We start from the raw sequence: 40,488 nt of genomic DNA, 5'->3' as shown, positions 1-40,488 counted from the left end.
AAACAATTGATTTGTGTTGGAGTAGCGCTCAGTACCACTTGTGATGGTGCTGCATTAATGGTTGCCTCAGCCTGGGCTGAACATCCTTTTGCATCCGTTACTGAATACGTGTATGTTCCTGCTGTAAGTCCTGCCGTAGCCGGGTTGTTCACTGCATAAGTATATGGAGCCGTGCCACCTGTGGTGCTTAAGGCTACTGAGCCTGTACCACCAAAACAATTGATTTGTGTCGGAGTGGCGGTTAAAATCAGATTTGTATTTACCAAACCAGCGTCAATAGTCAAATTATTTTGACCCGAAGCTAAAGTAACGGCAGCTGTCATTCCACTAGTATTGGCATTGCTGTCAGTGGCTGCAGTTCCTCCCCCTTGCGGTGAAAACTTAAAGCATGGTAAAGAAGTGAATCCTACTGAATAAGTACCCGGATTTAAATTAGAAAATAAATAATTCCCGGTAGCATTTGTGGTAGTCGTTGCAATGACAACATTGGATGCGTTGTATAACGTTACGGTCACACCGGCAATCCCAGGTTCTCCTGCATCTTGTACTCCATTATTGTTCGTGTCATTCCAAACAAAATCACCAAGACTGGCTTGTTGGAATAAACCGGCATCGATAGTAGGATTGCTTTGTCCGGAAACTAATGTAAAAGTAGCTGAGTTTCCAGATGCATTGGCATCACTATCAGTAGCGGTAGTACCAGCTCCTGTAGGAGATTGCAAATAACCTGAAGGCGTTGCAAAATTCACATAGTAACTACCCGGTACCACATTGGAGAAAGTATAGATACCACTCGCATTGGCAGTAGTTGTAGCTACTAAAGTTCCACCTGATGTGTAAAGATTTACGGTTACATTATTAATTCCCGGTTCTCCGGCATCTTGTATTCCATTGGCATTTAAATCATTCCAAACAAAATCCCCAACACTAGCATATTGGAATACACCAGCATCGATAGTAGGATCATTTTGTCCTGAGATTAATGTAATGGAACCTGTTACTCCACTGGCATTTGGGTTACTATCCGTAGCGGTTGTTCCTGCTCCCTGAGGAGAGAATGTATATCCTGCCGGAGAAGTAAATGTTACTGTATAAGTTCCCGGGATCAATCCTGTGAAAGAATAGCTTCCACCAAATGCAGTTGTTGTAGTGGCAATAGCAACATTCGACGCATTGTATAATGTTACGGTTACATTGGCTAAACCAACTTCACCACCTTCAAAAATACCATTCGCATTGGCATCCACCCAAACATTGTCTCCAAGGCTTGCTAATTGGTACAAACCGGCATCGATAGTTGTATTGTTTTCGTTTGCTGCTAAAGTAAATACAGCCGAATTTCCAGAGGCATTGGCATTACTATCCGTAGCTGCAGTTCCTGCACCGGTTGGGGAATAAGAATACCCGGCACCGTTTACAAAATTCACATAGTAGCTACCAGGAGCTACGTTTGAAAATAAATAGGCTCCATTAGCATCTGTAGTAGTCGTTGCCACTAAAGCACCTCCTGAAGTATATAAGTTCACTGTTATATTGGCTATGCCCGCTTCTCCAAAATCCTGAACACCGTTAGCATTGGTATCGTTCCAAACAAAATCTCCTACTGAACCAGTTCCTTTCAAACCAAAGTCGATATTAACTGAGTTGGAAGAAAGTACGAACTGAGCTGTTCTGATTTCGGTTGCTGTTACTGCATTACCGTCATTGTTATTATCGGTAGCGATACTCGTTCCTGATGAATTTGTATTTTGGTAACCTGGTGCTAATACTAGACCAACGCTATATGTTCCTGCCGCCAAGTTGGTAAACAAATAATTACCATTGGCATCTGTTGTAGTTGAAATACCGGTATACACTCCGGCACTGTCGTATAATTTTAAAGTTGCGCCGGCAATTCCCGGTTCGTTCGCTTGTTTAATTCCGTCGTTGTTATAATCATACCAAACCTGATCTCCCAAAGAGAAAACCGTGATTTGTCTGAAGCATAAATCATCTAAAGCCAAAAAGTGACTTTTCCCAGCTGCACCATCTGTTCCTGCATTTGGATCTTTAATCGAAATTTCCATCGAAGTAACTCCGACCGGAACCTGATACGATCCGCAAACTTGAGTGTAAGTCGGATTGCTCTGAGAAGTTGTAATGGTTGCTGTAGTAACCAACGTACCATTCATGTAAATTTGAATTGGCAAACTTGCCGGATTCGCTTTAATATTGGCTATGTAAAAACAAAATTGGTACGTATTGTTAGGAACAACACTAACCGTTTTGTACCACAGTCTGTCATTATTGCTTTTAGGGTGGGCTATCAATAAATAGCTGCCCGAATTAGGAGCAATATTGGCTCCTCCGGAAATAGCGTTCCCATTGGTGGCAATTACACCTTGTCCTGAACTCGTGTTTCCACTGGAAATCATCACCAAATCGGTGCCGGCGTTGCTTCCAAAGTTGTTAGACGTTGGCACAATTTCAAACCCTCCGTAGTAATTCGGAGAGACTGTTGAGCCCGAAACCAATGTCAAAAGGTTATTTGGACACGATTGTCCCAATGCCACTGATGGCATAAAACCTAAAAACAAAGCAATAAAAAAGTAAAAAAGGAATTTTGCTTTCATAATAATCATTAGAATTAAAAAATTTACTTGGCTTTAATTATTTTTCCATGTTCAAAAAATTACTCGTGAACATGGCCTGCAAAACTATAACGACTTCTAAACTCGAAAAAAATAATATCGGCAACTAACCATAAAACTCGTCGTAATTTTTTTTGTAGTTTTTATTCTACTTTTTCATCTGTATTTATATGCCTTTCGTCGATTATGGTCTCATAAATATTTTTTATACAATGCTTTATGCTACAATTTTTGAGGATAAAAAAAGTTTTTTTTAACCACTTTCGTCTTACTAATACCAAAAAGTGCGGAGGGCAAACTAAAAAACAAGGACAGTTTTTAATTTTTTTTAGCTTGATTTTTGACTCCTATATATAATACCTTATACTACTATTTGGCAGTGACAGAAACAGTATTGGTATTTCCAATCGAACACACAAAGGAAACTCTGATGGTTTATACAAACCGCCAGAGTAAATTTATTTTTTAAAACAGGGGATTAAATGAGCAAAGTCTTTTATCTCACTTTGAATTTTTCACGGTATTCCAATGGTTTCATTCCGACTACTTTTTGGAATATTTTTCGAAACGATTTCGGATCCGTGTAACCCGATTTATCAATGATTTCCGAAACCGAAAGCTGGGATTGTTCCAAATGTTTTTTGGCGGTTTCTATTCGGATGTTTTGCAAATATTCAATTGGCGGAATCCCGGTGGCGAGTTTGAATCGGCGCACTAAATTGCGGCGGCTAGATGGCACATCACTTAAAACCGCTTCCAGATTTTCTATTTGATGGAATTGCTTTTCAATCTTTTCCTGCACCATTGAAACCAACGCATCGTTATGTGCATAATTGGGTCTAAACGTGCCAAAATAACTCTGTTGGTATCTATCCAAATCAATAGCAAATAGTTTCGCAACCTGAATGGCGATTTCGTGTCCACAATATTTTTGAACCAATAAGATAATCAAATGAAACAATGAAGTGGAGCCGCCACTGGTAAAGGTTCTCTCATCAGCCGTTACGGTTTCATTGGGTTTCAATTTCACCTCGGGAAAAATGCGGGCAAATGCCGAACAAGCATCAATATGTGTGGTGGCACTTTTGCCGTTTAACAAACCCGAAGCCCCAAACAAAAAAGCGCCCGAACAAAAACTAGCCACTTCCGCCCCACTGCGATATTGTTGTTGCAACCAGGGAATAAAAGGTGAGTTTTTGACAATTGTAAGCTGCATATCAGTAGTCGTAAAAGCCGGAATCAGTATCATATCCAGAACTCCCTTTACCGTTGCCGTGGATTGAATTGCATAGTCATGAAACTGGGTATTGCCTTCTTGAAGTTGCTGTGGCAATTGATAAATCTGAATAGCAAAAGCGGCGGCTTCTCCTTTTTGCACCACTAGTTTATTGGCGGTTTCCAGCACATCCAACAACGCGGCTACACTCAATAATTTGTAATCATACGGCAATACTAATCCTATACGTTTCATACCTCAACTATTTATATCAAAAATACTGATTTTGTCCTAAATGACCCTAACTTTTACTTTTTTGCTTATCCTCGGCACAAATTTCTAATTTATTTTTGTTACACTAAACCATAAAAACTATACTTATGAAAAAAGACAAAATCATTTTTTGGACGGCCACCATCATTATCTTTCTTTTTGAAGGGTTGATGCCGGCACTTACTTCGCAAACAGAAATGGCTAAAGAAGGCATTCGTCATTTGGGTTATCCTGAGTACTTTGGCAATGCCTTGGTAGTGTTCAAAATTTTGGGCGTGCTAATTTTAGTGATTCCAAAAGCTCCTAAAAATGTAAAAGAATGGGCGTATGCCGGATTTGGGTTTGATTTCCTGTTTGCCAGCATCAGTTATGCCTGCGTGGAAGGCTTTAACTTTTTTGCTATATTTCCTTTGATTTTCTTGGGACTATTGGCAGTCTCTTATACCTATTATCACAAACTAAATTCACCAAAACAATAAATTCATCATGTCATTTCAAGCCTATATAGATAACATTCAAGCCAAAACAGGAAAAACTCCGGAAGACTTTCAACAATTAGCTGAAGCTAAAGGATTTATGGAAAAAGGAATTCTTAAAAAAGAAACCAAAGCCGGGGAAATTGTTTCCTGGTTAAAGGAAGATTTTGATTTGGGTCATGGTCACGCCATGGCTATTGTAGCTTATTTCAAAGGAAAAAGAGACTAAACAAATATGATTGAAGTATTTAAAACCAATGTTCAAAAAGTAAAACAAGTAGCCTCGCTGACCGCTATTTTATCCGATAAGTTTGCTAACTTTAGCATCCATTTTGACTTGGAAGATTGCGATAAAATACTACGGGTGGAAGGTACTAGTATTCCATCAGAAATGATTATAGAACTATTGAATTCCAATGGATTTCAATGTGAAATACTAATGTAATAATACAAAAATGATAACCGTAAAAACTATTGTCAAAGCGCCTATAGAAAAAGTATGGAACCTTTGGACACAACCCGAACACATCACCCAATGGAACAATGCTTCCGAGGATTGGCATACGCCGAAAGCCAGTAACGATTTAAAAGCAGGCGGCAAATTTAATTTCACGATGGCTTCTCGTGATGGAAAAATGAGTTTCGATTTTGAAGGGACTTATACTGCTGTAAAGGAACATTCGGTAATAGAATACAATATTATTGATGGTCGAAAAGTGAGTATTACTTTTGAAGCAACACCAAATGGCGTAACTATTACTGAAAGTTTTGATGCTGAAACTGTAAACCCAGAAGAAATGCAACGCCAAGGCTGGCAAAACATCTTGGATAATTTCAAGAAATACTCAGAACAATAAAAACAGAATCATGACAAAACAAGTATGGCTTAATCTCCCGGTGAAAGATGCCTTAAAAGCAAAAGAATTTTACACCGCCATAGGATTCACCTTTTTGGAAGAAAGAACAACACCCGATTCAGCCTGTATGTTGGTAGGCGAAAGCAATTTTGTAGTAATGTTATTTGCCGAAACTATGTTTCAAAACTTTATCCAACACACGATTACAGATACTAGCCAATCTGCCGAATTTTTGATTTCTATTGATGCCGAAAGCCGGGAAGAAGTTGATCGTTTAGCACAAAAAGTAAGGGCAGCCGGCGGCAATGTATTTGCAGCTCCGGGTGAAAACCAAGGCTGGATGTATGGCTGTGGGTTTTGCGATTTAGAAGGTCACCGCTGGAATGTATTGTATATGGATTTCAGCAAAATGCCCAAACATTAAAAAAAGTAAACGTTAAACAATTTAAACAATAAAAAATGGCACAGGTTAATCCTTATTTAATTTTCAACGGAAACTGCGAAGAAGCATTTCTGTTTTATCAATCGGTTTTTGGCGGTGAGTTTCCTTATATGGGAAAATACAAAGAAATGCCCCCAATGGAAGGCTGCGAATCGGTTTCGGAAAAAGATGCCGATAGAATCATGCACGTATCGCTACCAATTGGCAACACTGTTTTGATGGGTGGCGACAGTAACCAACAAAGTGGCGATGTGGTTATAGGTGGTAACTTTCATGTTTCTATCAATGCCGAAAGCAGAGCTGAAGCCGACCGAATCTTCAATGGCCTTTCGGCTGGTGGTACTGTATTTATGCCAATGGACAAAACTTTTTGGGGAGCCTACTTTGGCATGTTCAAAGATAAGTTTGGCATACACTGGATGGTCAACTTTGATGAGAATGAGAAATAATAAAGTAAAAACCCTGAATGAAAGTTCGGGGTTTTATTTATTTATGGATTTATTTTTTTTACAAAAATTTTCTTATTTTTGAAAGAAAAAAATGAAACTAAAACTTTTACTTATTTTTTTATTGTGTTTTTTTTCCGGCAAAATACTCTCTCAAACCAATCCACCCTATGCGCCCGAAAATTATTCTTATTCAAAAACAACATTTAGCATAACAGATAATATCTGTTCTACATCGGTTGTTCCTCCTGCCACTATCAATGGTGTTGGAGTTACGGCGACAAGTTCAGGTGATGTTGGAAGTTATCCTAGCCCATTTGGTACTTGTAACAATGCTTATAGTACGCCCGCGAATTCCGTTTATTTGGGACAACAAGGTAGTTATGTTTACACTTTGAATTTTAATCAACCTGTCAACAATCTGGTATTTGTACTAACCGGAACCGGAATGAGCATTGATGAAACATTTATCTTTAACACCAATGCTGGTGTTCCATCAATAACTACCATTGGTTCATGTTTCTCGACTATAGTGGGAAATACAATATATAGTGGTGCGGGATCTGGAATTGAAGGCGGCGGTGGTGTTTTTACAATAACTACAGCAAACGCTTTTACTTCAATAACTATTAGTGGCCCTGGAGGCGTTAATGGTTCTTTAATTGCTTTATGCTCCAACTCAGTCATCCCAAATACCTGCAACGCCGGTATAGCTGCACCAACATTATCGACTACAAGTCTGACCAGTCTTTGCGGAGTAAATACTATTAATTTAACTACTATTACAGCCAGCAACACACCGGTTCCTACTGGGGTTTCTTTGGCCTGGTTTACAACTGCAGTTCCATCAGCGGCAACACAGTTGACAGCAACACAAATAGCTTCTCTGCCTTCGGGAATAACCTATTATGCCGCGTTTTTCGATAGTGTGAATAATTGTTTTAGTCCATCAACACCGGTAACGACAGTTCTTAATCCCATCATTACACCAACATTTACACCGGTAGATACTATTTGTTATGGAGAATCGATAACCAGTTTGCCAACGCTATCTAACAATGGTATTAGCGGAGTTTGGAGCCCTGCCATAAATAACACACAAACCACTGCGTATTTGTTTACGCCTAATACAGGAGAATGTGCTACAACGGCTTCCATGGGAATAACTGTTTATGATGATTTTGATTTTACAGTTAATCAATATTGTTTAAACAATAATTTCACGTTGGATGTGCAACCTGTTGCTGCAAGTTTTATGCTTGACAATGTCACTTTTAGCTGGAAAATCAATAATGTTGTTATTGACACTAATTCTATATTTAATGTTACCTCTTACTTAAATTCTACTTCAACTACAGAACAATTGCCTATCGATTTTACTGTAACGGTTACCAATACTAATGGCTGCAGTAAAACTAAAACCATAACGGTAAAGTCTGTTTTTTGTGGTATTCAAAAGGGAATTTCTCCTAATGATGATGCGCTAAACGATTCCTTTAATTTGAAATTATTAAACGTAAAACACCTGTCCATATTCAACAGATATGGCGTTAAAGTGTATTCTAAAGCCAACTATTTAGACGAATGGCATGGACAAACCGATAAAGGAGACATTCTACCGGACGGTACTTATTACTATTCCATAGAATTTGAAAATGAACCGACAAAAACAGGTTGGATTTATATCAATAAAGAAAGCTAAATCAATCTTACTCAAAAAAAGAAAACCCTCTCCAATTGGAAAGGGTTTTTCTTTATAATCTGTCGCGATTTAAATTCCAGCCACAGTCTTTATTTCCTCTATAATTCTTAAAGCCAGTTTATCTGCTTCCACTTGGGTTGGTGCTTCCGTATAAATACGGATAATCGGTTCCGTATTCGATTTGCGCAAATGCACCCATTCTGTTGGAAAATCTATTTTCACTCCGTCAATCGTAGCGATATTTTCATTCTTGTACTTTTCTGTCATCGCTACCAAAATGGCATCTACATCAATCTGAGGCGTCAGCTCTATTTTGTTTTTACTCATATAATACTGAGGATAAGAAGCTCTTAATTCCGCCACAGTCATATCTAAACTAGCCAAATGCGTTAAGAACAAAGCCACGCCTACCAAACTATCGCGACCATAATGCAACTCCGGATAAATGATGCCGCCATTGCCTTCGCCACCAATAATAGCATTTGTCGCTTTCATCAATTCCACCACATTCACTTCTCCTACAGCGCTGGCTTGGTAACTGCCATTGTACTTGTTGGTAATATCGCGCAAAGCACGGGAAGAAGACATATTGGAAACGGTATTTCCGGGAGTTTTGCTCAACACATAATCGGCACAGGCTACTAAGGTATATTCTTCGCCAAACATTTCGCCATCATTGGAAATGAAAGCCAAACGATCCACATCAGGATCAACCACAATGCCGAAATCGGCTTTTTCTTCTACCACTAATTTACAGATGTCACCCAAGTGTTCCTTCAGCGGTTCCGGATTGTGCGGAAAATGACCATTCGGTTCGCAGTATAATTTGACACACTCCACGCCCATTTGCTCCAATAGTTTCGGAATGATAATGCCACCCGAAGAATTTACACCATCCACCACTACTTTGAATTTTCTTTTGGCTACAGCTTCGGCATCCACCAATGGCAGTTCCAAAACCTCATCAATGTGAATATCCATGTAGGCATCGTTCATAGTGATTTCGCCCAAACTGTCCACATCCGAAAAATCAAAAGCTTCGGCTTCGGCAATTTCTAAAATTTTGGCACCATCAGCACCGCTCAAAAATTCGCCTTTGGCATTCAACAACTTCAACGCATTCCATTGTTTCGGATTGTGTGAAGCGGTTAGAATAATACCACCATCGGCTTTTTCCATCGGCACCGCCACTTCCACTGTTGGCGTAGTAGACAATCCTAAATCAATCACATCGATTCCTAAACCGATTAAAGTGTTCACCACCAAATTGTGAATCATCGGCCCCGAAATACGGGCGTCGCGGCCAATCACAACCGTTAACTTTTCTTTTTTGATATTATTTTTCAGGAAGGTTCCATAAGCCGAAGCAAATTTCACAGCATCCACCGGCGTTAAATTATCGCCCACTTTGCCGCCTATAGTGCCACGGATTCCTGATATTGATTTTATAAGTGTCATTGTCTTTAATTTTGTTTGACAAATATAAAAAGTTACTGAGGTACTAAGGCGCTATGACGCTAAGTTTTTATAAACACCATGAAAAAAGATAAACTTTTTCTATATTTACGAAAGCAACACAGAGCAATTCTTAGTTTCTCAGCATCTTAGAACCTCAGCGCCTAAAAAACAAACATGAACTTCTTAGCGCACATCTATCTTTCCGGCGATAACGATTTGGTAAAAATCGGGAACTTTATGGCGGATAGTATTCGGGGACACAGTTATGAAAACTATCCTGACGAAATTCGAAAAGGAATCCTACTCCATCGCTCCATTGACAGTTTTACTGACACGCATCCCGTTTACCGCCAAAGCAAACACCGACTGCACGAGAAATACGGACATTACTCCGGTGTGATTATGGATATATTCTACGATCATTTTTTGGCCAAAAACTGGAAAACCTATTCCGATGAAAAACTCGAAGACTATGCGGAAAATTTTTATACGCTTCTGACAAACAATCAGGAGTCATTAACCGAAAGAGTCAAAGGAATGCTGCCTTATATGATTGGCCGAAACTGGCTGGTGAGTTATGCCACGATAGAAGGTTTGGAAATGATTATGTTCCAAATGGATCACCGCACCAAAAACCGGGTCGCCATGCACGAATCCATCGTAGAATTAAAAGAATTTTATACCGAATTTGAAAACGAATTCACGTTGTTTTTTGAGGCATTACGCCAACACTGTAAAGAAAAATTAGCTGCTTTATGAAAAAAGGATTCTTGCTTTTTTTACTGATTGCCAACTCACTATACTCCCAACAAAAAGGACTGATTGCCAACAAAGCCATGGTCGTTTCGGCGCGCGAAGAAGCTTCGCAAATTGGTGTCGCTATTATGAAAAAAGGAGGCAATGCTTTTGATGCCATGGTGGCTACCCAACTAGCGTTGGCTGTCGCTTATCCGTATGCCGGAAACATTTCCGGTGGCGGATTTATGGTCTATCGCAAAGCGAATGGCGAAGTGGGTTCGTTAGATTTTCGCGAAAAAGCACCGGCGAAAGCTTCCAAAAACATGTATCAGGACAAAGACGGCAATGTGATTCCCAATCTGAGTACCGATGGTGCTCTGTCTGTCGGCATTCCCGGAGCCGTGGCCGGAATTTTTGAAGTACATAAAAAATTGGGCAAATTACCTTTGAAAGACTTGTTCCAACCTTCCATAGACTTAGCCAAAAGAGGCATAGTCGTTACCGAAAAAGAAAAGGCAAAACTAGACGAATATCGGGCGATTATTGTCAAAATCAGTGGCGATAAAACACTATACCACAAAACGTTTAAAGTGGGTGACACCATTAAGTATTTGGCGATGGCCCACACTTTGGAACAAATTCTAAAGAACGGCAGCAAGGAATTCTACCAAGGCAATACTGCCAAGAAACTGGTTTCCTTTATTCAGCAAAAAGGAGGTATTATTTCGATGAAAGACATGGCGAATTATAAAGTCGTTTGGCGCAAGCCGATTGCTTTTCACTACAAAGAGCTGAATGTGATTTCGATGGCACCACCTTCGAGTGGCGGGATTACTTTGGCACAAATCATGAAAATGATTGAACCGTATCCGATGACTTCCTTTGGACACAACTCTGAAAAATACATGCAGCTGCTAACGGAAGCGGAACGCAGAGCTTATGCCGACCGGAATTATTTCCTTGGCGATCCTGATTTTGTCAAAATTCCACAAAAAACATTGCTAAACGAAAACTATCTCAAAAACAGAATGGGCACTTTCTCCTTTGACAAAGCCACCTCTTCTGCTGAAGTCAGTCATGGCGAGGTTTCCGTTTACGAAAGCAATGAAACTACTCACTATTCTATTGTAGATGCGGATGGCAATGCCGTTTCGGTAACCACAACACTGAATGGTGCTTATGGTTCTAAGTTGTATTGTGACGAATTGGGTTTCTTTTTAAACAACGAAATGGATGATTTTTCATCGAAACCTGGTGTTCCCAATTATTATGGTTTGGTCGGTGCCGAAGCCAACAGCATTGCGCCACAAAAAAGAATGCTAAGTTCGATGACGCCAACGATAGTAGAGAAAAACGGAAAGTTATTCCTGTTGCTTGGTTCGCCCGGTGGTTCCATGATTATCACTTCGGTGCTGCAAACGATTTTGAATGTAACCGAATTCAACATGAGCGTGCAGGAAGCCGTTAATGCTCCGAGGTTTCACAACCAATGGCTGCCCGATGAAATTCAGGTAGAGCCTACCCGATTTGATAAAACCTTATTGGAAAAACTAACCGCTAAAGGGTATAAAATCAATGAAAAAGCAGCTCCTGTAATTGGAAAAGTAGATGCCATTTTGGTATTGCCCGACGGGAAACTGGAAGGCGGTGCTGATTTTCGGGGCGATGACAAAGCCGCCGGCTATTAAATTTAACTGCTTATTTTTATGAAATCCGTTTTTTAAAAAGTATTTTAGCATTTCAAAAGTTTGAATAAATGCCGTCGAACAAAGCTTCCAATTTTAAAATTGTTTTTAGAAGTGTTTTCAGAAGAGCCGAGAATTTGGTTTTCCTGCTGAAAGACAAATTAAGCGAAAGAAATTTTATCTATTTTGCCAGTGTGGCTGTGGCCATTACTTGTTCGTTTGCCGTAATTATTCTAAAGAGTTTTGCGCACAACATTTTCCTTTGGGCCAATGACATCAATGGTTTTTTGAAGTTGCCTTATATCAACAGTTTATTGCCTGTGGCCGGAATTTTGCTGACCGTTTTTGTGGTTCGCAATTTTCTCGACAATCACATCGAAAAAGGAAGTTCCAAAGTCCTTTATGCCGTAGCCAAAAAAGGCGGTATCCTTCCCAAAAAACAAATGTATGCCCAAATCGTAACCAGTTCCTTAACGGTAGGATTAGGAGGTTCCGCCGGATTGGAAAGCCCGATTGTGATTACCGGTGCTGCTTTTGGTTCCAACTTTGCGCAGAAATACCATTTGTCCCAAAAAGACAGAATCTTATTGTTGGCTTGTGGCGTAGCGGCCGGAATTGGTGCCGCGTTCAACGCTCCCATCGCCGGCGTTTTGTTTGCCATTGAAGTGGTACTGACCGATATTTCCATTTCGGCCTTTATTCCGATTATCATTTCGGCCGCGACTGGTGCTTTGATTTCAACAGTAACGTTAAGCCACGACGTGATTCTGAATTTTGAACAAACACTGAAATTTGATTACCACAATGTGCCTTTCTATATTTTGCTCGGCGTTTTAGCCGGTTTGGCTTCTATTTATCATGCCCGAAATTTTCAAAAAGTCGAGAAGTTTTTTGGAACTTTTAAAAACAAAGGCTATCGCAGAGCGTTATTTGGCGCACTCATTTTGGCCGTTTTGATTTTCTTTTTCCCCACACTTTTCGGGGAAGGTTACGAGAGTATCAAAACCTTAGCATCCAAAAATCCCAGTATTTTATTAGACAATACCATGCTCGAAAAATTCAAAAGCAGCGAATGGGTTTTGCTGTTATTTGTGGGGGTAACGATGTTGTTAAAAGCATTCGCGACTGGTTTAACGTTGGGCAGCGGCGGTAACGGAGGGAACTTTGCCCCTTCGCTTTTTGTGGGTTCCTATCTTGGTTTTTTTGTAGCCAAAACAGTGAATCTGTTAAACTTTACCCATCATTTGCCAATTGCCAATTTCACCATCGTGGGCATGGCCGGAATTTTGAGCGGTTTGTTTCATGCGCCATTGACAGCGATTTTCCTTATCGGCGAGATTACTGGTGGTTACGATTTGATGGTGCCTTTGATGATTGTGTCTTCGGTGAGTTTTGCGGTTTCCAAACAATTTGAAAAACATTCGATGGATGTGAAAAGCCTGGCCGACAAAGGCGATGTATTTACCAGCGACAAAGACAAAAACATCCTGCAAAGCATTGATTTTTATAATTTGGTACAGCAAAATTACAGAACGCTAACGCTGCAGGATTCTCCTGGTGAAGCGGTAACTATTTTTGCTACCACCGACCAAAAAATAATTCCGATCATTGACGAACACAAAGTACTGATGGGTCTTATTGATTTTGATGATGTCAAAGCTTTTGTTTTCAATCCGAATCATGTGAAATTTATGACCATGAGCGAAATCATCAGCCAGCCCAAAGAGTTAATCCTGTTTGAAGACAAGCCTGAGAAAATAATAAAGTTGTTCGAAACATCCAAAACTACTATTTTGCCGGTCATTCACAAAGGAAAATACTTTGGGTTCCTATCCAAAATTGACGTACTCGAAAGCTATCGCCAGCGACTGAAAGAGATGATTATTGAGTAATCTTTTTTAGTAATAACTTCCTAACTCAGCGTTTAAAATTTCCCTGTAAAACACTACCTTTGCGTTTTGCCAAAAATGCTATGCTAGATACAGAAAATACTATTGAAGTACTCGGCGCCCGGGTGCACAATCTGAAGAATATTGACATTACCATTCCGCGCGAAAAACTGGTTGTGATTACCGGTCTTTCGGGTTCGGGAAAATCGTCTTTGGCTTTCGATACCATTTATGCCGAAGGACAACGCCGCTACATCGAAACATTCTCAGCTTATGCGCGTCAATTCCTTGGCGGACTGGAGCGTCCCGATGTAGATAAAATTGACGGACTTTCTCCGGTAATTGCCATTGAGCAAAAAACGACCAGCAAAAGTCCGCGTTCTACTGTGGGAACCATTACCGAGATTTATGATTTCCTGCGTTTGCTGTATGCTCGTGGTGGCGAAGCCTATAGTTATGTAACCGGCGAAAAAATGGTTTCCTATTCGGATGATCAAATCAAGGAATTGATAATTCAGAATTTCACCGGCAAACGCATCAATATTTTGGCTCCGATAATCAGAGCCCGTAAAGGACATTATGCCGAATTGTTCCAGCAAATTACCAAACAAGGCTTCCTGAAAGTACGCGTAAACGGTGAAGTGCAAGACTTGCTTCCCGGCATGAAACTCGACCGCTACAAAACGCACGATATCGAAATTGTCATTGACCGGATGGTGATTGAGCAAAATGAAGAGAATGAAAAACGCTTAGCCGAAAGCATCAAAACGGCCATGTATCACGGCGAAAATGTATTGATGATTTTAGACCAAGACACCAATGAAGTGCGCTATTTCAGCAGAAACTTAATGTGTCCGACTTCCGGAATTTCGTATCAAAATCCGGAGCCGAATTTGTTTTCATTCAACTCTCCGAAAGGAGCTTGCGAAGAATGTAAAGGCTTAGGAACTGTGCACGAAATCAATCTGAAAAAAATAATTCCGAATCCAAAGTTATCCATCAAAAATGGTGGCTTTGCGCCTTTAGGCGAATATAAATCATCTTGGATTTTCAAGCAGTTGGAAATCATCGGCGAGAAATTTGGTTTCACATTGACCGACCCAATCGAAAAAATTTCCGAAGAAGCGATGCAGATTATTTTGCACGGCGGTAAGGAAAAATTCTCGGTCGAATCCAAAACTTTAGGCATTACCAAAGAATATAAAATTGAATATGAAGGCATTTCGCATTTCATTAAAAACCAATTTGATGAAAGCGGCTCTACTTCCATTAAGCGTTGGGCCAAGGAATTCATGGATGAAGTTGAATGTCCGGAATGCCATGGTTCGCGTTTGAAAAAAGAAGCGATGTATTTCCGCATTCACGAGAAAAATATCTTCGATTTATCGACAATGGATATTTCGGATTTGTCTGCTTGGTTTGATGATTTAAGCAAACATCTTTCTGAAAAACAAACCATCATTGCCTCTGAAATCGTTAAGGAAATCAAAGACCGTTTGCGCTTTTTGGTGAATGTGGGCTTGAATTATTTATCGATTAACAGAAGTTCTAAATCGCTTTCGGGCGGGGAAGCACAGCGCATCCGACTGGCAACCCAAATTGGTTCGCAATTGGTTGGCGTGCTGTATATTTTGGATGAACCGAGTATCGGTTTGCATCAAAGAGACAACGAAAAACTGATACATTCTTTGGAACAATTGAGAGATATTGGCAACTCTGTTTTAGTGGTCGAGCACGACAAAGACATGATAGAACGCGCCGATTATGTGATTGACATTGGTCCCAAAGCTGGAAAATTTGGTGGCGAAATCATTAGCAAAGGCACACCGGCCGAATTGCATAAAGAACACACCATGACGGCCATGTACTTAAATGGTGAAATGAAAATAGAAGTGCCGAAAAAACGCCGCGAAGGCAATGGTAAATTCCTAAAACTAACCGGAGCCACAGGAAATAATTTGAAAAATGTTTCTATCGAATTGCCATTAGGAAAACTGATTTGCGTAACCGGAGTTTCGGGTAGCGGGAAATCGACATTGATAAACGAAACGTTATATCCGATACTAAACGAGTATTATTTCAACGGCGTTAAAAAGCCACAACCTTACAAGAAAATTGAAGGATTGGAGCACATCGACAAAGTCATTGATATTGACCAAAGTCCGATTGGCAGAACACCACGTTCGAATCCGGCGACGTATACTGATGTGTTTTCGGAAATCAGAAGTTTGTATACGCAGACTCCGGAAGCGATGATTCGCGGGTACAAAGCTGGTCGTTTCAGTTTTAATGTTTCTGGTGGAAGATGCGAAACCTGTGAAGGTTCCGGTGTAAGAACCATTGAAATGAGTTTCCTTCCGGATGTGTATGTGGAATGCGAAACCTGTCAGGGAAAGCGTTTCAATAGAGAAACTTTGGAAATTAGATACAAAGGCAAATCCATTTCGGATGTGTTGAACATGACCGTGGATGAAGCCGTACCGTTTTTTGAAAACATTCCAAAAATCTACCGAAAAGTCAAAACGATTCAGGATGTTGGATTGGGTTACATCACTTTGGGACAACAAAGCACCACGCTATCGGGCGGAGAAGCACAACGTATCAAACTGGCTACCGAATTATCCAAAAAAGACACCGGAAATACGTTCTACATTATGGACGAACCTACCACCGGATTGCATTTTGAAGACATTCGCGTGCTAATGGATGTGATTAATAAATTGGTTGACAAAGGCAATTCCATTTTGATTATCGAGCACAATATGGACGTGATTAAACTGGCCGATTACATCATTGACATTGGTCCCGAAGGCGGAAAAGGCGGTGGCGAAGTCGTGGCCAAAGGCACTCCCGAAGAGTTGGTGAAAAATAAAAAAAGCTATACCGCGCAGTTTTTGAAAAAAGAATTACTTTAGCGCGTTTGCTTTAACAATAAAAAAATAGAATAAAAAGATATAAAATGATGAGAGAAGAATTTCTAAATGAAGACGATAAAATCCAGGAAAAACTAAAACAAAAAACCTGGAACGAGATAAGAACCAACGATTCCTGGGCGATTTTTAAAATCATGTCCGAGTTTGTAAACGGTTACGAAAGCATGGCCCGAATTGGTCCGTGTGTTTCAATTTTTGGCTCAGCCCGAACTAAACCGGATACCAAATATTATTTATTGGCCGAAAAAATCGCCTATAAAATCAGTAAGGCCGGTTACGGAGTCATCACAGGTGGTGGTCCCGGAATCATGGAAGCCGGAAACAAAGGCGCCCATAATGGCGAAGGAACTTCGGTAGGACTGAATATTGAATTGCCGTTTGAGCAACATTACAATCCGTATATCGACAAAGATAAAAACCTGAATTTTGACTACTTCTTTGTGCGCAAAGTAATGTTTGTCAAATATTCCCAAGGATTTGTGGTAATGCCGGGTGGTTTCGGAACTTTGGACGAATTGTTCGAAGCGGTTACTTTAATCCAAACCAAAAAAATTGGCAAATTCCCGATTATCTTGGTAGGAACCGAATTTTGGTCAGGACTTATCGATTGGATAAAAACCGTGATGATTGACAAAGAACACAATGCCAATCCGGATGACATGAACCTGATTAAAATTGTAGATACCGAAGACGAGGTGTTGGAAGCGTTGGATAATTTCTATAAAAAATACAACCTCAGCCCGAACTTTTAATTAGTAAAACACTAAAAGCCTGGACTTAGGTTCAGGCTTTTTCATATACCGCTTTGCTGACGCTATGTTTTTCAATTCGTTTCATTTTGCCGCTTTCCTGCCTATAGTTTTTATACTGTATTGGTTTGTTGGGCATAAATCGAAAATCAATCAGAATTACATTTTAATCCTGGCCAGCTATTACTTCTACTCTTGTTGGGATTGGCGATTTTTGTTTCTGTTGGTTTTCTCCACGCTGTTGGATTACAGTTGTGCCATGAAAATTGAAAACAGTCAAAGCACCTCCTACCGAAAATTTTGGCTCTGGCTCTGCATTTCGGTCAATGTTGGCTTTCTGGGAATTTTTAAATACTATAACTTTTTCGCTGCTTCTTTTGCTGATTTGTTGCATTCCTTTGGTTTGAATTCGAGTCCGATTTTGTTGCAAGTGATTCTGCCGGTCGGGATTTCGTTTTATACTTTTCACGGCTTGTCCTATATCATTGACATTTATTACGGACGCATCAAATCCGAGAAAAACTTTGTCGATTATTCGTTGTTTGTGAGCTACTTCCCTTTGCTCGTAGCCGGCCCTATTGAACGGGCTACGCATCTTTTGCCGCAATTAAAAAGAAGACGCAAATTCAATTTTGAAAAAGCCAAAGAAGGCATGTACCAAATCGTTTGGGGCTTGGTCAAAAAAGTGGTTATTGCCGATTCGTGCGCCACTTATGCCAATGCCGTTTTTGATCATTATACTTCGATGAATTCGTTGTCGTTACTTTTGGGGGCAGTTTACTTTGCTTTCCAGATTTACGGAGATTTCTCGGGTTATTCCGATATCGCTTTGGGAACTTCCAAACTCTTTGGCATTGATTTACTGAAGAACTTCAATTACCCTTATTTCTCCAGAGATATAGCCGAATTTTGGCGCAAATGGCACATTTCCTTAACGACTTGGTTCCGCGATTATTTATACATTCCGTTGGGCGGCAGCAAAGGCTCCAAATGGCTGAAAGTGAGAAACACCTTCATCATCTTTTTGGTCAGTGGTTTTTGGCACGGTGCCAGTTGGACGTTCATCGCCTGGGGATTCATCAATGCCTTGTATTTTCTACCGCTGTTGTTGTTAAATAGAAATCGAAGAAACTTAGAGGAGTTTACTTTGGGTTTCAATTTAGAGTCAGTCAGGATCATTTTCAACATTGTAATGACCTTCGCAATTACTTGTTTTGCCTGGATATTTTTCAGAGCCAAAACCATTACCGATGCGGTGCAATACATCAAAAGACTGTTTGAAAACCGCGTGTTTACCGAACAATATTTCCCCATCGAACGATACAATTACGAATTAATCGCTTTGATAGCCCTATTCATTTTGGTAGAATGGAACAGCCGCACTAAAATAGAACCCATTTCAGGAAAATTCAGCTGGTTAAAACTGAGCTTGTGTTTGGCAGCCATACTGGCGCTTGGCGTGTTTTCGGATTATAAAGAATTTATTTATTTCCAATTCTGATGAAACAGTTTCTTTTCTTCATACTAAAAACGGTAGCGATACTCCTCATCACGATGGGATTGCTCGATGTGCTGTATACGACTGTTTACCTGCAATCGAATTCGAGAACCAAAATCGATTATTTATACAATTCCAAAGACAAGAATTATGACGTGGTTTTCTTGGGTTCCTCCCGAGTGAACAATCATTTTGTACCAAAGATTTTCAACGACCAAGGCTACAAAACGTTCAACTTTGGTATCACCCGCTCGCGTTTAGACGAATCCGCTTTGATGCTGAAACTAATGGTGGAGCGTCATTACAAAATCAAAAATCTTATTCTTCAGGTCGATTTGAATATCAATACCAATGACCATTCCGAAGCGATTCGCTCGTTGTTTATGCCCTATCTGCATCGCTCGCCAATCATCCGCGACCATTACAAAGACATTCCGGAGTACAACGAATTGCTGTATATTCCGTTTTACCGCTACATGCATTATGATGCCCGGGTTGGATTTAGGGAAATGTACTTCTCACTTGTTCATAAGAGAACCAACAATTTAGACAATGACGGTTTTCATCCATTGGAATCCCATGGTGGGAAAATGATTCCGGCGGATTTGTCCAAATATTATCCAAAAAGAAATGTGGCTTACGAAGAAATTAAAGCCATTTGTAAAGCCAATAACATCAACCTGATTGCCATGACAACGCCTATGTGTATGAGTACGATAAACCGAGACTATTTCAATCATATCCGCGAAGTGTATCCTGAAATTCATAACTTTGAAAATGCCGTGACCGATGACAAATATTTTGCCACTTGCGGACATATGAATGAAGCCGGTGCAATCGAATTTACAAAAGTGGTCTTTAACACCTTTTTTAAACCCAAATCCAACCCTTGAAAAAAGTAACCTACATAATTTTCCTCTTCGGCTTTATCTCTTTTGCGCAACACCATTCCAATTTGGTGGTGGAAGTCAATGAAGAGACCAAAACCCTGAACGTTATTCAGGAACTGACTTTCTTCAACCAAACCAAAGACACCTTGACCAATATCGTTTTGAACGATTGGGTGAATGGGTATGCCGATAAAAATACGCCTTTAGCGGCGCGCTTTTCGGATGAATTTGAACGCAGTTTTCATTTAGCCAAAGAAAAAGAAAGAGGCCGAACTTCCAACATCACTATCATTGATACCAACAAATCGTTCCTCACCTGGGAACGCGATGCCAACCATCCTGATGTGATTCAGATTCGACTAAAGGATAAATTACTACCCAATCAAAAAGTAACGTTCTCGCTTACTTATGTTGTCAAAATTCCGAGCGATAAATTTACCAAATACGGCTATGGCGACAACGGCAAAATGAATCTGAAAGACTGCTTTCTGCTACCGGCACGCTATGAAAATCATGGCTTTATTAAGTATGACAATCTAAACTTAGATGATTGCGCCAACGGGCTTTCGGATTATGATATTACCATTACAATTCCGCAAAACTTAGCGCTGAGTTCTGATTTGAATACCATTCAGAATGAAGAAAAAAACAACCAAAACAGCTATCAGCTTTCGGGCAAAAACCGAATGAATTTCAATCTCTTTATTGATAACAAAAAAGAGTTCACTGTATACAAAAACGGCGATTTAGAAGTAGTCACCGATTTGAAAGACACACGCATCAATGACATTCAAAGAGCCATTCTTATTGATAAAATTGTCAATTATGTGGGCGATAATTTGGGTAAATTCCCCAATCAGAAAATCACGGTTTCCCAAGCCGACTATGACCGGAATCCGTTTTATGGGTTGAATCAATTGCCGGCTTTTATCAGTCCGTTTTCGGATGATTTTTTATACGAAATCAAATTTCTGAAAACCTATCTGAACAATTATTTGCACAGCACGTTACAACTCGACCCAAGACAGGACAACTGGATTTACGACGGCATCCAAGTGTATATCATGATGAAATACATCGAAGAATACCATCCCGATAGCAAGATGATGGGCAGCGTGGCTAAGTTGCGCTTGGTGCGTGGCTATAACCTAGTAAGCCTTGGTTTTAATGGGCAGTACAGCTATTTCTACATGCTGATGGCGCGTAAAAATCTAGATCAACCACTCAGCAATCCGAAAAATACTTTGATTAAATTCAATGAGAAAATAGCGTCCAAATACAGAGCCGGCCTGAGTTTGAAATACCTCGATAGTTATTTGGAAAAGGATATCGTGCCCAACAGCATTCGGGAGTTTTTAGCATTGAATGCCACAAAGCAAACCAACCGCAAAGATTTCGAAACGATATTGACGACCAATTCTCCCAAGAAAATTGATTGGTTTTTTGATAAAATCATTGCCTCACGCGACATTATCGATTTCAAATTTGAAAAGGTGACCAAAACCAAAGACAGCATCACTTTTTCGCTGAAAAACAAAACCGAAACCAACGTTCCGATTCCGGTGTATGGAATTAAAGACAAGCAAATCGTTTTCAGAAAATGGATTGACACTTTCCCGAAAGACAGCGTTTTTACGGTGCCAAGAAACGACGCCGAGAAAATCGTTATCAATTACAAAAACGAAGTGCCGGAATACAACTTGAGAAATAATTGGCAATCCCTGCGCGGTTTCCGACTGAACAATCGTCCGATTAAGTTCAATTTCATGAAGGATTTGGAAGATCCTTATTACAATCAGATTCTGTATGTGCCCACCTTGGAATACAATTTATACGATGGTTTTTTACCGGGTTTCCGTTTTCACAACAAAACTATTTTGGACAAGCCGTTCATCTTTGATGTCAATCCGACTGTTTCAACCAAAACCCGAAACATCTCTGGGAAAGCCCTATTTTTTGTCAATCAGTACAATCGCGACAGCAAATTATATAATGTAAAATACATGCTGAGCGGCCATTACCTGCACTATGCACCCGATGCCTATTATACCAAAGTAGCGCCAACGGTCTTTCTGAATTTCCGTCCGGATGATTACCGCGACAATCAAAAGTCTTCCATTATCATCAAAGAAATTATGGTGGATAAACAAAAATCGGCCTACACCACTTCGGAAGACACTCAGAATTACCAGGTGTTTAATGCCAAATACGTAAACACCAAAACCGAGCTGACCCATCATTTTCACTTCTTGGGTGATTTCCAATATTCAACCCATTTCAGCAAACTGGCAGCCGAAGCACAATACCGCAAACTCTTTGACGACAACCGCCAGCTGAACCTGCGCGTTTTCGCCGGAACCTTTTTACACAACAAGACCGATAGTGATTATTTTGATTTTGGCTTAGACCGCCCGACCGATTATTTGTTCGAAAGCGAATACCTGGGTCGTTCCGAAAAAACCGGTTTGTTCAGCCAGCAATCCATTATAGCGGATGGTTTCTTCAAGTCGAAATTGGAAACCCGTTCGGCCAACCGATGGATGACTACCGTTAATGCCAGCTATGGCATTTGGAACTGGATTGAAGCTTATGGCGATATTGGTGCCATCAAAAACAAAGAAGCTTCCGCTCAATTTGTTTACGACAGTGGGATTCGTTTGAATTTGGTTACCGATTATTTTGAGTTGTACTTTCCAGTGTATTCCAATAACGGTTGGGAAATTGGTGATAAAAATTATGGCGAAAAAATCCGTTTTATCGTAACTTTCAGACCGGAAACCCTTATCAATCTTTTCACCAGAAAATGGTTTTAACTGCAGCTTAACTTCGTTTAAAATTACATAATTCTTTACAAAATTTAAATATCGTTGCATATTTTACAATCAACTTGCTTTATCTTGGTTTAAAATTACAGATACTTAAATTATATTTTTTGCCCAGAATAGCAAAAGTTACTTCTTTTTATTTAAATTTGTTACTTCAAGAACCATTTCCATTATGACTGAAGCACAAACCAAGACCGAAATTACCTTCGACGATTTCAAAGCAGAAGTACTTAACGATTATAAGATTGCCAAAATCAGCAGAGAATGCAGCTTGTTGGGAAGAAAAGAAGTGCTGACCGGAAAAGCCAAATTTGGTATTTTCGGGGACGGAAAAGAAGTCCCACAATTGGCCTTGGCGAAAGCGTTTCAAAACGGGGATTTCCGTTCGGGCTACTACCGCGACCAGACGTTCATGATGGCGATTGGGCAATTATCCATCCAACAATTCTTTGCCGGTTTATACGGGCATACCGATTTGGCACACGACCCTATGAGTGCCGGGCGTCAGATGGGCGGACACTTCGCTACGCATTCGTTAGACGAAAACGGAAACTGGAATAACTTGACCCAACAAAAAAACTCGAGTGCTGACATCTCTCCTACCGCCGGGCAAATGCCTCGTTTGTTAGGATTGGCGCAGGCCTCCAAAATATACAGAAACGTTCGGGGTTTAGAAGAGTTTACCAACTTTTCTAACCAAGGTAACGAAGTCGCTTGGGGAACTATTGGTAATGCCTCTACTTCTGAAGGCTTATTTTTTGAAACCATCAATGCGGCCGGAGTGCTTCAAGTACCGATGGTGATGAGTGTTTGGGATGATGAATACGGAATTTCCGTGCACGCGCGTTACCAAACCACCAAAGAAAACATTTCAGAAATCCTAAAAGGATTCCAACGCGACGAAGACAATAAAGGCTATGAAATCATGACCGTAAAAGGTTGGGATTATCCGGCTTTGGTGGAAACTTATCAAAAAGCAGCGGCCATTGCCCGGGAAGAACACGTTCCGGTCTTAATCCATGTAAACGAATTGACACAACCACAAGGACACTCTACTTCGGGTTCGCACGAGCGTTACAAAAATGCCGAGCGTTTGGCCTGGGAAGCAGCCTTTGATTGCTTGGCACAAATGCGTACTTGGTTACTTGATAACAATTTGGCCACAGCCGAAGAGTTGGATGCTATAGATGAGCAAGCTAAGAAAGACGTTTTAGAAGGCAAAAAAGCCGCTTGGACTGCTTTCGTTTCACCCACCAAGGAAGAGCAAAACGAATTGGTTTCGTTACTAAATTCGATTGCAGCCTCTAGTGCTAACAAAGTTTTTATCGAAAAACACGCCAATGATTTAGCGGCTATCAAAGAACCTATCCGCAAAGAAATTCTAACCACAGCTCGTAAAGTATTGCGATTATTGGTAAATGAAAGCGGCAGGCAACAACTGGCTGCGTGGATAACTTCTTATACAAATAAAATTCAACCGAAGTTCAGTTCGCATCTGTTCTCGCAATCGGCTAAGAACGTGTTGCAGTCCGCTGAAGTAGCGCCTACTTATGACGCTTCGGCTGAGGAAGTTGATGCCCGTTTGGTATTGCGCGACAACTTTGATGCGATTTTCAACAAATATCCTGAGGCTTTAATCTTTGGCGAAGACAGTGGTAACATTGGCGACGTAAATCAGGGATTGGAAGGCATGCAGGAAAAATACGGAGAACTCCGGGTAACCGATGCCGGTATTCGTGAAGCTACCATCCTTGGACAAGGAATTGGCTTGGCGATGCGTGGTTTGCGACCAATTGCCGAAATTCAATATTTGGATTATCTGCTCTACGCCATCCAAATCATGAGCGATGACTTAGCGACCTTACAATACAGAACCCAAGGCCGTCAAAAAGCGCCTTTAATCATCCGCACCCGTGGTCATAGATTGGAAGGTATCTGGCATTCTGGTTCCCCAATGGGCATGATTATCAATGCCATTCGTGGGATTCACGTGTTGGTACCGCGCAACATGACCAAAGCCGCCGGTTTCTACAACACATTATTGGAAACTGACGAACCGGCTTTACTAATTGAATGTCTGAACGGTTATAGATTAAAAGAAAAAATGCCAACCAATTTGGGCGAATTCAAAACCCCAATTGGCGTGGTAGAAACCATCAAACAAGGAACCGATATTACAATTGTTTCTTATGGCTCAACGCTAAGAATCGTAGAACAGGCCGCCAAAGAATTACAGGAAGTGGGCATTGATTGCGAAATCATCGATGCACAAACCTTATTGCCGTTTGACATTAACCACGACTGTGCCAAAAGCATAGCCAAAACCAACCGTTTATTAGTCGTTGACGAAGACGTACCGGGCGGGGCTTCCGCTTACCTATTACAACAAATCATAGACGAACAAAACGGCTACCAACACTTAGACAGCCAACCGCAGACACTGGCTTCCAAAGCCCACAGACCGGCCTATGGTACAGACGGAGATTACTTCTCGAAACCCTCAACCGAAGACATCTTCGAGAAAGTCTACGCCATTATGCACGAGGCCAAACCGGATCAATATCCAAGTTTGTATTAACAATCAAAACCATTAATTATGAAAAAAATATTTTTATTCATAGCTCTCGTGTCTTTGACTTTTACTATCAATTCCTGCTCACATCAGGATGATAATAACAGTAAAGGAGTCATAACGTTCAAGGTTGACGGAGTTCAAAAAACCCTAAATAAGATAATCGTAAATGAACAAAAGTATTTAGAAGGAACTGCTAATGAATATACACAGATAGTGATTAATGCAAGTAACAAAAACTCAGCTGACTGGATGATATTTTCAGTTAAAAAAGGAAATTTAGAAGATACTATTGATGACTTTATTTATGCAACAGATTTAGATACAGGACATGACAGAACAGATAATTTTGCTTTCCATATCATTACTAATGGTGAGGACAGAAAAATAACCGGGACTTTTTCCGGAGACATGACCAACGGAGCTGGAACCATTTCTATTAGCGAAGGCTCTTTCAATATTCAATACTAAACCTAACCATACCCGAGAGTGTATAGCAATACAGAAAGGAGCCAATCGGCTCCTTTTTATTTGAATACTCTGAAACACTCTAAAATCCAACTTCTCAGCATTTTCAAGGCTTCGCAGCCTTCAAAGAGGCTTCGGACTCTTACGAACGGTCTTCGGACTCCTGCAAAAAAGCTTCGGAACGTTACTCTTTGTCTTCAGACTCCTGCAAAGCTACTTCGGAAGGTTTCGAACGCTTTACTAAGTGTTACCAATAGGCTTCGGTATCCTTCAGATGGTTTTCGAATAATTGCAAACTCATAACTCATAACTTATAACTCCTAATTCTTATCTTTACCAAAAAAATTAAAAACATGCAACATATCATTGACCGTTTCATCAGTTACGTCACTATTGACACCGAATCGGACCCTAACTCAACTACTACCCCAAGCACCAAAAAACAATTCGATTTAGCTAATAAACTGGTTGACGAACTGAAAGCTATCGGCATGACCGAAGTGACGATTGACAAACATGGCTATGTGATGGCTACCTTGCCGTCAAACGTTGACCATAAAGTACCCACCATTGGCTTTGTATCGCACTTTGACACTACTCCCGATTTCACCGGAAAAGATGTAAAACCACAAATCGTTAAAAATTATGACGGTGGCGATATCATCTTGAACAAAGAGCAAAACATAGTGCTTTCGCCAAATTATTTCAAGGATTTATTGTTGTACAAAGGGCAAACTTTAATTACTACTAATGGTCTAACCCTATTAGGTGCCGATGACAAAGCCGGTATCACCGAGATTATGACTGCCATGGAATACCTAATCCAAAACCCGCAAGTGAAACACGGAAAAATCAGAGTGTGCTTTACGCCTGATGAAGAAATTGGCCGTGGTGCTGATTTATTTGATGTGAAGAAATTCGGTGCCGACTGGGCTTACACTATGGACGGTAGCCAGATTGGCGAATTGGAATATGAAAACTTCAACGCGGCCGGAGTGAAAATCACTTTCAAAGGAAAATCAGTACATCCAGGCTATGCCAAAGGCAAAATGATCAACTCGATGCTAATCGCCAACGATTTCATCAACGAATTACCCAAAGGTGAAACACCACAGGAAACCAAAGGTTACGAAGGATTCTTCCACGTAACACAATTGCAGGGAAGCATTGAGGAAACCAAACTGGAATTGATCATTCGGGATCACGACATGAAGTTGTTCAAACAACGTAAAGCCTTAATCGAAAAAATCACCGATAAATTCAATAAAAAATTTGCCAAGCAATTCGGTGAAGATATCGTCATTACCAAAATCACCGACCAGTACTACAACATGAAAGAAAAAGTAGTACCGGTAATGTTCATCGTAGATTTAGCCGAAAAAGCTATGAAATCCTTAGGCATCAAACCATTAATCAAACCGATTCGCGGTGGTACTGACGGTTGTCGTCTATCCTATATGGGTTTACCATGTCCGAACATTTTTGCCGGTGGACACAACTTCCACGGAAAGTACGAATACGTTCCGGTAGAAAGCATGCAAAAAGCTGTAGACGTAATTGTAAAAATTGCCGAGCTAACCGCTACTACAGATTTTTCTAAAAAAGAAAAAGCCAAGAAGAAAAAATAAACTTTCAGCAGATGAAGGAAGAAACTCGAGGCAAGGCCGAACAGAGCGAAACTAAACACACTTGGGACAAAGTCAACCAATGGGAAGACGAGTTGCGAATGCTGCGCGAAATCATTCAAAAAACCGAATTGGTGGAAACCACCAAATGGGGCGGCGAAGTGTATACCTTGAGCAACAATAAAAATGTGTTGGGCATTGGTGGTTTTAAGAACTTCTTCACCATTTGGTTCTGGAACGGCGTATTTCTGAAAGACGAAGCGAATGTTTTGGTCAATGCTAACGAAGGCGTAACAAGAGGGCTGCGACAATGGCGTTTTACTTCGGCTAAAGAAATCAACGAAAAACAGATTTTACATTATATTCACGAAGCCATTGCCAACGAAAAAGCAGGTCTTTCCATTAAGCCTGAAAAGAAAGAAGCGATGAAGTGTGATTATTTTGAAAATGAATTGAAAAAGGATGCCCAACTAAATGCCGCTTTTGAACAGTTCAGCCCCTACAAACAAAAGGAATTTTGGGAATACATGGCAACAGCCAAGCAGGAAAAAACCAAAGCCACTCGTTTTGAAAAAATCAAACCCATGATTTTGGAGAGTCGAGGTTTGAATGACAAATACAGATAAACAAAAAGTCCCGATAACTCGGGACTTTTTTATTTTACTAAAGAAGATTAGGCTTTCTTGTTCAACGCGGCTGTCATTTCAAGAGAAATTGCAGAACGTTCAATTTTTAATTTGCCTGACATCGTTTCGATTATGGCTGTGGTTTCAGTAAGCTCAGCAATTTTACCGTGAAAACCACTTTTAGTGATAATCTTATCGCCTACTTTCAAACCCGATTCAAATTCTTTTTCCTGTTTTACTTTCTTTTGTTGTGGTCTCATGATAAAGAAATAGAACACTGCCGCAATAGCGACCATTTGCAATACAAACATTGAATTCATAGTATACTTTTTATTTTGTTCCTTTTGGAACTATGTTAGATTTAATATTTAAAACTTTACTTCCGCCTTTTACGTTACACATCAGAGTAACCGTTTTCGAAGTTTCTCCGATTTTCCCGGCGGAATTGAACGACACTTTAATGTCACCTTCTTCTCCTGGTTTGATATCGCCTTTTGGATACTCGGGAACCGTACAACCGCAAGAACCTTTAGCATCCGTAATCAGTAAATTGGAAGTTCCTGTGTTTTTAAATTTGAAATCGTAAGACACTTTATCCCCTTGTGTGATGGTTCCAAAGTCGTGCTCTGTAGTATCAAAAGTGATTTCCGTTTCCGTATAGGCTTCTTTTTTACACGATGTTGTCAAGGCTAAAGTAGCGACTACAAACAACAAACTTATTTTTTTAATCATAACGTAATTATTTACAGTAAACCTCGGCCTACCTTTTTAATTTTATTTTCGGTTTCAAATTCTTTCACCAAATTATCTAAGATGCCATTGATAAAGATGCTGCTCTTTGGTGTAGAATATTCTTTGGCAATCTCCAAATATTCATTAATCGTCACTTTAACCGGAATAGAAGGGAATTTCAAAAATTCGCAGATGGCCATTTTCAAAATGATGGTATCAATTTCGGCTATCCTGTCGGCATCCCAATTAGGGGTTTTGTCGATGTATTCTTTGGCCAATTCAATTTCGTTAAGCACTGTTTTTCTGAACAACAAACTCACGAATTCTTTGTCTTCTTCGTCTTTGTAAAGCTTAACCACTCTAAAATCATCCTTCTCCGAAATTTGCTTCAGCTGTTTCTGAATTTGCGTATTCACTAACGGAATATCGTCTATCCAGGTCATTTTATGGTCTTCCAGATATTCGTATAGTTTTTCATTTGGCGCCAAAACTTCGGTAAACATATCCACCACAAACTGCTTGTCTTCTTCGAAAGTGCTTTTTTTGGTACTCATGTATTTTTGGTACAAAGCGCTTTTTTTGATTTCGGTAAGCAAAATCAAAATGTAGTCATCATTCAAAGACCAGTTATCGATTTTTCTTTTTTCTAAAGCAATGCTCAACGAGTTGTTTTCCTCCAAAAGTTGCAGGACCGCATTATTGATAAATTTTTTGTTGGGATTTTTTTCTTCCGGTGTGGCTAAGTGCTTTTTACTGGAGGTTTCCAAAAAAACAACTTCTTTTTTTCTGATTTCAATCAGGGAAGACAACATGATTAAATACAAATCCTGAATATTGTCGATACTTTGAATCAAAAACTTTTCTTCTTTCTCTAATTCGTCAGAACTTTTTTGATGCATGGCATAGATGGATTGCATCACTTTCACTCGAATATGTCTTCTGTTTAACACCTGTAAGAACTTTTTAAAATTAACAAAGCGAAAGAAGTTCTTTCGCTTTGCAAAAATAGTAATATTTTAAAAACGGCTATTATTTATTAGCGTTTTCTTTTTTTCTTTGGTCAATTCGGTTTTGTGCAATTTGCATCGCCGCTTGCTGTGTAGTCAAGTTATTAATATCCGCAAAGTTGAAAATTTCCAATGTAGTATTGTAGATATTTTCGGTTCTTCGGATAGCTTCACCTGGTTCGTATTTCACAATTTCCGCATACACATTGATGATTCCACCGGCGTTGATTAAGAAATCAGGAGCATAGGTAATGCCTCTTTCTCTTAATATTTGTCCGTGAACAGCTTCTACCGCTAATTGGTTATTGGCTGCACCGGCAATTACTTTAGCTTTAATTTTATAAACGGTGTCATCATTAATCGTCGCACCTAAAGCACACGGTGAATAGATGTCTACATCGGCTGTATATAAATCAGCACCTGTGAAAATTTTAGCGCCATATCGGGTCACCATATTTTCCATTTTATCTTGGTGAATATCCGAAACGTAAACGATAGCGCCTTCTTTGGTCAAATAATCAATCAAAGTTTCCCCAACGTGTCCATTTCCTTGCACTAAGATTTTCTTTCCGTCTAAACTATCCGAACCAAACTGGTATTTGGCTGCGGCTTTCATTCCCATGTAAACGCCATAAGCCGTTACCGGAGAAGGATTTCCTGAACCTCCTTTTTCAACAGAAATTCCCGTAACATGTTTGGTTACTTCATGAATTCTGTCCATGTCTTCTGTAGTCGTTCCAACATCTTCAGCCGTGATATATTTTCCGCTTAACGAGTTCACAAACTCCCCAAAACGTGTAATCATTTCCGGTGTTTTATCCGTTTTAGCATCTCCGATGATTACGGCTTTTCCGCCACCCAGATTCAACCCAGTAATAGCTGATTTGAAAGTCATGCCACGCGACAGACGCAACACATCATTCAAAGCTTCCCATTCGTTGTTGTATTTCCACATCCTTGTCCCGCCAAGAGCCGGTCCCATAACCGTATTATGAATACCAATAATTGCTTTTAAACCTGTATCTTTGTCGTTACAAAAAACAATTTGTTCGTGATTGTCAAAAGAAAGCTGACCGAAAACCGGATCCATCTTTTGCAACTCTTTTGGGGTAGTGATTTCTGAAGTCATTATATAAATATTTAAATTTAGACTTTTTTAAAAAGTCATGACAAAATTAAAACTTTATTCAATAAAACTCACCCAAATCAGGAATAATTAGTAATTTGTTAATAAAATCAATTTAAATCAAGAATACAATAATTTAATTATTTTTAACGATTTAACACAAATCAGATTTTAAAACCCAATTCTGCCAGATTACCATGAAAGAACTTCAGTATTTAAACAAATATTTTATCAAATATAGATTCCGTTTTTTATTAGGTATTATCATCACCATTGTTGCCCAAATTTTCTCGCTTTTCACTCCGAAGCTCATCAGCAAGTCATTCAAAGCCATAGAAGATTTTCACAAAAACAACATCAGCGCTGAAGTCATTAAAACTGAATTAATTCATAACATTCTATGGATCATTGGTACCACACTGATTGCCGGCATTTTAACGTTTCTGATGCGTCAAACATTAATTGTAATGTCGCGTCATGTGGAATTTGATTTGAAAAATGAAGTCTTCCAACATTATGAAGTGCTTGACCAAAATTTCTACAAACGGAACCGAACCGGAGATTTGATGAACCGAATTAGTGAAGATGTTGCCAAAGTTCGCATGTATGTAGGGCCTGCCGTAATGTATACCATCAACACCATTATTCGCTTTGCAGTGGTTATCATTTATATGTATAATGTTTCTCCGCGACTGACATTATATACGATACTGCCGTTACCGATATTATCCTACATCATTTTCAAACTAAGTACCGAAATCAACAAACGCAGCACTATTTTCCAACAATATCTATCGAAAGTTTCGAGTTTCACCCAGGAAATATTTTCCGGAATTCGAGTAGTGAAAGCTTATGCTTTGGAAGAACAATACCAAAACAATTTAGTCGATTTGGCCAAAGAAAGCAAAACCAAAAGCATGAGCCTGGCCCGAGTACAATCGCTTTTTGGACCACTGATGATTGCTTTGATTGGGGTGAGTAACTTGGTGGTGATTTATTTCGGTGGAATAATGTATATCGATGGAACGATAAAAAGCATTGGAACCATAGCCGAATTTATACTATATGTCAACATGCTGACTTGGCCCGTGGCTTCCATTGGCTGGGTTTCATCTTTGGTACAAGAAGCGGAAGCTTCCCAAAAGAGAATTAATGAATTCCTGAAAATAGAACCGGAAATCAAAAACAAAACAACCGAAAACACTAACATTCATGGAGAAATCGAATTCCACAATGTAAGTTTCACTTATGACGATACCGAAATTACAGCCTTACAAAACATTTCTTTTAAAGTAAAAAAAGGAGAAACGCTTGCCATTTTAGGGAAAACCGGCTCCGGAAAATCGAGCATTTTATCGCTGATTACCCGCATGTATGACATCAAAGAAGGAAGCATCACGATTGACGGGAAGAAAATAGACCAAGTCAATTTATACGATTTGCGAAACAGCATTGGCATTGTGCCACAAGACGCTTTTCTGTTCTCGGATACTATCAAAAACAACATCAAATTCGGAAAAGAAAATGCTACGGATGAAGAAGTAACCAATGCTGCTAAAAAAGCCATCGTGCATGACAACATCATGAATTTCAACAAACAATACGAAACCATTTTGGGCGAAAGAGGCATCACGCTTTCGGGAGGGCAAAAGCAACGGGTTTCTATTGCGCGCGCCATTATCAAAAATCCGCAGATCTTGCTGTTTGACGATTGTTTGTCTGCCGTTGATACCGAAACCGAAGAACAAATTCTGAATAATTTACTCGAAATTTCAAAAGACAAAACCACCATTATCGTTAGCCACAGAGTCTCCTCGGCCAAAAATGCAGACAAAATTATTATCCTTGATGAAGGTCAAATCATCCAAGAAGGTTCTCATAATCAATTAGTAAACCAAGAGGGCTATTATGCCGAATTGTATTTGAAACAACTTTCGGAAAAAGAATTAAATTAAATGTTGTTTCGTAACAAAAATTTTACCATTTTTGAACTGTACAGAAACACCATTAATCGACTGAAAGAATATGAGAGAAAATGATATGTTAGAAAAAGATGAGATTTTTTCTAAAGTTTTAAGAGCCGGAAGAAGAACTTATTTCTTCGATGTGAGAGCTACCAAAGCTGATGATTACTACATCACCATTACCGAAAGTAAAAAGTTCACTGAAGAAGATGGTTCTTTTCACTTCAAAAAACACAAAATTTATTTATACAAAGAAGACTTCGCCGCTTTTACTGATATATTAGAAGAAATGACTGCTTATGTTTTGAACCACAAAGGCGAAGAAGTAATCTCGGAAAGACACCAGAAAGATTTCAAAAGAGAATTCTCTTCGGAAACCGAAACTGACGAACCAGCCAAAATTGACAAAAGTTTCACCGATATTGATTTTGACGATATTTAATAAAAAATAAAAGTCCGGAGCTAGAGAGTTTCCGGACTTTTTAAATATATAAAACCATGCAGAAAATTGTTGCTTTTTTAAACAAATACGCCATTCCTTTCAACATTGCCAGTATAGCATTTTGGAGTTATATAATTTACACTGCCTATACAGACATGGCGGCTAATGATAATTTCGATAAAAAGAAATACTTTTTTATACTGCCAGCAGTTTTTATTTTACTGTCATGTTTTAATCTTTATATGGCTGTAAGGAGAAAAAAAAGCAACTAACCAATCCGCAACCCGTTCTCGACTTTCAAATCTGAAGTCAGTAAAACGATATCATTATCATTCCCCACAGAACCTAGCACCAGGCATTCACTCATAAAAGTGCCGATTTGTTTCTTCGGAAAATTGACTACCGCAATAATTTGCTTGCTTATTAAATCTTCCTTAGCATACCGCTTTGTGATTTGCGCTGATGATTTCTTAATTCCGATTTCGGTGCCAAAATCAATCACCAATTGATACGCCGGTTTTCTGGCTTCCGGAAAATCGGTAACTGCTATAATTGTGCCCACATGCATGGCTACTTTTTCAAAATCCTGCCATTCCAATATATTTCCCGATTGGTGCTCCATAATAACCTGTTGTTTAAACTTTAATAGCGTTTTAGCCATTCAAAAGTTGAATAAATTTTATACATTTAAGAATTCAATGCAATGTATAAAAATCAAGTACCGTTTACCAAATGAAAATAGCTCTTTTTACCAATGAATTTCCACCGAATATTTATGGCGGCGCCGGTGTGCATATCGATTTCCTCAGTCAGGAATTGGCGAAATTGGGAAAAGTAGAAGTGCGTTGTTTTGGGAATCAGGAAGCAGCAACAGCATCCATGAACGTATTGGGCATTCAATCTTCTTTAAACCAAATGGAAGACGAGCACAATCCGCATCTTAAGATGTTTCACAATTTGAGTCGGAATGTGGAAATGTCACAACACACTTTACAAGCCGACATTGTACATTGCCACACTTGGTACACGCATTTAGCCGGTATCTTTTCGCGCGAACTTTTACAGGTTCCGTTGATTTTGACCACCCATAGTTTAGAAACGCATCGCCCTTGGAAAGTAGAACAATTGGGCAATGGTTATTTTCTTTCCCGTTGGATTGAACAACATGCCTACAATACCGCAGACGGAATCATTGCCGTAAGCGAACAAATGAAAACCGATGTCATAGAAGCCTATGACGTAGCTCCTGAAAAAGTAACCGTGATTCACAACGGCATTGATCCTGAGTTTTACCAACCAACGTTTGACTCTGAATTACTAAAAGAATACGGCATCAATCCGGATATTCCGTTTGTGCTTTTTGTGGGTAGGATTACGCGCCAAAAAGGAATTTCCCAATTGATCGCCGCTGCGAAATATTTCCATAAAAACTGTCAGGTGGTGCTTTGCGCCGGTGCGCCGGATACCCCTGAAATTGCAGCAGAAACCGAAACCCTTATAGCCGATTTAAAAGCCAATCGCGAGGGTGTCATTTTGATTTCGGAGATGCTTCCGAGAGAGAAAGTCAAAGTGCTTTACAGCCATGCCCGGGTTTTTGCCTGTCCGTCATTGTACGAACCGTTTGGCATCATTAATCTCGAAGCGCTGTCGTGTGAAACTCCCGTTGTGGGAAGTGCTGTTGGCGGTATTCCTGAAATTATTACGGAAGGAGAAACCGGTTATTTGATTCCGTTGGAAAGTGTTTCCAGAACGGACTTCAATCCAAAAAATCCCGAAGCTTTTCAAAGAGCATTTGCTGCTAAAATAAATCTTTTATTGGAAGATGAAAATTTGGCCAACCAAATGGGAAAAGCCGGAAGAAAAAGAGTTTTAGAAAAATTCAGTTGGGAATCCATAGCCAAAACAACTTACCACTATTACCAAACCGTTATTGCCCGATTTGAAAAAGAAAAAGCTTGATGCTACAACCACCAATATTACTTTGAGATATGATAAATAAAAGCACATTGGCCATTATTTTAGGCGGCGGACAAGGTTCAAGATTAGCTCCATTAACCGAAAATCGTTCCAAGCCCGCGGTTCCCATTGCCGGAAAATACCGTTTGGTGGATATTCCGATTTCTAACTGTATCAATTCGGATATTAAAAGAATGTTTGTGTTGACGCAATTCAACTCGGCTTCGCTAAACCAGCATATCAAAAACACCTATCATTTCAGTCATTTCAGTACGGCTTTTGTTGATATTTTGGCCGCGGAACAAACACCGGACAACGTCACTTGGTTTCAAGGAACAGCTGATGCTGTGCGACAATGCATGCACCACTTTATGAACCATGAGTTTGATTATGCTTTGATTTTATCGGGTGATCAATTGTATCAAATGGATTTTAACGCCATGATAAAAGCCCATCACGATTGTGGAGCCTCCATATCCATTGCCACCTTGCCGGTAACAGCCAAAGAAGCTCCGGAATTTGGGATTCTGAAAACCGATTCCGAAAATTTTATTTCTTGTTTTATAGAAAAACCAAGCGTCGATTTATTGCCGCAATGGACTTCAGAAGTAAGCGAAGAATCGAAAGCGGAAGGCAAACATTATTTGGCTTCGATGGGAATTTACATTTTCAACAAAGACTTACTGGTGGACTTGATGAAAAATCCGGACACCAAAGATTTTGGCAAAGAAATCATTCCGCAAGCCATTGGCAAAGAAAAAATACTGAGCTATCAATATGAAGGCTATTGGACCGATATCGGGAATATTGATTCGTTTTTTGAAGCCAATTTAGGATTGACCGATGACATTCCGAAGTTTAATCTTTTTGATAATTCGAGTAAAATTTACACTCGGGCCAGAGTTTTGCCTCCTTCTAAAATAAGTGGTGCTTCTACTATTGACAGATCAGTAGTGGCGGAAGGCTGCATCGTTAATGGCGCGACAATTGAGCATTCGGTTGTGGGCATTCGAAGCCGCATAGGTTTTGGTTCTACCATCATTCATTCGTATCTGATGGGAAATGATTATTACCAGAATCTGGAAGAAATCAGACTGAACGACATGCATGACATCATCAACATTGGCATTGGCGAACGCTGCTTTATCAACAACACTATAGTAGATAAAAATTGTAGAATCGGCAATGATGTCCGACTCAACGGAGGCAAGCATCTCCAGGACACCAATACCGATTTATATACAATTAAAGACGGCATAATTGTGGTAAAAAAGGGAGTTACTTTACCTGATGGCTTTACGGTATAAAACAAAAAACACTCTTTTCAGAGTGTTTCATGATTATTTCATCGTAAGATAGTTGTAAATTTTCTGTCCTTGTAAATCCTCTAAATGCGCTTTCTTCTGCATACGGGCGACAATCGGTTGCCACTCTTCGGCTGAGAATTCTTTGGCCTCATAAAGTCGATGACATTTAGCACAATTGTTTTCGTAAAGCGATTTTCCTTCCGCTAAATCAGCCGTTAGCACAACTGTTTTTGGTGGTGCAGGTTTTGTTGGAACATCGGCTGTCGGCACACTCGATTTGGAGGCACACGAATAAATGAGTACGGCTAAAACGGCTAGTGCCATTACTTTATATTTCATAAGTCTTGCTTTATTGGTTTTAGTAAATCTATAAAAAAAATCCCAACAGCGAACTATCGGGATTTTAAATTTAACTAAATCTTAAATAAATACTATTTAACATCCATTAATTCTACATCAAAAATCAAAGTAGCATCTGGTGGAATAACACCGCCCGCGCCACTTGACCCGTATCCTAAATAAGAAGGAATGACAAAACGTGCTTTGTCGCCCACTTTTAACAGCGCAATACCTTCGTCCCAACCTTCAATGACATGACCTTTTCCTAATGGAAATTCGATTGGTTTTTTACGGGTATAAGAACTGTCAAATACTTTTCCGTTTTCTAAAGAACCTTGGTAGTGAACGGAAACTGTTTTCCCATTTTCGGCTTGTTTTCCGCTGCCTCTTTGGATGAATTGGTAACGCAATCCGCTTGCTGTTTTATCAAAACCGGCCGCTAATTTTTCCATGGCAGCTTCGGCTTGTTTTTTGGCTTCTTCTATTCTTTTTTGTCTTGATCCTTCAAATGTTCTGAAAGCTTCGATAGCATTCCATTTTTGAGCTTCCTCACCTACTCTTACGATCTCTAAACTTTCAATCAAATCGCCTTGAGCTACAGCATCAACAACATCTTGTCCTTCTACTACGTGACCAAAAACCGTGTGCTTTCCGTCTAACCAATTTGTTGGTACATGCGTGATGAAAAATTGAGAACCATTACTTCCCGGACCAGAGTTTGCCATTGACAAAACGCCTGGTTTATCATGTTTTAAAGTTGGATGAAACTCATCGTCAAAGTTGTAACCAGGACCACCGGTTCCGATACCTTGAGGACATCCGCCTTGTATCATAAAATCAGGAATTACTCTGTGAAATTTTAATCCGTCATAATACGGTTTCCCCATCGGTTTGGCTGAATTCTCTAATTGCCCTTCGGCTAATCCAACAAAATTCCCCACTGTTCCCGGAGTTAAATCGTGTGTTAGTTTTACTAAAATCGAACCTTTAGTCGTGTTGAATTTAGCGTATATTCCGTTTTCCATTGTTTGATTTTTTATTTTGTGATGCAAAGATAATATTTAAAATTGTAATTTTGGACACCTATTAAAAACGAAAACATGAGCTCTATTTACAACAAAACCGACAACGAAATTATTATTTCCAGAATCAACAAACTTTCACCGGAAAGCAAGGGACAATGGGGAAAAATGACGGTAGACCAAATGCTATCGCATTGTCAGGCACCCATGGATTTTGCTTTTGGCAAAACACCAATGAAAGCCAATTTCCTAATGCGCCTTTTGGGAAAAATGATTAAAGGTAAAATGCTAAAATCGAAAGAGTTCAAAAAAAACAGTCCAACGGCTCCAGCCTTTATCAGAACCGGTGTGTACGATTTTGACCAAACCAAAAACGAACTGATTCAGAAAATTGAATTTTTTTCGGATTTGGGACAAAAAGCCATCAAAACCACTAACCATCCATTCTTTGGGGAGATGACTTATGACGAATGGAGTCAATTGCACACCATGCACCTTGATCATCATTTGAGACAATTTGGTGTTTAACAATTAAAACCTATGGAAAACCAACCCGATTACATCAAAATCAACAAACAAACCTGGAATAACAAAACGGACGTTCACATTGCTTCCGAGTTTTATGATGTGGAAGGTTTTCTGAAAGGGAAATCGACTTTGAATGATATTGAATTGCAATTATTGGGCGATGTTTCTAATAAAAAAATACTGCATTTGCAATGTCATTTTGGGCAGGACACTATTTCGTTTGCCCGAATGGGAGCTCAGGCTACCGGTGTTGATTTGTCAGACAAAGCTATTGAAAGAGCCCGGGAATTTGCCGAAAAATTACATTTGGATGTCACTTTTATCTGTTGTGATGTTTATGAAACGCCCAACTATTGCGAGGAGAAATTTGATATTGTTTTTACCAGTTATGGCACTATTGGCTGGCTTCCCGATTTAGACAAATGGGCCAATGTTATTTCCCATTTCTTAAAGCTTGACGGGAAATTTGTCATGGCCGATTTCCATCCCGTGGTTTGGATGTTTGACAATGATTTCGGCTCGGTTTTTTACAATTATTTCAATATAGAACCTATTTTTGAAGAAGAAGCGGGAACTTATGCCGATCGTGAAGCAGAGATGACAACCAAAACCATTTCATGGAATCATCCGATTTCTGAACTATTAAATGCTTTAATAAAAAACGGCTTGGAAATCAATTCATTTGATGAATATGATTATTCGCCATACAATTGTTTTAATCAAACGGAAGAATTTGAAAAAAACAAATTTAGAATCAAACATTTAGGCAATAAAATTCCAATGGTGTATTCCATTTTAGCAACTAAAAAGTAAAACTTATCTTTGCGCCATGCGAATAGACATCATTACCATATTACCTGAATTATTACGAAGCCCTTTTGAAGCCTCGATTATGAAGCGCGCCATTGAAAAAAAATTGGTTGAAGTGCATTTTCACAACTTAAGAGATTACACGACCAACAAGCAAAAAAGCGTGGATGATTATCAGTTTGGCGGCGGCGCAGGAATGGTCATGATGGTACAACCCATAGACGATTGCATTACGCATTTGAAAAGTCAACGCCATTATGACGAAGTGATTTATATGACACCCGATGGGGAAACGCTGAATCAAAAAATGGCCAATTCTATGTCGATGGCTGAGAATATTATTATTCTTTGTGGGCATTATAAAGGCGTAGACCAACGCGTTCGCGATCATTTTATTACCAAAGAAATTTCGATTGGCGATTATGTGCTTTCGGGTGGCGAAATTGGTGCGATTGTTTTTTGCGATGCCATTATCCGATTAATTCCCGGAGTGTTGAGCGATGAGACCTCGGCACTGACTGACAGTTTTCAGGACAATTTATTATCCGGGCCAATCTATACTCGTCCGGCAGATTACAAAGGATGGAAAGTTCCCGAAGTATTGACCAGCGGTCATTTTGCCAAAATTGACAAATGGCGCGAAGACATGGCGTATGAACACACTAAAAACCGACGCCCGGATTTACTTGAGGACTAAATAACAGCGGTAAGAAGCAAAACACAAGTCTTTTTTCTGAAAATAAAATCCATAACCATCTGATTTCTTGAACCTTGATTCATTCTTCTTTTTTCAAAAATACACTTGCAACTTTAGATTTTTTACTTATCTTTGCCCCCACATTAGACCAACCTCTGGCGAAAACCGTGAATGTTGCTTTGATTTAAACCATAATTAGCATTAAAAATGGCAAATTTAGTAGATTTCGTTAATAACGAATTATCAACAAGAAAAGATTTCCCTGAGTTCGGAGCTGGTGATACTATCACAGTGTACTACGAAATTAAAGAGGGTGAAAAAACAAGAACACAGTTTTTCAAAGGAGTTGTTATCCAAAGAAAAGGTTCTGGAATGACCGAAACTTTTACCATTCGTAAAATGTCTGGTGCTGTTGGTGTAGAGCGTATCTTCCCAGTGAACATGCCAGCGTTACAAAAAGTAGAAGTGAACCAAAAAGGTAAAGTTAGAAGAGCTCGTATCTACTACTTTAGAGAACTTACTGGTAAAAAAGCAAAAATCAAAGAAAGAAGAAGATAATT

At 39.6% G+C, this 40,488-nt stretch carries 38 protein-coding genes; 28 read left to right on the top strand and 10 right to left on the bottom strand.

The genetic code is table 11. From position 1 onward, the window contains the following. The coding region (locus V7D82_RS08480) for an SdrD B-like domain-containing protein (RefSeq protein WP_333600546.1) at positions 1-2,612 on the bottom strand (2,612 nt) is incomplete at its 3' end. A 514-nt stretch (positions 2,613-3,126) separates the two neighbouring features. Beyond that, positions 3,127-4,101 (bottom strand): GlxA family transcriptional regulator, encoded by a 975-nt coding sequence (locus V7D82_RS08475; protein WP_333600545.1) that lies wholly within the window; start codon positions 4,099-4,101, stop codon positions 3,127-3,129. 125 nt (positions 4,102-4,226) lie between these two features. Here V7D82_RS08475 and V7D82_RS08470 point away from each other — a divergent pair, with 125 nt between their 5' ends. From V7D82_RS08470 to V7D82_RS08440, 7 genes are all read left to right on the top strand, one after another. Continuing rightward, a complete protein-coding gene (locus V7D82_RS08470; protein ID WP_333600544.1) occupies positions 4,227-4,598 on the top strand; it encodes a DoxX family protein in 372 nt (123 codons plus the stop codon). Between the two features lie 7 nt (positions 4,599-4,605). Further along, entirely contained in the window at positions 4,606-4,824 is a 219-nt protein-coding gene (locus V7D82_RS08465; RefSeq protein ID WP_333600543.1) for a DUF4287 domain-containing protein, read from the top strand. A 6-nt stretch (positions 4,825-4,830) separates the two neighbouring features. After that, positions 4,831-5,040, top strand: a complete 210-nt coding sequence (locus V7D82_RS08460; protein WP_333600542.1) for a hypothetical protein — start codon at positions 4,831-4,833, stop codon at positions 5,038-5,040. A 10-nt stretch (positions 5,041-5,050) separates the two neighbouring features. Further along, positions 5,051-5,452 (top strand): SRPBCC family protein, encoded by a 402-nt coding sequence (locus V7D82_RS08455; protein ID WP_333600541.1) that lies wholly within the window; start codon positions 5,051-5,053, stop codon positions 5,450-5,452. Between the two features lie 10 nt (positions 5,453-5,462). Next, complete coding sequence (locus V7D82_RS08450) at positions 5,463-5,876, top strand: VOC family protein (RefSeq protein WP_333600540.1); 414 nt, start codon at positions 5,463-5,465, stop codon at positions 5,874-5,876. Between the two features lie 35 nt (positions 5,877-5,911). Beyond that, the gene (locus tag V7D82_RS08445) at positions 5,912-6,343 is read left to right on the top strand and encodes a VOC family protein (protein WP_333600539.1); all 432 of its coding nucleotides are present in this window, start codon (positions 5,912-5,914) and stop codon (positions 6,341-6,343) included. A 91-nt stretch (positions 6,344-6,434) separates the two neighbouring features. Next, the gene (locus V7D82_RS08440) at positions 6,435-8,042 is read left to right on the top strand and encodes a gliding motility-associated C-terminal domain-containing protein (protein WP_333600538.1); all 1,608 of its coding nucleotides are present in this window, start codon (positions 6,435-6,437) and stop codon (positions 8,040-8,042) included. A gap of 69 nt (positions 8,043-8,111) precedes the next feature. Here the strand turns inward: V7D82_RS08440 and glmM are convergent, their stop codons facing one another. After that, on the bottom strand, positions 8,112-9,500 hold the full coding sequence (glmM, locus tag V7D82_RS08435; protein WP_333600537.1) for a phosphoglucosamine mutase: 1,389 nt from the start codon (positions 9,498-9,500) through the stop codon (positions 8,112-8,114). 174 nt (positions 9,501-9,674) lie between these two features. Between glmM and V7D82_RS08430 the strand changes: the two genes are divergently transcribed. The 12 genes from V7D82_RS08430 (at position 9,675) to V7D82_RS08375 (ending at position 27,998) form a co-directional block, all read left to right on the top strand. After that, entirely contained in the window at positions 9,675-10,259 is a 585-nt protein-coding gene (locus V7D82_RS08430; RefSeq protein ID WP_333600536.1) for an acyl carrier protein phosphodiesterase, read from the top strand. Next, positions 10,256-11,926 (top strand): gamma-glutamyltransferase, encoded by a 1,671-nt coding sequence (ggt, locus tag V7D82_RS08425; RefSeq protein ID WP_333600535.1) that lies wholly within the window; start codon positions 10,256-10,258, stop codon positions 11,924-11,926. The genes V7D82_RS08430 and ggt overlap by 4 nt, the downstream gene beginning before the upstream one ends. Before the next feature lie 68 nt (positions 11,927-11,994). Continuing rightward, a complete protein-coding gene (locus tag V7D82_RS08420; RefSeq protein ID WP_333600534.1) occupies positions 11,995-13,815 on the top strand; it encodes a chloride channel protein in 1,821 nt (606 codons plus the stop codon). An 80-nt stretch (positions 13,816-13,895) separates the two neighbouring features. Continuing rightward, positions 13,896-16,727 (top strand): excinuclease ABC subunit UvrA, encoded by a 2,832-nt coding sequence (gene uvrA / locus V7D82_RS08415; protein WP_333600533.1) that lies wholly within the window; start codon positions 13,896-13,898, stop codon positions 16,725-16,727. Positions 16,728-16,771: 44 nt separating this feature from the next. Beyond that, positions 16,772-17,497 (top strand): TIGR00730 family Rossman fold protein, encoded by a 726-nt coding sequence (locus tag V7D82_RS08410; protein ID WP_333600532.1) that lies wholly within the window; start codon positions 16,772-16,774, stop codon positions 17,495-17,497. Positions 17,498-17,561: 64 nt separating this feature from the next. Beyond that, complete coding sequence (locus V7D82_RS08405; RefSeq protein ID WP_333600531.1) at positions 17,562-18,995, top strand: MBOAT family O-acyltransferase; 1,434 nt, start codon at positions 17,562-17,564, stop codon at positions 18,993-18,995. Beyond that, entirely contained in the window at positions 18,995-19,885 is an 891-nt protein-coding gene (locus V7D82_RS08400; RefSeq protein WP_333600530.1) for a hypothetical protein, read from the top strand. The genes V7D82_RS08405 and V7D82_RS08400 overlap by 1 nt, the downstream gene beginning before the upstream one ends. Beyond that, the gene (locus tag V7D82_RS08395) at positions 19,882-22,695 is read left to right on the top strand and encodes an aminopeptidase (protein WP_333600529.1); all 2,814 of its coding nucleotides are present in this window, start codon (positions 19,882-19,884) and stop codon (positions 22,693-22,695) included. The genes V7D82_RS08400 and V7D82_RS08395 overlap by 4 nt, the downstream gene beginning before the upstream one ends. A 184-nt stretch (positions 22,696-22,879) precedes the next feature. Then, positions 22,880-25,285, top strand: a complete 2,406-nt coding sequence (locus V7D82_RS08390; RefSeq protein ID WP_333600528.1) for an alpha-ketoacid dehydrogenase subunit alpha/beta — start codon at positions 22,880-22,882, stop codon at positions 25,283-25,285. Positions 25,286-25,303: 18 nt separating this feature from the next. Continuing rightward, positions 25,304-25,750: a hypothetical protein gene (locus V7D82_RS08385; protein WP_333600527.1), complete on the top strand. Its 447-nt coding sequence runs from the start codon at positions 25,304-25,306 to the stop codon at positions 25,748-25,750. A gap of 350 nt (positions 25,751-26,100) precedes the next feature. Beyond that, positions 26,101-27,375, top strand: coding sequence for a peptidase T (gene pepT / locus V7D82_RS08380; RefSeq protein ID WP_333600526.1), 1,275 nt, complete (start codon positions 26,101-26,103; stop codon positions 27,373-27,375). A gap of 11 nt (positions 27,376-27,386) precedes the next feature. Continuing rightward, a complete protein-coding gene (locus V7D82_RS08375; protein ID WP_333600525.1) occupies positions 27,387-27,998 on the top strand; it encodes a YdeI/OmpD-associated family protein in 612 nt (203 codons plus the stop codon). Between the two features lie 47 nt (positions 27,999-28,045). Here V7D82_RS08375 and yajC read toward each other — a convergent pair whose 3' ends face one another. From yajC to V7D82_RS08355, 4 genes are all read right to left on the bottom strand, one after another. Further along, positions 28,046-28,318 carry a preprotein translocase subunit YajC gene (yajC, locus tag V7D82_RS08370; protein ID WP_333600524.1) on the bottom strand — a complete coding sequence of 91 codons (273 nt, stop codon included), beginning with the start codon at positions 28,316-28,318 and terminating at the stop codon, positions 28,046-28,048. Between the two features lie 10 nt (positions 28,319-28,328). Then, on the bottom strand, positions 28,329-28,730 hold the full coding sequence (locus V7D82_RS08365) for a DUF1573 domain-containing protein (protein WP_333600523.1): 402 nt from the start codon (positions 28,728-28,730) through the stop codon (positions 28,329-28,331). An 11-nt stretch (positions 28,731-28,741) separates the two neighbouring features. Next, positions 28,742-29,647 carry a transcription antitermination factor NusB gene (gene nusB / locus V7D82_RS08360; protein ID WP_333600547.1) on the bottom strand — a complete coding sequence of 302 codons (906 nt, stop codon included), beginning with the start codon at positions 29,645-29,647 and terminating at the stop codon, positions 28,742-28,744. A 112-nt stretch (positions 29,648-29,759) separates the two neighbouring features. Beyond that, complete coding sequence (locus tag V7D82_RS08355; RefSeq protein WP_333600522.1) at positions 29,760-30,866, bottom strand: Glu/Leu/Phe/Val family dehydrogenase; 1,107 nt, start codon at positions 30,864-30,866, stop codon at positions 29,760-29,762. 194 nt (positions 30,867-31,060) lie between these two features. Between V7D82_RS08355 and V7D82_RS08350 the strand changes: the two genes are divergently transcribed. The 3 genes from V7D82_RS08350 to V7D82_RS08340 all read left to right on the top strand — a co-directional run bounded on the left by V7D82_RS08350 (position 31,061) and on the right by V7D82_RS08340 (position 33,541). After that, complete coding sequence (locus V7D82_RS08350) at positions 31,061-32,818, top strand: ABC transporter ATP-binding protein (RefSeq protein WP_333600521.1); 1,758 nt, start codon at positions 31,061-31,063, stop codon at positions 32,816-32,818. A gap of 70 nt (positions 32,819-32,888) precedes the next feature. Next, positions 32,889-33,269, top strand: coding sequence for a PUR family DNA/RNA-binding protein (locus V7D82_RS08345; RefSeq protein WP_333600520.1), 381 nt, complete (start codon positions 32,889-32,891; stop codon positions 33,267-33,269). 56 nt (positions 33,270-33,325) lie between these two features. After that, complete coding sequence (locus V7D82_RS08340; RefSeq protein ID WP_333600519.1) at positions 33,326-33,541, top strand: hypothetical protein; 216 nt, start codon at positions 33,326-33,328, stop codon at positions 33,539-33,541. Here the strand turns inward: V7D82_RS08340 and V7D82_RS08335 are convergent. Then, the gene (locus V7D82_RS08335; protein ID WP_333600518.1) at positions 33,538-33,891 is read right to left on the bottom strand and encodes a tRNA-binding protein; all 354 of its coding nucleotides are present in this window, start codon (positions 33,889-33,891) and stop codon (positions 33,538-33,540) included. The two genes, V7D82_RS08340 and V7D82_RS08335, sit on opposite strands and share 4 nt — an antisense overlap. 110 nt (positions 33,892-34,001) lie before the next feature. Between V7D82_RS08335 and glgA the strand changes: the two genes are divergently transcribed. Together glgA and V7D82_RS08325 are read left to right on the top strand one after the other, a co-directional pair. Further along, the gene (glgA, locus tag V7D82_RS08330; RefSeq protein ID WP_333600517.1) at positions 34,002-35,228 is read left to right on the top strand and encodes a glycogen synthase; all 1,227 of its coding nucleotides are present in this window, start codon (positions 34,002-34,004) and stop codon (positions 35,226-35,228) included. A gap of 29 nt (positions 35,229-35,257) precedes the next feature. Further along, positions 35,258-36,532 (top strand): glucose-1-phosphate adenylyltransferase, encoded by a 1,275-nt coding sequence (locus V7D82_RS08325; RefSeq protein ID WP_333600516.1) that lies wholly within the window; start codon positions 35,258-35,260, stop codon positions 36,530-36,532. Positions 36,533-36,565: 33 nt separating this feature from the next. Here the strand turns inward: V7D82_RS08325 and V7D82_RS08320 are convergent, their stop codons facing one another. Further along, entirely contained in the window at positions 36,566-36,871 is a 306-nt protein-coding gene (locus V7D82_RS08320; RefSeq protein ID WP_333600515.1) for a c-type cytochrome, read from the bottom strand. Positions 36,872-36,963: 92 nt separating this feature from the next. Next, positions 36,964-37,896: a peptidylprolyl isomerase gene (locus V7D82_RS08315; RefSeq protein WP_333600514.1), complete on the bottom strand. Its 933-nt coding sequence runs from the start codon at positions 37,894-37,896 to the stop codon at positions 36,964-36,966. Between the two features lie 75 nt (positions 37,897-37,971). Between V7D82_RS08315 and V7D82_RS08310 the strand changes: the two genes are divergently transcribed. The 4 genes from V7D82_RS08310 (at position 37,972) to rplS (ending at position 40,486) form a co-directional block, all read left to right on the top strand. Further along, the gene (locus tag V7D82_RS08310) at positions 37,972-38,421 is read left to right on the top strand and encodes a DUF1569 domain-containing protein (RefSeq protein WP_333600513.1); all 450 of its coding nucleotides are present in this window, start codon (positions 37,972-37,974) and stop codon (positions 38,419-38,421) included. 12 nt (positions 38,422-38,433) lie between these two features. Continuing rightward, entirely contained in the window at positions 38,434-39,234 is an 801-nt protein-coding gene (locus tag V7D82_RS08305; protein ID WP_333600512.1) for a class I SAM-dependent methyltransferase, read from the top strand. 16 nt (positions 39,235-39,250) lie between these two features. Beyond that, entirely contained in the window at positions 39,251-39,928 is a 678-nt protein-coding gene (gene trmD / locus V7D82_RS08300) for a tRNA (guanosine(37)-N1)-methyltransferase TrmD (RefSeq protein ID WP_333600511.1), read from the top strand. A gap of 207 nt (positions 39,929-40,135) precedes the next feature. Then, positions 40,136-40,486: a 50S ribosomal protein L19 gene (gene rplS / locus V7D82_RS08295; protein ID WP_333600510.1), complete on the top strand. Its 351-nt coding sequence runs from the start codon at positions 40,136-40,138 to the stop codon at positions 40,484-40,486. Positions 40,487-40,488: the final 2 nt, after the last annotated feature.

This window comes from Flavobacterium sp. (genome assembly GCF_036741995.1).
GTDB lineage: Bacteria > Bacteroidota > Bacteroidia > Flavobacteriales > Flavobacteriaceae > Flavobacterium.
This window is presented reverse-complemented; position numbering and strand designations above follow the sequence as displayed.

Bases quoted from the DNA above. Each gene is read 5' to 3' on its own strand.
- V7D82_RS08475 (WP_333600545.1), bottom strand. From the start codon at position 4,101: ATGAAACGTATAGGATTAGTATTGCCGTATGATTACAAATTATTGAGT.
- V7D82_RS08400 (WP_333600530.1), top strand. From the start codon at position 18,995: ATGAAACAGTTTCTTTTCTTCATACTAAAAACGGTAGCGATACTCCTC.
- V7D82_RS08385 (WP_333600527.1), top strand. From the start codon at position 25,304: ATGAAAAAAATATTTTTATTCATAGCTCTCGTGTCTTTGACTTTTACT.
- V7D82_RS08445 (WP_333600539.1), top strand. From the start codon at position 5,912: ATGGCACAGGTTAATCCTTATTTAATTTTCAACGGAAACTGCGAAGAA.
- V7D82_RS08325 (WP_333600516.1), top strand. From the start codon at position 35,258: ATGATAAATAAAAGCACATTGGCCATTATTTTAGGCGGCGGACAAGGT.
- V7D82_RS08450 (WP_333600540.1), top strand. From the start codon at position 5,463: ATGACAAAACAAGTATGGCTTAATCTCCCGGTGAAAGATGCCTTAAAA.
- V7D82_RS08335 (WP_333600518.1), bottom strand. From the start codon at position 33,891: ATGGAGCACCAATCGGGAAATATATTGGAATGGCAGGATTTTGAAAAA.
- glgA (WP_333600517.1), top strand. From the start codon at position 34,002: ATGAAAATAGCTCTTTTTACCAATGAATTTCCACCGAATATTTATGGC.
- yajC (WP_333600524.1), bottom strand. From the start codon at position 28,318: ATGAATTCAATGTTTGTATTGCAAATGGTCGCTATTGCGGCAGTGTTC.
- V7D82_RS08460 (WP_333600542.1), top strand. From the start codon at position 4,831: ATGATTGAAGTATTTAAAACCAATGTTCAAAAAGTAAAACAAGTAGCC.
- V7D82_RS08410 (WP_333600532.1), top strand. From the start codon at position 16,772: ATGATGAGAGAAGAATTTCTAAATGAAGACGATAAAATCCAGGAAAAA.
- pepT (WP_333600526.1), top strand. From the start codon at position 26,101: ATGCAACATATCATTGACCGTTTCATCAGTTACGTCACTATTGACACC.
- V7D82_RS08440 (WP_333600538.1), top strand. From the start codon at position 6,435: ATGAAACTAAAACTTTTACTTATTTTTTTATTGTGTTTTTTTTCCGGC.
- V7D82_RS08350 (WP_333600521.1), top strand. From the start codon at position 31,061: ATGAAAGAACTTCAGTATTTAAACAAATATTTTATCAAATATAGATTC.
- V7D82_RS08430 (WP_333600536.1), top strand. From the start codon at position 9,675: ATGAACTTCTTAGCGCACATCTATCTTTCCGGCGATAACGATTTGGTA.
- trmD (WP_333600511.1), top strand. From the start codon at position 39,251: ATGCGAATAGACATCATTACCATATTACCTGAATTATTACGAAGCCCT.
- glmM (WP_333600537.1), bottom strand. From the start codon at position 9,500: ATGACACTTATAAAATCAATATCAGGAATCCGTGGCACTATAGGCGGC.
- V7D82_RS08420 (WP_333600534.1), top strand. From the start codon at position 11,995: ATGCCGTCGAACAAAGCTTCCAATTTTAAAATTGTTTTTAGAAGTGTT.
- nusB (WP_333600547.1), bottom strand. From the start codon at position 29,647: ATGCAATCCATCTATGCCATGCATCAAAAAAGTTCTGACGAATTAGAG.
- V7D82_RS08455 (WP_333600541.1), top strand. From the start codon at position 5,051: ATGATAACCGTAAAAACTATTGTCAAAGCGCCTATAGAAAAAGTATGG.
- V7D82_RS08365 (WP_333600523.1), bottom strand. From the start codon at position 28,730: ATGATTAAAAAAATAAGTTTGTTGTTTGTAGTCGCTACTTTAGCCTTG.
- V7D82_RS08355 (WP_333600522.1), bottom strand. From the start codon at position 30,866: ATGACTTCAGAAATCACTACCCCAAAAGAGTTGCAAAAGATGGATCCG.
- rplS (WP_333600510.1), top strand. From the start codon at position 40,136: ATGGCAAATTTAGTAGATTTCGTTAATAACGAATTATCAACAAGAAAA.
- uvrA (WP_333600533.1), top strand. From the start codon at position 13,896: ATGCTAGATACAGAAAATACTATTGAAGTACTCGGCGCCCGGGTGCAC.
- V7D82_RS08315 (WP_333600514.1), bottom strand. From the start codon at position 37,896: ATGGAAAACGGAATATACGCTAAATTCAACACGACTAAAGGTTCGATT.
- V7D82_RS08465 (WP_333600543.1), top strand. From the start codon at position 4,606: ATGTCATTTCAAGCCTATATAGATAACATTCAAGCCAAAACAGGAAAA.
- V7D82_RS08310 (WP_333600513.1), top strand. From the start codon at position 37,972: ATGAGCTCTATTTACAACAAAACCGACAACGAAATTATTATTTCCAGA.
- V7D82_RS08345 (WP_333600520.1), top strand. From the start codon at position 32,889: ATGAGAGAAAATGATATGTTAGAAAAAGATGAGATTTTTTCTAAAGTT.
- V7D82_RS08470 (WP_333600544.1), top strand. From the start codon at position 4,227: ATGAAAAAAGACAAAATCATTTTTTGGACGGCCACCATCATTATCTTT.
- V7D82_RS08340 (WP_333600519.1), top strand. From the start codon at position 33,326: ATGCAGAAAATTGTTGCTTTTTTAAACAAATACGCCATTCCTTTCAAC.
- V7D82_RS08390 (WP_333600528.1), top strand. From the start codon at position 22,880: ATGACTGAAGCACAAACCAAGACCGAAATTACCTTCGACGATTTCAAA.
- V7D82_RS08320 (WP_333600515.1), bottom strand. From the start codon at position 36,871: ATGAAATATAAAGTAATGGCACTAGCCGTTTTAGCCGTACTCATTTAT.
- ggt (WP_333600535.1), top strand. From the start codon at position 10,256: ATGAAAAAAGGATTCTTGCTTTTTTTACTGATTGCCAACTCACTATAC.
- V7D82_RS08305 (WP_333600512.1), top strand. From the start codon at position 38,434: ATGGAAAACCAACCCGATTACATCAAAATCAACAAACAAACCTGGAAT.
- V7D82_RS08405 (WP_333600531.1), top strand. From the start codon at position 17,562: ATGTTTTTCAATTCGTTTCATTTTGCCGCTTTCCTGCCTATAGTTTTT.
- V7D82_RS08375 (WP_333600525.1), top strand. From the start codon at position 27,387: ATGAAGGAAGAAACTCGAGGCAAGGCCGAACAGAGCGAAACTAAACAC.